This is a genomic window from Anisomitus miae (SeqCode) (genome assembly GCF_054906395.1).
Window position 1 is genome coordinate 57,672 of record NZ_JBRACL010000009.1, and the last position, 57,671, is coordinate 115,342.

Sequence of the window (57,671 nt, forward strand, 5' to 3'; positions counted from 1 at the left end):
TCTACCAATATACAACTTACGCTTTCTTTAAAATCTACCAACATATTTTTAACACTATCATCATAACAAATTAAAAAATCAGCTTTTCTAGATATGCCAAGCCTTGATACTAGATTATCATTTCCTTTAGTATCTAAACTTGGCTTTAATATTAAAACCTTCATGCCTCTCTCTTCATAGTTATTTGCAACCTGAAGAAGGGAGGTTGTTTTCCCTGAATTCATCGCTCCGTATCTAAAGTATAATTTCGCCATATACATAAATCCTCCTTCTATAACTCTTAATTATACTTCTTAAAATGTAACTTTCAATATGCAAATAATATAAAATTTAAATTAAAATTTGAACTTATTGACTAATTTTCATTTCATATGATATACTACCCTAAGGCATCCAAATAAGTTGAAAGGGGTAAGATTATCTATGAAACAAGATATTCATCCTACTTATAACGAAGACGTTGTGGTTAAATGTGCTTGTGGAAATACATTTAAAACGGGTTCTGTTAAAGACGAGTTGAAAGTTGAGATTTGTTCCAATTGCCATCCTTTCTTTACTGGTAAGCATAAGATTGTGGATATTGGTGGTAGGGTTGAGAAGTTCAGAAAGAGATTCAACCTTAAATCTGATAATAACTAAAAACGAAAGACCTTTCTTAGAAAACAGCTTTGCTCCTAAGAGAGGTCTTGCTTTTTGCTATTATAGATCTTCATCTTTATCGATTATGGTTTTATAGTGATTGATAAACTCTTTATTGTTCTTAGTACTTTGGAAAATCTTTATGAGACTTTCGATAATATTTTCGGCATTACCTTCTCTATGCATTATCTTTCTTAAGTAAAAAGATACTTCCTTTTCATCATCACTAAATAAAAGCTCTTCTTTTCTAGTTCCAGATTTATAAATATCAATGCTTGGGAAAAGTCTTCGCTCTTGCAGTTTTCTATCTAAGTGCACTTCCATATTTCCAGTTCCTTTAAATTCCTCAAATATCATATCATCCATTCTAGACCCCGTATCCACGAGAGCAGTTGCAAGTATAGTAAGACTTCCTCCTTGTTCAAAATTTCTAGCAGCTCCAAAGAATTTTTTAGGTATCCTTAAAGATCCAGGATCAAGTCCTCCAGATAAAGTTCTACCAGTAGGAACGATAGTTAAATTACATGCTCTAGCTAATCTAGTCAAACTATCCATTAATATAAATACATTTTCTCCATGCTCAACCATCCTCTTGGCTCTTTCTAAAACCATCGTTGCTACCTTAACATGCTGACTAGGTTCCTCGTCAAACGTAGAATATATAACTTCCCCACCTTCAATTGTTCTTTTCATATCGGTAACCTCTTCTGGACGCTCATCTATAAGGAGGATAATCAATTTTACATCTTCATTATTTTTGAGAACATTTTGAGCTATTTTTTTCAAAATACTAGTTTTCCCAGCCTTAGGTGGAGCAACTATCATTCCCCTTTGCCCCTTACCTATAGGGCACATTATATCCATGATCCTAGAAGTTAAATCATTGCCGTCATCTGTTTCGATTTTCAATCTTTCGTTTGGATAAATGGGAGTTAACTCTTCAAAATTTTTTCGTTTAACTGCTTCATCCGGAGAAAACCCATTTATTTCCTCAACGTATAGTAAAGCTCTATACTTTTCTCCTTCTTTGGGTTCACGAACTTTACCTATTATGTGATCTCCAGTTTTTAAATTGAATCTTCTTATCTGTGAAGGAGAAACATATACATCCTCTAAACTAGTTAAATAATTTTTTCCTCTCAAAAAACCAAAACTATTATTATCATTTATTTCCAAAACACCATTAGCTTTTTCAGATACAGACATTATATTTTGTAATTTACTAAACTTTTCTCTATCGGCATCTTTTATTGAATTATCATCTAAACTCTTAACATTGCTCTTCGTTTTTATTTTTTCTACAAGAATTGCACCATCCTTTTCTACAATTGTAGGAGAAAACTCAGATATTTTTTTTATAAGCTCACTCTTCTTAAGTTTAGAATAATTCCTTAACTCTAAACTTTTAGCTGATTGTCTGAGATCAGACAAAGACATATCTTCTAACTTCAAAATATTCATAAACCAAACATTTCACAATACAGAGTACTGCAAAATCCTCCTCTCAAATAAAAAGTTGTAAACAAAGGGTATAACGGTTAAGAAAAGATAAAATAAGAAAAGAACTCTGGTTGCAAAAGGAACTGCTACAAAAAGATAATAAATCATACATAATTAAATATACAGAGATTATAAAATTTGTCAATAAGAATATTAACTTAAAATTTTACTTTTTTTACTATGCTTTATGAAGTCAACAAATAAAGGATGTGGTCTGTTAGGTCTAGATTTTAATTCTGGATGAAACTGAACTGCAACAAACCATAAATGATTTGGAATTTCAACAATTTCCACTAAGTTGTTATCAATATTCACTCCCGTTAAATTCATTCCATTTTTTATAAATAAATCTCTATATTCATTATTAAATTCATATCTATGCCTATGCCTCTCTATTATTGTCTCCGATTTATAAGCATCGTAAGCCCTTGAATTCTTATTCAAATTACAAGGATATGCCCCAAGTCTCATTGTTCCACCCATTCCTTTGACATTAACTTGATTTACCATAATATCTATAACTTTATATGGAGAATTTTTATTAAATTCAGATGAAGTAGCTTCGTCTAACTTTAAAACATTCCTTGCAAATTCTATTACAGCACATTGCATCCCCAAGCAAATTCCCAAAAAAGGAATATTATTTTCTCTGGCATATTTTATCGATAATATTTTCCCTTCTATCGCCCTACTTCCAAATCCCCCAGGAATAAGTATCCCATTAACCTTTTCCAAAAATGTGGAAACATTTTTCTCATTTACTTCCGTTGCATTAATCCATTTTATATTAACAGTTACTCCATTTGAATATCCTCCGTGATTTAAGGATTCTACCACGGAAATATACGCATCATGGAGTTCAACATATTTTCCTACAATGGCTACAGTTACTTCTCCTTCAATTTTTTTCATCTTATCAACTATATTCATCCATTCTAAATCATCCTGAACTGGAAATGATAAATTCAAAATTTCACATACTCTATCATCAAACTCCTCTTTGTGTAACAATATTGGAACTTCATAAAGATTTGATGTATCGATATTTTGTATAACAAAATTCTTATCAACATTACAAAATAATCCTATCTTCTCTTTAAGATCATTAGACAAACTCCTTTCAGTTCTACAAACAATAATATCTGGTTGTATCCCTATACTTCTCAATTCCTTAACTGAATGCTGAGTTGGTTTAGTCTTAAGCTCACCTGATTTCCCAAGAAATGGTACAAGAGTAACGTGTATATAACAAACATTCTCTGATCCAACATCAAACTTTATTTGCCTAATAGCTTCTAAAAATGGTAAAGACTCTATGTCTCCAACTGTTCCTCCTATCTCGGTTATGACTACATCATACTCACCATTCCGAGAAACATTATATACCGATTCCTTTACTCTATCGGTTATGTGTGGAATTACTTGGACAGTTCCACCCAAATAATCTCCCATTCTTTCCTTAGAAATAACATCCCAATATATTTTACCAGTCGTTATATTATTGTTTTTTGTAAGATTTTCATCTATAAACCTTTCATAATGACCTAAGTCTAAATCAGTTTCAGCCCCGTCATCAGTTACAAATACTTCTCCATGCTGATATGGGCTCATTGTCCCAGGATCTATATTCAAATAAGGATCAAACTTTTGTATAGATACTTTAATTCCCCTATTTTTCAAAAGTCTTCCAAGTGACGCAGCAGTTATTCCTTTACCAAGAGACGAAACAACACCACCAGTTACAAATATGTACTTACAACTCATAATTTCCTCCTAAACTATACTTAAATAAAAAATCTGTAAAGTGAATATAAATAATCGATTTTAATTAAAATAATATCATTTAAATCTACCGTAAATAAATTTTTTTATTTTATATTTTAATTAAATTATATTGAAAGGTAATTAAAATATCTATTATAATTAGTCAGAAAATTCTTGTAATAATCTGTATTATTTTTTTATTTTCAAAATAAAAAGAAAGTGGGAGAGAAGTGGATAAACAGATGAACATTTTAATACTCACTGGCGATTATGGTGCTGGCCATGTAAAAGCTACTGAAGCTATAGATGAGCATCTAAAGTTTAGGAACCTAAACTATAATATTAAAATGTTAAATACGCTTGATTATTTAAATCCGTCCTTTAATAAGTTAACAAAGTCTTTATACTCCGAATGTTCAAAAAAATTTCCTCTAATTACTGGAATGGTTTATTATTACTCTGAATCCAAAAGGTCTCTTGTTAATGTCTTCGTACTTATATTAAACACTCTTGCAAAGAGACTTCTACCCCTCATAGGTGAATTTGATACAGATGTCATAATATCTACACATCCATTCTCAACTGAAATGATTTCTTATTTAAAAAAAATCGGAAATTTGAAAAATATAAAATTGATCAATTTATTAACTGACTATGCTCCTCATAAATTTTGGATTCAGGACTATGTGGATGCATACATAACAGCCTCAGAGCAAATGACTGAAGATATGATCAAAAGAGGAGTAAACAAAAATATAATATATCCTATAGGAATACCTGTAGGGGTCGATTTTTTTAAATCTTACAAAAAGACCGAAATATTTAGTAACATAGGATTTGATGAAAATAACTTCACAATATTGTTAATGTCTGGAAGCTTTGGAGTTGACTGTGTTATTAATATATTTAAAGCTCTTCTAAGCATAGACAAACCTCTTCAAATTATAATCATAACTGGGAGCAATAGAAGATTGTACCAAAAGTTTAATAATTTAATTTCTAAACATAGATCAAGTTCAATTAAGTTTCATTTGCTAGGATTCACACGGGATGTGAGTAAATACATGAAAGTAAGTGATGTAATAATTACAAAACCAGGAGGACTTACAACGACTGAGGCTATCCACTCTCATCTTCCTATAATATTTTTCGATGCTATCCCAGGTCAAGAAGGGAAAAATGCAGATTTTATTTTAAAAAATAAGATAGGAATGCGTATATCAAAATCTAAGAAAAGTATAAATTCTTTTTCAAAGCTAATAGATCACAAAGAAATACTTGATGAAATGAAAAAAAATATAATATCAATAAAAAAATCAAACTTTATAGACGATCTTGTTAACGTTATGGATTCGTTATTTGAAAAAGAAGAAGGTTAACCAAAATAAAAATTATACCCATTAAGTTTTTAAATAGGTATAATTTAAAATATTCTGTCAAAGAAGTCTTTAAATATTTCAATTATTTTAAAAGAAATGGTTATCTTATTTGCTTTACTACTTATCATTGATGACACCTGCTGTAGATTAATTTTACTGCCCCTAACGATATCAGCTATGGAATCAATTTTTCTGGAATCATCACTATCTATAAACCCTATGCTCGAAAACAATATGCTCCAAAAATTTTTTCCATTGCCTTGCCCTATGTGTACTATTAAAGCATCATATACGCCACTTGGTACTGTGTATTTCCCATAAATCCTCTCGTCAAAATATTTTTCAGTAATCTCTATTTTTATATCTTGATTCAGGTCAAATTCCTGCAGAACGTCCTCACAAATCTCTCTAATTTTTTCAGAGTTCTCCTTTAATATTCGTAATCCCTGAGATTTACCATGATTTATATTCTTATTCTTTTTTAAATAAGCCAAAACTTCATCTTTTATTCTATTCTTTACCATTTGATCAAAATATGAATCACTATTAGCTATAAAGTGAAACCTAACTGTATTGTCGTACAAATATTCATAATTCAAGGTACTATCATTGTTATTTAAAGTAGCGTATGGCTTGTCCTTTAGAATAATCAAACTTCCAAAGACAATTACCAAAAAAATCAAAAACCTGAAAGCCTTCAAACAAAACACCTCATATGTAATTGTTACAGCTATCAAGTTTTTTATACACCTAAAACGATATATTACCAATATTTACTATATTATTATGAATTTTTAAATTAACCGATAAACTTTCCATCCAGTTAGAGTTTTCCGTTATAAATCTGTGCCAAGTCTTTGTGTAAAACTTGTAAGCAAAGTCTTCAAAATTTAATATATCAATTCCATTCCTATAAAATTTATTTAATAAGTTCATACATTGATTATAAACATCCATATCTAAAGTATTCTTTATATCACTTATAAACTTTTCATTTATGTACATATGTTCTGAATTGGAACAATTGTTAATCACTGTATTAAAATTCAAACTTAAATTCACATTACCATAATCTAAAAGCTTTACATTTCTTTTTGTATTCTCAGCCTCAAAACTTATTTTGCTATTCCCGTATTCAATATCATCTATAATCCTAAAGTTATCTCCCCTTAACAAATTTATTAACATTGTGTCTTTTAGATCGATCCTTTTAATGAGTCTGTAATTTCTCAAAACGCCACTTCCACAAACATCCATGCTCGTTTTGTCTTCATTTAATTCTAAGGCTGGAATAAGTATAGTTTTATTTTGAAACGAATAATTTAACATGCTGTTTAAAGTTGATAACCTAAGTCCATTTTCTTTTACATTATTTTCTATTAAATCGCTGATAAAATCTTGTGAATAAGGCAAAGATTCAGATTTGAAATTTAGAAAATCGTAAGCCTTACCATTACCTATGCAAATATAAATTCTTCTACTTATCTGAGGATTATGAGATAAATAATCTACTAATTTTTCCAAACTACTATAATCATTCATTAATTCAGAGGAAATTATAACAACCTTCGCATGTTCCAAATCGATTATTTTATGACTCTTTGCTGAAGCATCCTTAACTGCCTCATAAAAAGTTTTTCCATATCCACAAATACTCCCACTTTCTTTAATGCTAGATGATTCTGCAGAAAATCCAGATATATCTGGATATGAAAAACATAACGAAATATTCCCATCATCATTTACATCAATCCCAATTCTGGATACAAAAAGTTTAGTATCTATATTTAAAGAATAGGAGGAACAAGATTTCAAAAACATAGCTAATAAAATCCCTATTATATTAAGTATCAGCTTCTTCATTTCTTAAACCACCTTTGAATTTAAATTTGGTCCTTATACAGCTCGCAATAAATAACAAAATTGGAATAAAGAACGCTATAAAAATAGATACAATAAAACCTAATCTGTTCATTATAAAATTAATATCCCCTAATCCCTTCGGAATTAAAGTAAATATATAAATTATAGGAATAAACATCACGGAAGAAATCTTGTGTTTACTAACTCCAATGGATTTGCTATTTAGATAACTAGAATAAAAGTACATATTAATAAAATTTATAATAAAAAATACAATTGCAATAGTTATTATGATTCCTTCTACCCTTTCCACAAATCCTCCAGGAATATCAATAGTTGTAAAGGATAAAATAATAGGCCAAATTGATTTTGTAGTTTGATTTATATTTAAAACGCTTACACAAAATAAAAACACTATTGATAAAAAAATAGATGAAAAAATAGATGCATTATAACTAACATGAAATTTTTTTTCCTTGCAGGGCTTATGCATTGGAATTAGATAAAACAAGATAATACTTCCAATAAAATAACTCCCCATTGTCAAAAATCCTTGAAAATATGTACTCATATCTCTTGTTTCAAAAGGTAAAATATTAGTTAAATCAACATTCTTATACGCAATCAAAGAGATTATCAAACAGGAAATAATTAAAAATACAAATAGTATTTCATTCAATCCAGTTAGTACCTTATTTCCTTCCTTTGTTACGTAATAGCAAACAAGTAGCGTTATGCTAATCATAAATTCGCTATTTATGTTCGGAAATATATAGAGCTTTATTGATTCTATAAATATACGCAATTGAATTGATATCATAAAAATAATTAAAATGCTAATCGCAAATAAAAGAATCCTTCCAATAAATCTTCCAAACAAAATTTGTAATATCTCTTCAAAACTTCTAAACCCATTCATTTCAACTGTTTTATATATCATCATAACGAAAAAAATATATAGGATACCGTACAGTATCGTAAATATCCAAGCGTTTCGCCCCAATATCTTACCTATATTTTGACAGTAAGTAAAAAAACCAAATCCCACTATGCTTAAAAAGAATGTTGAAAAAACTCCAAAACCTCGTATATTATTTTCCATAAATTGCTCCTTTATTTTTGTCTTACTTTGTCTTGTGTATTCATATATTCAGGTCTATACTTAAACATATAAAGAGGATATTTTATAAATATATCCTTGAAATCCCTTTTTCTCATATTGATAATTGGAGATAGATAGGGTACTCCAAAACTATTCATTTCAAGCAAATAAGTCAAAAATATAAATGTCCCAAGTATTATTCCGTAAAATCCTATAATTCCCGCCATTATTATGTAAAACCCTCGAAAAATTCTTATTGCCAAGGTAATTTCATAATCGGGTGACATAAATCCACTTATAATGGTCAATGCCACAATCACTATCATAACAGGACTAGCAAGCCCTGCACTAACTGCTGCCTGACCTATAATAAGTCCTCCAACTATTCCAATAGTAGAACCAACAGCTTTAGGAAGTCTGCCAACTGCCTCGAGTAAAAATGCCAAGAAAATTTCCATTATTATAGCTTCAAAAATCGGAAGAAATGCAATCCCTTGACGTGAACTAGCAATTAGATATGCTAGTTTAGTCGGTATAATCGATGTATGAAAACTGGTAACAGCAACATAAAGCGATGGAAGCACAAGAGATATAATAATGGCAATTAATCTTATAATTCTTGAAAAACTGCTGTATATCCATCTCAGATTGTAATCATCTGGAGTCTGAAATAAATTAGAAAACGTGGAAGGTACTATTAATACGAAAGGTGAATTATCTACAATTATACAAACCTTTCCTTCATAAATCGCAGCGGACACAACCTCTGGTCTCTCAGTGGCTTGAATCTGAGGAAAAAGTTTCCACTTTTCGTCCTCTATTAGCTGTTCAATATATCCGCTATCAAGAATTGCATCTATGTTTATATCGTTTAATTTGTTTTTTACATTTTCTAAAACATCCTTGTTTACAATATCCTCAATATATGTAACTGCAATGTCTGTTTTTGATCTCACGCCAACTTTCATCTGCTCTATTCTAAGTCTTGTATCTCTTACTCTTCTTCTAACTAATGCTGTATTAAATCTCAAAACCTCGATAAACCCATCTCTTGAACCTCTTATAACAGATTCTCCAGAAGGCTCATCGATACCCCTATTAGGAGAAGATCTCGTAGCTATAATATACGCTTCAGATTTACCATCAATAAAAATAGCTGTTTCACCAGACAAAACATCTATAACGGTACTTCTTAAATTAAAATTACGCTTCATATCAGATACGGTCAGAAAGTTTTCCAAATTTTCATTTAGATTTACAAAATCTCTGTTACTATCTATCAAAGTTTCCATTACAAAATCATTTATAAGATCTTTATCCGCTATACCATCTACGTACAAAATCAAACATTTTGTTCCATTAACTCTAAACTCTCTAAATACAATGTCATTACTACTACCAAATAAATTCTTTAAATATCTGATATTATCATCCAACTTCAAATATATACTCTCTACGATTTGCTCTTCCATAACTTACCTCCTCTAGAACTTTATGGTCAAAAATAAACTAATCAAAGTCAAAATAATATAAACAACTATCAAAATCTTCAAAATCTTTTTATCCATTTTCATGGAAGAATTCTTTTTAAATTCTTTAGCATGATGAAAATACAATATTCCCAATACAACTCCCATTAAAACATAAAAATTTATATCTAAAAATTTCGATAATCCCATTAATCTTAATTCCTTCCAAAGTATATAATAATATTATTATTTTCTATTTTTTTGTAATTATTCATATAAAAAAGTGTGTACTAAATCTTTGTACACACTACTCATTTATAGTTTTTACAATAAATACCTCCTCAAAATCATTTTCAAATCTTCGATAACATTCCTTAGCCTTAGAAAAATTATCAAATATACCATACACTGCAGATCCACTTCCACTCATTAAAGAATTTATAGCTCCCATTTTTATCAACCCTAGCTTTATCTTAGCCAAATCTTCCATTCCACGTACTTTAGATTTTTCCAATGCATTAAACATATTTTTACAAACCCCATAAAAATCTTCACACTCAATGGAGTCAAGTATTTTACTTTTATTATACTTAAATGTCAAACATGAAAAATCTAAACTTTCATAAACTTCCCTTGTTGAAAATCCAAAACTTGGTTTAATTATAACAATACTTTTATTTGAAAATGGTACTAATTTTCTTACCTTTTCACCTATACCTCCACACAAAGCAGTACCACCAGTCAGAAAATATGGAAAATCTGCTCCTAAGGATACGATATCGCTATACAGTTCAGTTAAGTCAACACCTAAGTTGTAAATTAAATTTAATGCCTTTATAACTCCTGCTCCATTACTTGTCCCTCCACCGAGCCCAGCCTCAACAGGTATATTCTTATTAATAAAAATGGATATTCTACCCTTGAGATTATACCTATTCATAAACCACTTACAAGCTATATAGCATAAATTTCTCTCGTCAACAGGAACTAATGAAGGTTTATCACAAGATATATTTATTTCAACCCCATTAAAATTTTTTTCAACATGCAAATCTATCTTATCAAATAAATCTATCCTTTGAATTACTGTTTCAATATCATGATATCCATCATTTCTTTTTCTTAAAATATCCAAAAATAGATTAATCTTCCCATAAGTTTTAAATTCCATAAAATTTCTCCAATAACTTTATATAACTCTCTAGATTATATATAAAATAAAAACTAAAATCAAAAAAATATAGTCAAAGGCAACCTGCCTCTGACTATTTAATTATAAAGCTAATCCCTGTTCTGATATAGAACTATTTTGCTTCTCTACAATAATGTTATAAAGTTTTTCATAGTCCTCATAAAATGCGACGACAATATCGCCCTGTTTTGAATTATCTATAGCCTCACTTAATGCTTCTCCCTCGTCCAGAATTATTTTTAAATTCTTACTGGTTTCCCCAAAACCTTTTTTTATAAGGTCAGCGATCTCAAAATCTCTTCTCCCTCGTTTATCACTATCTTCTTTTACGTAATTAAAACTCAGATATTCCTTGCACAACTTTCCTATTTCAATCGCCACTCTATCGCTCCTATCTCCAGGTATACCCGTAACTCCAATAATATTTTTATAACCCATTTTTTTGATGCTCTCAAACACCGATTTAAATCCCTGTATATTGTGTGCATAATCTAAAATTACCTTTATGCCTCTAACATCAAACTGATTAAATCTCCCTTTATTGTGATTACTGTCACACAAAAAACTCTTTAATCCTTTGGATATTATACAATAATCTATCTCAAGTCCAACAAGAGATGCCGTTGCAGTCAAAACATTCTCTATGTTGTAAGTTAGCATACCTCCAAAAGTAATAGGAATATCCTTTAAATCAGCAATGTGAAAAATTCTCTTATTTTTCTCAACATACACTGAACCATTATCTACATATATACCGTAATTCCCATTTTCTAAATTTCGCTTCAAGAACTCATTATCTCTAGTTTTAGAAAAAGCTATAATATTTCCCTTAGCTCTAGATGAAATATGTTTACACATTTCGTCATCTGCATTTATCACCGAATATCCATCTGACTTAACAGCTTCTATAATTAACGATTTAACATGAGCAAGTTCGTCTAAGTTATTAACTCCATCTATTCCTAAATGATCATCACTAATATTAGTTATTACCCCGACATCTGCCAAATCATATGCAATACCATTTCTTATAATTCCTCCTCTAGCAGTCTCCAAAACAGCTATATCAACATCCTTGTTTAAAAGAATACTTCTAGCACTTGAAAACCCCGTCATATCTCCTTCGACAATGCACTGATCATTTATGAAAATACCACTTGTAGTAGTCATTCCAACCGTGTATCCCAATCCTCTCAGAGTATGTGCAATCATACGTGTTGTAGTAGTTTTACCATTTGTACCAGTAATTGCAATGACTGGTATACTCTTTGGAGAATTTTTAAACAATGCGGAAACTATAGCTCCAGAAACATCTCTTGAAATACCCTCACTCGGATAATGATGCATCCTTATACCAGGAGCAGCATTAACCTCCACTATAACACCATTATTATATAAAGGTTTCGAAATATCTTCACAGCACAAATCAATACCACATATGTTAAGCCCAATAGCCTTAGCAGATCTAATACATATATCTATATTTTCTTTACAAATTTCATCTGTACAATCGACAGATGTTCCACCTGTTGACAAATTTGAATTCTCTCTCAACATTAAAGTTTTATTCTCTTCCAGTACACTCTCTAAACTATATCCTTGCTTAGATACACAAAATATAAGTTCTCCATCGACTTTAATCTTAGTGAGTGGTTTCTCATGCCCATATCCCCGTTTATCATCTTCATTTAATTTATCTATAAGATCCCTTACAGAAAGAACTCCATCTCCAACTACAAATGGAGGATTCCTCCTTGAAACAGCTATAACCTCTCCATCAACGACACATACTCTGTAGTCATAACCAAATACAAATTGCTCAACCATAATATCTTTATACTTTTGCCTTATATCACTATAAGCTTCTATAAGTTGTCTCTCATCCTGTATATTTAGATACACACCCTTACCTTGATATCCATACTGAGGCTTCAAAACTACCGGATATCCAATGGCTTCGGCTTCAATCAAAAGTTCTAATTGGCTATTTACCCTATCTCCCTTTGCCACAGGCAAAAATTGCATTTCCAGAAGTCTCTTAGTCAAAACTTTATCACTTGCAATATCAACACTAATAGAGCTTGTATTCGAATCTATAGTTGCCTGTATCATTTTACTATATCTTCCATAACCAAGCTGAAACATAGAGTTATCGTCAAATCTTATTATGGGTATGCCTCTCTCCTTAGCAGCATCACACAAAGCCAATGCACTCGGACCAAGATTTTCATATTCCAGTATTTGTTTTATATCTTCTATCCTAGGTTTAATATCTATATCTTTTTTATTTATCAAAGAATTTATCAGATCGATGGCAAGCCTAGCTACAGCCAAAGCAGTCTTCTTGTAAATATACTCAAAAACAACATAATAAAAGTCACCCTCAATCTCACGTGCCTTACCATAAGCTATCTCAAGTCCAATTCTACTATGTAAAGCAATAATAGTGTGCTCACAAACATGAGCCAAATAAGTTCCTTCTCTCAACCTCTTTACAAAACCATGTTCCTCATCTATACCGCATCTATGCTCCCAAATTTCTGGCAATAAGCTGATTAATCTGTCATTGAAACCATCTATAGATTTACTGGGAATCTCACAATATCCCTCTAGATCAACATCCATTCTAACTACTTTCCTATGGGAATAAATATTCTTACCCTCATAAGCTCTGTAACTTAAAATTTTCATTATCTTATTCTTTCCTCCTCAAATGGTTGCTTCCTTACTAAATCAAAACAATTTCCACTTTTTAAAACATGCATTTTAACATTGAATAAACTTAAAGGAACTTCGTTTTCTTGTTCTAACAAACTGCTATAAGTCAAATATCTTCCATCTATTATATAAACGGCTCCCGAACCTATAACAGTAAAATAATTTTCTTTTTTGTTAACTATTATTGCTGTATCTTCGTCTATGCCAATACCCAAAACACTAGGATTTTCCGCTATTGCCCCCAGCAATCGCCCAATCCTTCCCCTCTGTGCAAAATGCTGATCTATCATTACTCCTCTCATAAATCCTAAACCGGGACATTTTGATAAATTATGTTTCTTAGGAGACTCTTCATCAGGTCCTCTTACGATCATAGTCTCACTCATAACGGAAGCTCCTGCTGAAGTACCGGCAAATATCCCCCCATTTTTATGAAGTTTCTTCATTTCTTCATGTAAAGGAGTCCCCCCTATTAAACTTGTTATTTTAAGCTGATTTCCACCTGTAAAAAATATTAATGAGGCTCTTTTTATCATATTTAGAAAATTCTCATCTTCACATTCTTCTCTAGAAGAGATATTTAATATTTCGACATTTTTCACTCCAAGATCATTAAATAAATTTTTATAATCATAACCTATTTCTTTTCCCAAATCAGAAGCTAATGTAGAAACTATCATTAAATCTCGTTCTTTATTAATCATATCAGCAACTTTTCTAAGAATTTCTCTATTTCCACTTTTATCTTCAGCTCCACCTATAATTATAAGTGCACCCTCAATAGCACAACAACTCATTAACTTCTCACCTCATACACCTTAATATTTTTAACCACTCTAAAAAATAATATTCATAATTTTCTAATAACCCATTCAACATAGATTCCTAAAATGAACTAAGATGTAGTATGTACAATTATTACTTTTAAAATTCAAATTTTTCAAAAGTAATACCATAAACTATGAGTATAAGATAATTTATAGCCTAACATATTCAATAATCGCCTTCGTTTGCAATCCTATATAGATTATAAACATGAGGTATAATACTAAAAATATATTTCGTAGCTACACTCTCTCAACACATGAAACTATTTCTAATTAATTGGTCATCTAAACCTATATAAATAAAAAGAGGCAATATTGAAATTGCCAACACCACATGAATATGTTTTGATTTAATACCTATACGGTGCAACTCAGAAATGGGTTGCACCGTTTTTGTGATTGTACGATAAAACGAAATTAATGAGGATTCTTTTGCATTTCTTTCATCATAGCAAGAATTTTCCGCTCAGTCGGAATATCAATCATTCCAGCAGCAATGACATACACATTAACTTTTACATAACAGTGACTACTTGATTTCTCATTGTTTTGAAGCAATTTGAAAAAGAGTCCATCTGAAAGAATTCCGGCAGCATTTTGTTCAAATACTTTCTCAATCAGCTTGTCGATTTCAAAATACGAGATATTAAAAATCAAAGACGAATGAGTGGATTTTAGACAGAGAAAAAGACTCTAACCTTTTACAGCCAAAGTCTTTTTCATCTCTTTGAAATGCCCTATAAAATCACATTCTTATAAATTTTAAGTTACTGCCTTATGTGACGTTAGCAAATAATATTGCCTCTTTTTTATTTATGCATATTTAAATTATAGCCTTAGAAGGGATTAATAGTTTATATCCAAATATATTATCATCCTGATTCAGATTGTTAATTCTACATATATCTTCTACAGAAACACAGTACTTCTTAGCAATTCCCCACAAAGTATCTCCATATCCAACGACGTATATTACAAAACTGCTCTCCTTAGCAGGCATTTCATCTTGAGTCTTATACATATCAACTAAAATATCCCTTCTAATTTCACAGTTTACATATGTTTTTACATTAATTATAGCCTTAATGCCTATGGTCTTGGCTTCAATGAGTGCATCTATACTTTCCAAATTACATTTAACAATAGTATCAACATCTATTTTTATGTCATTACTTTCAAACACAGTCGTGAATGGAATATCGCAAGACAAATTTAATATCTTCCCATCATCTGTATTAGTTTTATACATCACATTCGCCTTTACTAAACCATCCACAGTTACCTTACCCTCTACGATTTTCTTATCAATCATAACACATCTTCCTGTACTGTATACAATATTGGATATCATATCTCCGATTTCCACATTATCTTTTACTATTATATCAGCATTGTTATAATCTTTTAAAATATTCATCTTGTAACTATTTTTAACCATATTTATTGACGAATATTTACTATACGAATCATCTACAACCGAAACTATATTATTATGAATAACTTTCAAATTACACTTCAAGCTTATGTGAATATTTATAAGCTTACTTTCACCCGATTCATCTTCATCTATCATATATTCAAATCCTGATATAAACCAGTTATCTATAGGAATCATTTCCTCTGAAATATCTTCAGATTCCACTTCTTTTGTTAAGTAAACATCTTGTTCTAAGCAATATAAATCCTCAAAATTAATTCCTTTATATAACACCTTAATCTTACAATAAGCATTATATACAATTTTTGAATCTAGTAACTTACACTCAGTCTTATATGTATGAGAATCACAGACAAGTATTTTTGAAATGGAGGGTTTGTCCACAGGAATATTTATAACCACTTCATTTGTTAATTCTTCCTCAAATATTCCCCTTACTTCACAAATTTCAAAATCCTTCATTAAAAGCTGAACATCATCACCTTGTCCATCCAAATCACAAACAGTCTCAACATCGACTATTTCATTTGAAAAAGACCTAAATTTTATTATTCCTTCAATGCTAATTTTTCTTTCGTTAAGCACCTGATAATCTATATCAATGACCTCATTACTTATATTATATAAACTTTCTCTTTTTACTCCAGAAACTTCAATATATAAGTTAAATTTATCTGAATAAGAAATATTATATATATCTTTTTCTTCGTACCTAGCTGTATAAATTATACTATATATAAGTTCTCCCTCTACAAATATTTTATCTGTAAAAGCTTCCGTGTTAATGATTCTTGGTTTTACATCTACCAACAATATTTTATCAACATCTGGATGAGTATCAGGTATTAAATACTCTCCCTTAATATTAAGTTTATTCATACCCTCCAAATATCTACTCTCATAGGTAATTTTCTGTTTCTTTAAATTTAGTTCCTCCACTTTTTCTACCTCCAAGCTTTAATTAATACATATTTATTAGTTATTATTAGAAAATATTCCTATGCTCATTTATAAAACCTTGAAATTAAAAACCCCAAGGCTCTCCTTATACAAAGAGAGCCCTTAATCCTATGTAACACCTTCAAATTAAAAATCAACTCGCATAAACTATTTGAACTGTATTGGTTAACACATCAGAATAGCTATAAGTCACTATGCGTTGGGTGTCATTCTCTAATCTTATTAAAAAGATACTTTGATAAGTTTTCTCAATGGTACCTTTATCAATAAAAATTCTCCTTCTTCCTCCATTAGCTTTAAGAGTAACCTTATGACCAACATGGTTTTCTATATCTTTCCTTATAGATGCTAAAGTCTTTAAATTACCCACAGCAACACCCTCTTTCCTAAGCTGTATTGTATCACAAATATTTAATAATTGTCAAAATTTAGTATTTTACAATTAAATATAAAATGATTTCGGAAATCCTTCCCTATATTTACCTCTAGTTTGCACACCTCCAACACCATTAAATCCTGTTATTGTTTCACTTAAAATTTCATCTATTTTTAAAGTTTCATCAATCGATGTATTAAATATTTTAGAACAAACAAACACAGGATCTAAACAATGAACAAGAACTCTCCTAGGAGATGTAGCAAAATTAGCTCCAGCTTCAATCAACAATTCATAACAGCTTTGACAAGCTCCGGCAAATATTACTAGACTATCCAAATCTCTCTCATAATTTCTAAGTTTTTTCACACTTTCTAAAAAATACCTTGAATTTTTATACAAATTTAGATCCATATAATCGTTTATATTTTTACTCATACTATCATGTCCAGTTAGTACCACAATATCTGGATTATAAAATCTAACTAAGTCCAGTATAATATCAGGTTGCCTATACTCTTCAACGCATTCGCCATATACATTTACAAACAACTGCTCATACACGCTGATACACTTTGACAAATATTCAAAATCTCCATCTACGTGTAGCACGCTTCCACTCCTTCCGAAACTACTTCCCTTTTTTTTTAAAACTTTACCTATAGCACGAACACGCCGCTCTCCATAATTATTATTTTGAATATGTGTATAATCACTACAAATATTTTTATATTTTTTTTTATTCTCAGAAGCTTGTTTTATTTTTTGTTTTACAAACCTAGACAAATTATCTTCCACATAATCTTCTATTATTTCTAAATCATCTTCAAATGCATCAGCAATAATTCTTATACTCTCGCCCTTTAAAATAAACCGCTTATTCCCGTCTTTGAATTTCACATTAACTATTTTAAATTTTATATCCCTACTGTAAGATTTTCTAACTACTATATCTCCTATTTTCATAAATACCTTTTAAAAAACCCATATTTATATCTCACAATATATGGTAATTAAAATTTTGTGATACTACTTTATATATTCCTTCCACCTAATATGTTAAATCCAGAGTCAACGTGTATTATTTCTCCTGTTATACCTCTAGACAAATCGCTAATTAAAAATAATGCTGTATCTCCAACCTCTGACGGATCTGTTGATCTTCTAAGTGGAGAATGCTTTTCTATTTCCTGTAAAATATAATTAAAATCCCCTACTCCCTTAGCAGAAAGAGTCCTTATAGGACCTGCAGATATTGCATTAACTCTTATACTTCTCTTACCAAGATCATTTGCTAAGTACCTAACACTCATATCAAGCGACGCTTTCGCAACCCCCATCACATTATAATTAGGAATAACCTTTTCACTTCCATAATAAGTAAGTGTAACTATGCTTCCTCCTTCAGTCATATAAGTAACTGCTTCTTTCACAATACCCGTTAATGAATATGAACTTATGCTTTGAGCTAATAAAAACCCCTCTCTAGTAGTATTTAAATACTCTCCTCTTAACTCATCTTTATTAGCAAATGCAATAGAGTGTACTATTCCATGTATAACCTTAAACTTTCTCCCTATATTTTCAAAACACTCCTTTATACTTTCATCACTTGCAACATCACATTCAAATAAAGAAAATCTTTCTCCCAAAACATCTGTTGCCAAACCTTCGATATTCTTTTTAAACTTTTCACTCACATAGGTAAATATAATGTTAGCTCCAGAACTATGTAAAGACTTAGCTATATGCCAAGCTATGCTAAAACTGTTAGCAACACCCATGACAACTATATTTTTTTCATTTAGCAATATTTCCATGATATTTCCTCCTTAATTCAATTTTAAAATTCCTGTTTCATTAGATAATTTATTTTATCTACTTAAAAAAAAGAAAGTCAATAAAAAAATTTAAAACGTGTAAAATCTATACACGTTTTAAAGGCTAAAAATTTATAGAAAACTCTTTCTTAAATTTATCCAAAAATTTTGTATACTCTTCCTTTTCATTTATTAATTTCTCAAAATGATTTATAAAGGAATTTTGTCTCAATAACATATCACTATAAAAATATCTATTAGATATCCTCCAAAACCTCTGAGGAAACATTAAAAATCCATAAATTATAAATACATCATCATATCTTAACTCTAAAATGTCTCCATAATTCTTTATTATCTCCTTGCATAAATTTATATCCCAGTTATTTTTTTTCAAAACCTTTGTAATGAAATTTGCTATATCGTAACTCTTAACCTCTCGTTTACAATAATCAAAATCTAAAATATTAACATTGCCTTGATTATCAATCACTATGTTGTGACTAGTATAATCATGATGACAAAAACTCTTCTCTTCCTCAACCTCTCTGCACATATCATAATATTTTGAAACCTCAAAAATTTTATAAGCTTGTCTAGCCAAGTCCTTGTAAAAATCATAGTTTTTTATATACATCATATCTATATCATTTTTAACACCTTTTTTTCTAGCCATATCTCTCATTTTATCAAATGATCTTATACGTTTACTCATAACACTCGGCCATCTATCTAAATCACTTTTTAATTTTGAGTGTTCTGGAGGTTCATAACCTCTTGAACATACGTGAAGGTTTGCCAATGTCCTAGCTGCACTATTTATATCATCTATACTTGAAAAATCGCATTCTCTACCCTCAATCCATTGAGAAAGAGTGTATATATCCTCATTTACTATTGCATAGCAATTATTATCTATACTCAATTGAAATCTATCTACATTAACAAATCCATTTTTTATTAAGTGTTCTTTAGCTTCGTATATAAATAGTAATTTTTGAATACCATATGATATTTTTTTTAAGCACATATCTCCCTTATTTGTTCTTAAAAAATAAATTCCTTTGCTCGGTCTTATTTTCTCAATTTTAAGATCGAACTGCCTCTCAATCTCAAACTCTCTCATCATACTCTCCACCTCCTTTATATCAATATGTTAATAGCATAGAAATTATTATTTTCATTAACAATTTTACTTTAACTTAATATTATAAAATTATAAATTTCAAAAGAAAGGCTCACAAATGAACATAGCAATAGATGGAAGAGCTGCTTTTTTTTATGATGGAAGCGGAATTGGAAATTATTCCTATGAAATTATACAGAATATGCTCAAAATGAATAAATCTCATTCAATAGATATATACAAGAATCTTATCAACAAAAATTTTTCTAATTCATTTTGGAAAAATTCAAATAATCCAGTTAAATTAAATAAATTTTATGAAATATTTTTCAATCCACATAATGGGATAGGTCTACCTATTGAAAATTCAGAAATTATAATAACTACCCTTCATGACATAATTCCATCAAAACTTCCAAATACTGTTAGTAAAGAGTATTTACAAATCTATAATTCAAACATATACTCAACATTAGAAAAAAGTAGTACAATTATAACTGTTTCCAATTTTTCAAAAAATGATATATCATCTACTTTTTCTATAAACAAAAATAAAATATATGTAACCTACTTAGCTCCTTCGAAAATCTATTACCCAATAAATAAAAAATATTGCAGGAATTTTTTATTTAAAAATTATAAAATCGATTTTGACTACATCCTATATATAGGAAGCTTTAGTCCCAGAAAAAATATAATAGGACTAATTGAAGCATTTTCAAGAATTGAAAAATCAAATCCTTATGTTAAACTTTTGATAGTTGGAAAAAAAGGAAAATCTTACGATACCTATTTCAAAAAAGTTCGTGATTTAAAGTTAATAGATAAAGTCATTTTCACAGGATTTGTAAAAACAGAACATCTTCCTTATTTTTACAACTCATGTCAATGTTTCATATATCCATCTTTTTATGAAGGATTCGGTCTTCCACCACTTGAAGCTATGGCTTGTGGCTCTCCCGTTATATCATCAAATCTTACGTCTATGCCCGAAATTTTAAAAAGTAATCCTCTATATATAAATCCCTTTGATGTAAATGATATATCTCAAAAGCTAGATTTAATCCTAAATGATAATTTATTAAAAGATAAATTAATTGAAAACTCTTTAAATCATTCCAAAAGCTTTTCTTGGGAAGAGACATCTAAAAAAACATTAAAGATAATTGAGGATCTTAAATATAAATAAATTATGAAAATTAGGGGTCAAAATAAATTGACCCCTCTGTTTTAATCCAAAGATTAAATATTCTTCTTTATAAATTCTTCTATATCATCAATAGAATTTATATCATTTGGTACTAATCTAGACCTTTGTATACCATCTTCATAAATCACTATAGTAGGAAGTCCCATGACCTTTTCCTTTACAGCAAACATTTTATCTTCATCAACGTTAAACTTTAAAAACCTTATACCACTATTTTCATACTTTTTGGCCAATTCCTCAATTCCACTCATAAATCTCAAACACTTCTGGTAATCATTACCCCAAAAGTCAACAAAAGAAACTCCACTACTCAACTCCTATTTAAAATTATCCTTGCTTAAAGATTGCACTATATCATTCCCTTTCACAAAATATTAATTTAGATTTTCCAAATACCTTTCTGCCATTATGGAAGCTATAGCTCCATCTGAAGCAGCAGTTATAATTTGCCTTAAGTTTTTGCTTCTAAGATCCCCTGAAACAAAAACACCTTTGATATTAGTTTCCATATTCTCATTGGAAATTACATAACCAGAATTATCAAGATTTATTTTACCTTGTATTATATTATTTATTGGATCAAGACCAACAAATACAAAACATCCATCTACATCTAGATTGCTCTTCTCTCCACTAACAACATTTTTTAAAATAAGCTTCTCTAAAGTGCCATTTCCTTGTGCTTCCTCTACAACTGTGTCTAATATAAACTCAATCTTTTCATGGTCCTCAACTTTTTTAATCAAAGATTTCGCTGCTCTAAACTCCTGTCTTCTATGAATTATTTTTATGGATTTTGCAAACCTTGTAAGATACAAAGCTTCAGTCATAGCGGAATCTCCCCCACCTATAACCGCAATATCTAAATCTTCAAAAAAAGCACCATCACAAGTTGCACAATAAGATACTCCCATACTCCTAAATTCAGTTTCATTTTTGAATCCCGCAAGCCTAGGCTTTGCACCCATTGCCAAAATAACGGCTTTAGATCTAAATTCTCCTTCATAGGTTTTAACAATCTTTATATCTGAATCTAAATCAACTTCGGTAACATCATCTCTTGATATATTAACCCCGAAATTTTCGGCTTGCTCCCTCATAACTTCTGATAAATCCGGACCAGTAACCTTTAGAATTCCTGGATAATTTTCAACTTCATGAGTTGTAGCAGTTTGTCCACCAAAAGATTCCTTTTCAAACAAAAGAGTTTTTAACTTGCCTCTTCCAGCATAAAGACCAGCTGAAAGTCCAGCTGGACCTCCACCTATAATTATAATATCGTAAATCATAAGTCCCTTACCTCCTATACTTTTTTTTTAAGAAAATTCCTATACATTTATTACCAGAATAACATCCGATAACACAACCTACATGCATAGATGTACAACTATACCCCTTGCTTTTCAAGTACTTCTCTACATCTCTAAATATATCATCCTTCGAATGTAAAATCCACACTAAAGTATTTTCATCTACGCCGCTATTGTTTATAAATCTCACTAAATAATCGAATAGTTTTTTTTGTCCCATAATCTTATCAATTAATATAACTTCACCATCTACCATACTAATGATTGGTTTTACTCTTAAAATATTTCCAACAGTTCCAATAGCTTTATTAACCCTACCTTGCCTAATCAGATTAGATAAACTATTGGTTACGACACAACACTTAACCTTAGGTATACCATCCTCTATACATGCACATACTTCGCTTAAACTGTAACCTTCTTTAATCATATTGGCAGCTTCATAAATAAGCATACCCATTCCACAGCTTACATTTAAGGTATCATATATAAAAATATCTTTAGTATCCAAAATATCTCTTGCAATAAAAGCAGATTCATAAGTTGAACTTATCTTACTAGAAACATGAATAGAAATTATTTTATATCCTTTATCTAAATACTTTTCATATATGTCTTTGAACACATCTGGACTAACTGGAGATGTAGTAGGAAAATCATCTGTGTTAGAAATTATATCATCGAGTCCATCAAAATCTATATCTATACCATCCCTATAGGATTTTGAATTTATATTTACAGACAATGGTACAACCTCAATGTCTAATTTGTTAACCATATGTATTGGCAAATCACATGTACTATCTGTGATAATTTTTATTTTCTCCACTTCTTCCTCCGTTTTACTTCATATTTGGAAAACCAACTTGGCGCAAAGCCTCATACAACATTATATTTACAGAATTAGCTAGATTTAAAGATCTTGTAGACGTACTAACCATAGGAATTCTTAATTTGTTTTCATCTTGCACAATACTCATTATTCCCTCTGGAAGTCCTTTTGATTCTTTTCCAAATAAAAAACAATCTCCATACTTAAACGAAGGTTCGTTATAAATTCTTTTAGCCTTAGTTGAACAGATATATATTCTATTGTTTCTATACAAATTATAAAAATCTTCAAAGTTCTCGTGTATTGTTAAATCTAAATCTTTCCAATAATCAAGGCCAGCTCGTCTTATGCTTTTATCATCTATAGAAAAGCTAATTGGCTTTATTAAATGTAATTTAGAACCTGTTAACACACATGTTCTTCCTATATTACCTGTATTGAGTGGCTTCTCCGGCTGGAACAATACTATATTAAAAAACAAATTTTTTATAAAACTCACCTCCAATATGAATAAATAAAAAAAGGATTATATTAAATATAATCCTTTTTTTATAGAATTTGAAGATATTTTCAAACCTTACTTAGTACCAACCCTAACAACCTCTTGCTGAGGTACATAATAATCATTCCAAACAAGTTTCTTTTCTAAAGTCTCTCCTGTATTCTTATCCTTAGAAACAATATAAACTCTAACCCTGCTACCATTAACTCCTTTTTTCTCAACAACTTGTTTTCCCTTAGCTAAGGTATCATCATTCACAGTTTTTGTAGTGAATGAAACCGTTTCATAAATCTCAGTTGAAATTGAATATGTCTTATTCATTTCAGTCACATCTCCATAAATAGAAACCGTTAAGTTTCTTTCTGAAGTAGATATATCTATCAAAATAGGAAAATTATATGTGTTCTTAAACACATAGTCCAAACTTCCCCAAGCAACAGCTGCATCATATCCTAGAGGCATATAAGATGTTGGAAGAGTATGATTTCTTCTTTGAGTAGGTATTATTCCAGCAGCAACAACTGCTTGATGAAGAGTACTGGATACTTGACATATTCCTCCTCCTAAACCAGACTCATACACATTTCCTACAATAACAGCAGCATCTTTATATCCCCTCTCCCTAGTTCTAGGTCCAACAGTACTATTAAAACTAAAACTTTCTCCTGGCATTAAAATCGTTCCATTTATAGCATTCGCAGATAACTCAATATTTGTAGCTCTTTCTGTTGAAGAGCTTTTATAGTTCGTAGTATATGAAGATATTTTACCATTTATTTTTTCCAAAACATCCGATGAAATTTTAGGAGAAGTCGATCGAGTAGCTAGATAAATCCCATTTTCTGAAGCTGACGAAGGATTTGTATCATTTATCATTTTGATCAAAGACTCCTTATCCACCTCAAATCCATCACTACCCTCAGTCAATATGACTTGTCCATCTAATATTTGTGCTTTAGCATCAACAGCACACAAATTAAACCTATCAGAAAGTTTTTGATAAAGGTCATCTATACTCTTATCTATATCAAAAACCCTTAACAATTCAATATCCTTTCTATGGGTTGGATTAAATATTTGACTTATCTTTTGGAAATAACTAAGATCCTTAGAAAAAAGGAATGCCTCTTCTATAGCTTTATCATAATCATAGGTAACTCCGAGTTCACCATAAGATATCAGCACACTCTCATCACCTAACACAAATTCAATATCTCCATTATTTTCGTTATGAGAAAACGAATCTACCAAAAAATCCCTCAAACTTTCTCTATTAAACCCGCTTACATCTAATCCATTTATGGTAACTCCTATATACACTTTATCTTCCCAACTACCAACAGTGCTACGAAATCCTAAATTTAAAAACCCTATAAGAAAAATCATGCTAATAACAGTAAGTCCAATAGTTATAAATGTCAAGAATCTGCTACTAAATTGCAAATTTCTATATGTTTTTAAGACCTTATACATACAATCCTACCTCTAAAATTTTTAATTACAAATACATTCATCAATGATATCACAATTTAATATACAATACTACAAAAAAAGCACAAACTATTTTAATGTTCATGCTCTTTCACACTTTATTTAAACTCTTTAATGGAATTTTCTATTATAATATCTAACAAAGTTTGGAAATTAATTCCTATACTTTTAGCCATTTTAGGAAATATGCTTTCCTCAGTCATTCCTGGTAAAGTATTGATTTCTAAAAAATGCGGTATATTATCTTTAATTATAAAATCTATCCTTGAATAAACTCCACATGATAGAACATTGTGACACTTCAGTGCAATCTCTTTTACCTTACATTCAAGCTCTTTAGATAAAGTTGCAGGTCTTTCAATGGTAGAATTATCATACTTTGCTTTATAATTAAAGATTTTATTATCACTCATCGGTATAATTTCAAAAATTGGAAGTACTTCCTCATTTAATATTCCACAGCTTATTTCTTTTCCATCTATAAACTCTTCAATTAGTATATTATTATCATAACTAAACGACATTTCTATATGTTTAAGCAATTCTTCATAGTTATGAGAAAGATAAGTTCCCAAACTAGATCCTCCTGAATTTGGTTTAACAATTAAAGGAAATTCAAATTTGTCTATCGATAATTCAAATTTGTCTTTCGTGAGAACTATACTTTTTGCCATGTCAATATTAAAATTCGCCAATATATTTTTCACAATAAATTTGTTCATACAAATAGAACTTGAAAAAAATCCACATCCATTGTATTTAACATCCATAGAATCAAGTATGCTCTGAACCCTACCATCTTCACCGAAACTACCGTGGAGAGCAATATACACAAAATCTAATCCATCACACTTAAATATATCTCTTTTATTATTCAATATTATTTCACATACATCGTATTTATCTCTATTCAAATTAGAGCTTATCTGTTTGCCAGTGTTAATAGATACCTCTCTTTCAGAAGATATTCCCCCATAAAGCACTCCAATTTTTAACTTTTCGCCCATTTAATCCCTCCAAGAGTAATTTTTTTATTTTTTATAATATTTACAATACATGCTAATTGTACATTCATTACATTTAGGATTCCTTGCAGTACAACATCTTCTTCCATGAAATATGATTGTATGATGACAAATAGTCCAAAGAGATTTATCTATATTTTTCATAAGATCAATTTCTGTTTTCTCAGGAGTATGCGCTTTAGCTAGTCCAATTCTATTTGAAACTCTAAACACATGAACATCAACAGCAAATGCCTGTATACCAAAACAATTTGATATAACCACATTCGCAGTTTTTCTTCCAACTCCAGGCAAAGTTACTAATTCATCTCTTGTTTTTGGAACCTCACCGTCAAATTTATCAATAAGCATCTTACACAAAGATACAATGTTTCTACTTTTCACCTTATATAGACCAATGATTTTAATTTTTTCCTGCAACTCCTCTTGAGTCAAATGAATGAACTTCTCTAACGTTCCATATTCTCTAAACAACTCAGATGTTACCTCATTGACTTTTTTATCGGTAGTTTGTGCCGACAATACTGTTGCAATTAATAATTGAAACGGACTTTCGTATTGGAGTTCACATTTAGCATCTGGATAGGTTTCCATTAGCTTATTCACTATTATCTTTATATCTTTCTTCATTGTCTCCGTACACACCTCTATATTCTTCTGGTAACATTTTTGAAATACCTTTCATTAAATAAGTAATACACCTTTCCTCATAATCTATCTTTGATTCATCCTCAAGTTTTGACGGCAATATCATCTTATCTCCCACATCTACAAAAACATCCGCTCTATAAAAAGTTTCATTATTCATATCACCATTTTCGTCTATAGGCATAAATTTTTCACTACCGTATATAGCAAGTGGGACAATAGGAACATTACAAAGTTTTGCAATCAAATATATACCTCTTTTTGCTTTAATCATTGCTCCGTTTCTACTTCTAGTCCCTTCTGGAAAAATAAAAATACTATTTCCATTTTTCACATATTTTACAAGATTAGATATTGCACTTTTATCAGGAGAAGATGGAGTTATTTGTATAGTTTTTACAACCTTACATCCCAAATTAGTCATTGGGTCTTTTGTAAGTTTAACCCCCATGACAAAAGTAACATCTTTATTTTCAAGAACTTTATTTAATATTAATCCGTCAGAATTACTCAAATGATTACATATAAAAATCACAGGAGCTTCAAAGGATGAAAGCTTATTTTTATTTAAAACTTTGAGATTTGCATAAGATTTTATATAAAAATTAATACTTGTATCTATAATAACTTTGAGTAATCTCTCCGGAAGTATTTTCTCAAGAAATAACGTAGTCGACACCAAAAATCTCATAAGTCCTACTTTTTTCATAAAAATCCTCTCCTATTTACCAATACTCAATAACTTATTTTTATAGTGATTTAAGTACTCTATATCATTAAAATTTAATTTTTTTATAAAATCTATATTATTCTTATTTTTTATTATAACATTTCTCTTAAGCAAATTTTTTCCTCTCCAAGAACAAGATAACTTCTTAAAATTATCTTTAAAAAATTTATTATCCATATTAATAATAGTGTCATCATCTATATTTTCAATAAATTTTTCTACACCAAAAAAAGCATTATCAGAGTATCTTATATTTTTGTTTTTAGGGCAACTATCTTGACAAATATCGCACCCAAATATCATACCATTTAAAAAATTTATATCATGATCATTTAATTCCTTTTTTTGAGTTAAATTAGAAATACATTTATAAAATTTTTTTGGTGTCAAAACATCATTAGGACAGCATTTTAAACATATATTACATTCACCACAATTTTTAAAATTTACCAAATTTCTATATTTTTTCTCATAATACTCGTCAGATGAATCTAATTCTTCAAATAATACACAATCAGTTATAATTTCTCCTAAAAAAACATACGAACCATAGTCTTTGGTATAGAGTAAACTATTCCTACCTATGTAGCCAATTTTACACAAATACGCTATGTATCTTTCAGGTAAATCATTTGTATCACAAAAATATTTACAGCGATATCCTTCTCCTTCAATAAATTCACATATTTTTTTTAAATATTTCCCAATAATATAATGATAATCAATTCCTTGGGTATATTTTGAAAAATATTTATTATAGTTGGCATTTTCACATAAATAAGGAATAGCTACTGATATAATGGTTTTACCGTTCTCAAAACTTAGAAATGGATTTATTCTTTTTTCTACATCACTATTCTCAAATTCTGTTAAATGATTAAGTCTTGCCTTATTAACCATATACTCTCTTAGTTCTTCAAAAACCCTACATTTGGTAAATCCATATACAAATATATTTAATGATTCTATAAATTTAATTAATTCACTTTTAAAACTATTCATCTATCAAAACGTTTAATGAAACTCCTCTATCATATTTTTAACAAATCTCTTGTTAGTATATCATGTATAAATAGTGAACCACATATTTTCATGCTCTTACTTACAACAGGAACACTAACAAGATCATACTTTATAAACATTTCCATAGCCTTAGTTAAGTCATCATCATCGTAAATGAAAATAAATTTTTTGTCCATAATTTTAAAAACATCTTTATCTCTATCCTCAAACATGAGAGATTTAAAATTGATTATACCCTTTAAAATATTTTCTTCATCTACCACATAAACATTATACAAACACTCATCTTTTGAATTAACATCTCGTATTATATCAAACATTTCTCCAAGTTTAACATTAAGGTTAAAACTTATAAATTCAGTATTCATAATACTACCTACCATATTATCATCGTAAGAAAGTATAGTTTTTATAGTATCTATATCACTTTCTTCAAGGTTTATTAATATCCTTTCCTTTGATTTATCATCCATCTCTTCTAAAATATCTGCAAGTTCATAGTTAGAAATATAATCTAAGATACTTATTATCTTGGAATCACTTAGGTTCTTTATTAGATCTATTCTCATATCATTATCTTCTATTTCTTCTAATATCTCACTAGCTAAATCATCGTTAAAACTTTCAAAAAGGATTTTCCTATCATCGTAATTTAGTTCTTCTAATATACCTGCAATATCTGCAGGATGCATTGTAGATATTTTTTGATGTGGAACAGATATAGATAAATTGTTATCTATAAATTCAATTGATTCCATATCTTCCCATTTTATAATTGTATCCACTGTCTTTTTGAAGACACAATTTATAAATTTTCTAAAAAGTGATGGTACATACCTTATATTCATATTTCTTAAAAAAGAAGTAATCCCACTTTCTATAGCAACAATTCTAACCTCATCTCCAATATTCGCTATATGAAAATCCATAACTTTAACTACTTTTTTACCATTTATGTCTACTATCTGTTTATTTAGAAGTTGTTTTAATATGTACTTGTACCTTTGAGGAATTATATTTTGAGCTCCACATACATTTATCAAAATCTTCCCCTGATTTTCATAAAAGTTTATCTCCCTAAACTCATAATAAAAATCCTCTCTATCCCTTGCTACCTTATAACCAATAAATACAGGATAACCATTTTCAATTGATACATATACATCTTTCAATTTTCCAATAACATCTCCAAATTCATCATAAATCTTTCTATTTAAAATATTAGTAAAGTAAACTGAATTAAGCTTTATCAATTAAATCACCTAACCTTTAGAAATAAATTTTCTATAGGATGTAAAAAAACAAAAAATAGACCATAACTTTGTTAAAAACATATAGTCTATTTTTTGCAATTATCATGAGATTTAGTCTTACTTAAATTTTTAAATCCAGAAGGATACAAAGTTAAGAATTGTCCTTTAAACTCATCATTTACTCCTGATAAAATCTCTTGTTCAATCTCAAGTCTTACAAAATCTACTGTAACAATCTCAAGTAAAACATTACTTTTAATATCTACATATCTTAAATAACATTTTTGTGCCTCGTGTATAGAATCAAGTAACGTGTCTATTATACATCCCAATTCCTCTACTTGCTTTATAACCTTGCGTTTCCTTTTCTTGGAAATTAAAACATTTAGGTTAATATCATTTAATGTTGATACCAAGTTCCTATAATTTATTATATATATATCGAGCATTTTCAATAAATTCATCAAATCTTGATAATAAACATCTATAGAACTCTTATACGACATACATTAAATTCTACCTTAACATAATAAATTTTTATAATTTATTTATACTCTTAAACAAAAGGCATTAGTCTAAATTTTATTACATTTTACTTAAGATATCTGCAGATTCAGTATTTGCAAGACCTCCTAAGGCAGTCTCCCTAAATTCCTTAGGTAATGACTTACCTACTTCATCTAAAGCTTTCACACAATCATCAAACGCAATTTTACTTTTTACTCCAGCCAAAACTAAATCACTAACACTAAGTGCATTAGCAACACCACTTGCATTTCTCTTCGCACAAGGAACTTCCACAAGTCCTCCAACAGGATCACATATCAATCCTAACACATTCTTTATGCATATTGCCGCTGCATCGAAGGACTGCTCTGGAGTTCCACCCATCATATACACGACAGAAGCTGCTGCCATAGCTGAAGCAGTTCCACATTCAGCTTGACAACCACCTTCAGCACCTGAAATAGTCGCATTTTCTATGAATAATATTCCCACAATAGACGCAGTCAATAAAGCCTTTCTTATTTTTTCCTTCCCAAATTTAAATTTCTCTGCTACACTTAGGATCGTAGCAGGTATTATCCCACAAGCACCCGCTGTAGGCATAGCAACAATCTTACCCATAGCGGCATTAACCTCAGAACAAGATATTGCTCTAGCCATTGCCCTTACGAAAAAATAATCTGTTACTAATCTCTCAGATTTTAAATAATCCTCAATTTTCTTAGAGTCTCCTCCTGTAATTCCACTTAAAGATATAATCTCTTTCTCTCTCGCAAGTTTGCTCGAAGAATCCATAACATCTATAACATAATCTAAATTTTTGTATATATCCTCTTCTGTCTTATGTCCGAGAGATACTTCATACATTAAAGCGATTTCCCATAATTCTTTATTTAATTCTTTGCACTTGATTAAAATATCTTCCCCTGTCAAATTAAACAATTTTAATCTCCTCTCATTTTATAGCATCAATAAAAACACAATTTTCTATATCATCTACATTTTTTATATCGTTTATCATCTCTTCATTTACAAAATCATCAAGTTCAAAAACCATAGAAGCTTTATCCCCTTTCCTATCTCTAAAAACTTTCAAATATGCAATATTAACATTATTATCAAAGAGTATTCCTGAAATTTTATGTACTATTCCTGGTTTATCTATGTGGTTTATGAGAAGAGTCTTATAGTTTCCTGTAAAATAAACATCCCTACCGTTTATGCTCAAAATCTCTATATTACCTCCTCCAATAGAAGACCCTATTATAGAAAAATTCTTTTTAGTCACGGTTGTTATATCTAATTTTACAGTATTGGGATGATAATTACTTCCTAGATCTTTTTCAATAAATGAAATTTTTATTCCCAAATTTTTAGCTAAATCCATTGAATTAACAATTCTATCATCATCAGTATCCATACCTAAAACTCCTGCAGTTAAAGCCCTATCGGTACCATGTCCCTTATAAGTTTTACCAAACGAACCGTGTAAATAAAACTTTACATCGCTTATTTCTTCATCAACTATATATTTACTAATTTTACCTATCCTACAAGCACCTGCCGTATGCGAGCTAGATGGACCTATCATAACAGGTCCTAAAACATCATATAAACTTCTCATATTTTTCCCCTAACTAAATTTACATAATAATTCTATTTAAGACAATACTAATCTATATTACTTAATCAAAGGAGGGTAAATATTTCAAATGATCATCGTCTTAATAAGAACTTTAATTTTATTCATAGTAATATTCTTCACAATGAAAATAATGGGTAAAAGGTATATAGCCCAGTTAGAGCCTTACGAATTCGCCGTATCTATAATGATTGCAGAACTTGCAACTCTCCCTTTAGAAGATACGTCAATGCCACTTATATATGGTGTGATTTGTATTTTTACGATTTTATTCATTGAGCTTATTTTATCACAACTTAAACTCAAAAATATTTCGCTAAGAAAATTTTTTGGAGGAATGTCAACCATATTAATACAAAATGGGAAATTTATTAAAGAGAATTTAAGTCAAGAAAAACTCACTATAAACGATGTCTTGGAACAAATAAGAGTTTGTGGTAACTATGATTTATCACAAATTGCATTTGCAATTCTCGAAAGTAATGGACAGGTCACTGTAATACCAAAACCAAATGTTGGCAAAATTTTTTTGCCCACTTCGATAATAATAGACGGCGAAATAGATAAAGCCGGACTTAAGTACATAAATAAAAATCTAGACTGGCTCAATAAACAACTAAAGGAAAATAAAATTAATCACATAGAAGATGTTCTTTATGCTTATACAGATACAAATGGAATTTTCCAATATCAGCTAAGTAAAGAAAGAGGGTAGATTTCATGAAGACAAATATTAAAAATCTCATCGTATATATACCTTGCCTCATTTTACTAATATCCATATTAGTACTATTTTTTAATCTTAAGATATCTACATCAAAAATGATAAAAGATTTAGATATAATATCTCAATACGTGAAAAGTGAAAGTTGGGAAATATCTAAGAATTTATTTGATAATTTTTACAATCAATATCGAAGTAAAATCGAAAATTTCTCTATAATACTTAGAAATGATGAAGTCGACAAGGCACTCATATCAATTTCAGATATTTTTTTGAATATTGAACTCGAGGATAGAGCAACATGTTTAAACAAAATTGAAAATTTAAAATTCTATATCTCTAACTTATACATATCTCAAATCCCAAATTTAAAAAACATATTGTAAACCATTATAAAATTTTAATAAATATTCTATTATTTTGTTATAATAAAACTAGTTGAGACTTTTGTCTGATAATATAGTTCTTGTACTTTTTAAGTTTTACTATTTATAATAAAGGTATAGGTAGTCAAATATATAAAGTTATAGTAATTCAAAATAGTTAAGGAGTGTTTTTATGCCATTAATTACAACGAAAGAGATGTTTAAAAAGGCTTATGCCGGTGGATATGCAATAGGTGCATTCAATATAAATAACCTTGAATCAATAAAAGGTATTGTTGAAGCCTGCAAAGAAAGAAACTCTGCAGTCATACTCCAATGTTCAACTGGAGCTATCAAATATGCTGGTATAAATTATTTAATTTCTCTTGTTGAATCTGCTTCTAAGGAGAGTGGTTTGGATATAGCTCTTCACTTAGACCATGGACCAGACTTTGAAACTTGTAAAAAATGTATTGATGCAGGATTCACTTCAGTTATGATCGATGGATCCCATCACAGCTTTAATGAAAACATAAAATTAACGAAACAAGTTGTCGAATATGCACATACCCACGGGGTAACTGTAGAAGCTGAACTTGGAGTCCTTGCAGGAATTGAAGATGACGTAGTAGCTGCCGATCATATATATACAAAGCCTGACGAGGCAGTCGAATTTGTAAATCAAACCAATTGTGATTCTTTAGCTATAGCTATAGGTACCTCCCACGGAGCGTTTAAATTTCCTCCAAATTTTAAGCCAGAATTAAAATTTGAAATTCTTGAAGAAATACAAGATAAACTTCCAAATTTCCCAATAGTTTTGCACGGTGCCTCTGCAGTAGATCCAGAAAGCGTAAGAACTTGCAACGAGTATGGAGGTAAAATTAAAAATGCTGTAGGTATACCTGTAGAAATGCTAAGAAAAGCTTCCTCTATGGCTGTTTGTAAAATAAATATGGATACAGATTTAAGACTTGCAATGACTGCTAGCATAAGAAAGGTTTTTGCAAATAATCCATCTGAGTTTGACCCTAGAAAATATTTAGGTGCAGCAAAAGACGCAGTTAAAGAAATTGTTTTATCTAAAATAGATAATGTTTTAGGTAGTGAGAACTCAAATTCTTCTAAAAAAGTGTAGATAATCTTTATCTACACTTTAAATATTTTTTATATTAGAATTTCTTATAATCCTTTCCATAGGTAATAACGTCATAACTATAGTAGTCAATATTACTTCAAGTCCAACACTTGAAAAATTATAAATAATAGAGTACATCCAAATATTTGCACCATTAGTGGCAAACTCACTAAAGAACAATACACCAGATAAAATATTGCAAAATACACTTATAAATCCACTTAATCCACATCCCAAAATAATTCTGACCTTACTATTACCACCAAACATGCTTGCAAATCCAAGACTCATATTCGCAAGCATATAATCTAAAATAAATTGGAATGGATTTAAAAAAACAATACCGTCTAACATTTTTAAAAATCCTAATAATATTCCACTAGTAATACCAATACCCCTACCGTGAATAAATGAAATAAGCATTACAGGTAACATAGAAAATAAGGTTATAGATCCCCCTTGAGGCATTCTTATAAATTTTATAGTGTTCAAAACATAAGCTATCGCTCCAAATAATGCTATTGAAAAAATTAACCGAATACTAAATTTCACCTTCCTCATTTCAAAGATATACACCGTAAAAAAGAACAGCATTATACCTAAAAGCAAGAAATAAATCACATCGAATATCCTCCCTCTTTATGTAAAAAACAAAAATAGCCACGATCAACCCTGAACATGGCTAAAGCACACTAACCCAAAATACGCTTTCCTCCGCTGGTATTACCCAGTTCAGGTACAAGGGTTAGTGGAAAAACATCCACCTCTCAGCTGAAAAGCACCCCTAGCTATTCTATAATTCATCTAAAAGTATACTATTGATTAAAGTGAAAGTCAATAAAAACAAAGGTAAAGTCCTATCAAACAATACCTCTTTAAAATGTTATCATATCTGAGTTCTCGAAAGTTCCTGATATGCTTCGACTATCTTATTTCTTATTTCTATAGCAGCTTGCATTGTAAGCTTTGCTTCTTCCATAGCTATCATAACATTATGGATTTCATTTTCATTCCCTTTTATAAACGAAGTTAGACTATCGTTAGCAATCTTTTGATAATCGCTCACTCTAGATATCGAATTTTCAATCATTTTAGAGAATATATTTTCGCTAGATGAAGATGTTCTGACTTTATGTAAATTCCCAATTCCTACATTTTTAAATCCCTTAATAGCATTTATCATAACACAAATCCCTCCACAAATTTTATTATCTTGTATCACCCATCATCCAAGATTTTATAATATCAACAACCTGACTAGGCTTACTTACAGCATATCTTTTAATTTCATCTTCAAGCATCTTATTTTCAGGATTGGTATCCTCTATAGTATTTTTTCTAATGTTCTCTTCTACAGATTGCTGAATAATACCTTTAATATCTGAAATATCTGATTCCTCATATAGCGTATCCTTTGATTTCCTTCCTCTCCTAAATATAATAACCAAACTTAATCCAACTAAAACTATAGCTCCTCCCAAAACAATAGGAATTATATTTATCCTATTAGCCTCAGCTATTTCTTGTTTCAATCCATTAAATTCCATGCCAACTATAGAAATAGAATCTCCTCTCTCTGCATTAAAACCTATTACTCCACTTATTATACTTTGCAAATTATTTCTCATACCATCATCCACATCACCATCATAAACAAGAGATGCAGTAATACGTCTTATCTCACCTGGTGCATATACAATCGTTGATTCTTGCTTCGACACTTCGTAATTTACTGTACTCTCCTCTCTTCTGGAAGCGTCCCCCGTTAAATCAACTTCAACATTTGACATATTATTATCGATGGGACCTCCTCCCCCATCAACAAAAGCTCCATTTTCTTCCTTTATCGTATGTTCACTAATAGGAACTTTATTTTCATCTATAAGAATTTCCGTCTTCTGCTTTGAATCAAAATCTAATTCAGCGTTTACCCTAACTCTAAATTTATCAAACCCAAGAACTGGTTCTATTATAGACAAAAGTCTATTCTCAAGCTCGTGCTCAAATCTTTTTTCCAGATTCATATGTGCATCTAACGATCCAACAAAATTAATCTCAGTACTTCCATCATATATTCCCAGAGATAATAAATTCATTCTCGAATCTACAACCTCTACATTTTCAAATGGAAGATTGTTCCAAGCAGAAGATACTAGATGAATTATGGATTTAACCTGTTCTTTAGATAGAGATTCACCAGGATTTAGTTTTAAATATACCGATGCCCTAGCAGGATCACTTTCAGTCATAAAAACACTACTTTTAGAAGGTGTTATATGCACCCTCGAATCTTTAACTTGAGAGAAACTCTTTATAGTCCTTTCAAGTTCACCTTGAACAATTCTCTGCTTCTGAATTAAAAATTCCTCATCTGTAAAGCCAAATCCGCTACTGGTATCTAAAAGTTCAAAGCCTTTACTTCCACCTTTTAACTCTGGAGAAAAGGTCAATCTAAGTTCGTCTACTCTATTTCTAGGAACATAAATAGATTTACCCCTAACTTTAACATCTAATCCCATACTAACTAATTGTTCATGTATGTACTTACTGTCAGATGGATCCAAATCCGAATACAACAATCCATATCTCGTAACGCTAGAGTATACAAAGAAAAAAGAAAGTACAGAAACCAAAGCTATGATTGAGATAATTATTATCTTCCTTGATTTAGGCGAAAGCTTTTGGATAAATTCTTTAATCTTTTTAACCAATTCACTTAACTTCTCCATCCGTATACTCCTTTCGGATTTATTATTACCAAACAATTTAAAATAACTCGTAAAATATTTTTAGAAATTTTTACAAAAATAAAAGTATGGATATCATTTCCATACTTTAAATCAGATTTTTCAAAATCAAGTTTGTAAAAAAACACACAACGAAAGCTATACATGTAGGAAGTAAAAAAGATATACCCATCCATTTAAAACTTCCTGTTTCCTTTTTTATGGTCCACAAAGCTGTTGAACAAGGAAAGTGTAAAAGTGAAAAAAGAATCGTATTTATTGCAGTAATTATTGTCCATCCATTATCTCTTAAAACTACTCCTAACGAATTAATAGTATCAAAATCTACAAGAGTTCCTGCAGATAAATAATTCATTAGAAATATTGGCATAACTATCTCATTAGCTGGAATACCTAAAATAAATGCAGATAAAATTGATCCATCAATCCCTATAACCTTTGCAATAGGATCCAAGATCTTAATTAAATATCCAATTATACTAATATCATTTATAAAAGTATTTGCCAATATCCATATTACAACACCAAAAGGAGCTGCAAACATCATTGCTCTTCCTAAAACAAATACCGTTCTATCGATTAAAGACGTATATAAAATCGTCCTTAGTTTTGGTTTCCTATACGGAGGTAATTCTAACGTAAAGGAAGATGGTTCACCCTTTAATAACGTTTTTGATAAAATGCTAGAAACCAACAATGTGGTAGAAATACCTATCACTATCACTATCGTGACTACTAAAGCAGTAATTAAACCATTAAAAATTCCTCTAGTTGTAATTGAAAAAAATATAGATGATAAAACTATTATGGTAGGAAATCTTCCATTGCATGGAACGAAATTATTAGTAACTATAGCTATTAACCTCTCACGTTTGGATTCTATTATTCTGGTTCCAATAATTCCAGCACAATTGCATCCAAGCCCCATGCACATAGTTAAACACTGTTTACCGTGACATCCAGATTTTTTAAATAGATGATCCATATTAAAAGCAACTCTAGGTAGATAACCTAAATCTTCTAAAAATGTGAACATTGGGAAAAATATAGCCATAGGAGGAAGCATAACCGAAACAACCCATCCTGTAATTCTGAAAAGTCCATATACAATCATATCATGTAAAAATATTGGAAATTTTAAATAATTTAATATTTCTGATAGCTTTATTTCTAAAAAACTAAAAATATTAAATAATACTGTAGATGGTATGTTAGATAAACTAATGGTTATAAATAGAATTACTGCAAGCATAATAAGCATTATAGGTATTCCATACTTTTTAGAAGTTATTATATCATCTACTTTCTTATCTCTTAGATGCTTGTCTCCTTTTTGATTTACGCAATCATTTTTAATATTTTTACAATTTTCATATATTCTCCTAATCACATGTTCCCTAATTTTATCATGATTACCACTAAATCTTGTTTGCAAATTAGCTAGCTTTTCATATTCAATACGAGTGATATATTTTATCGTAAAATCAAAAAACTTATTGTTACTATCTAGTATTCTAAGTGCAATCCATCTCTTATTTTCGAAGTTATTAAGAAAATCAATATGTTCCTCTATAAGTAAAACTTTCTTTTCTATTTCCTCTCCATAATTCGTATCTTCCACATTAAACTCATACATTCCATCTATTACTTCAGAAATTTTAGTTTTTAATTCATCAATTCCAAAATTTTCTTTAACAGATGTTATAACAATAGGTACACCTAAAATTTTCTCCATTTTTCTAGTATCTACAAATATGTTTTTATCCCTAGCCTCATCATAAAGATTTAGGCATAATATTACATTTTTATTCATTTCAATTACTTGAAAAAATATATTTAGATTCCTTTCAATACAAGTCATATCACATACTACAACTATTACATCGTATCTACCAAAACATATAAATTCCCTTGAGACCTCTTCTTCTTGGGAATATGAAAAAATAGAATATATACCTGGCAAATCAATTATTCCGTATCCTGTATTATTATGTTTATATTCACCGTACGCATTTACCACAGTCTTTCCAGACCAATTCCCCGTATGCTGATGAAGTCCTGTTAAGCTATTAAAAATACTACTTTTACCTGTATTAGGATTTCCAACTAAGCAAACTACTTTTTTATCCACACCATATACGTTAAAAATATCTTTCATAAATTCTTTCTTAGAAACAATATTTGTAAGACCCATAAAAAACTATCTAAACCCTCTTCCCATAAATAAATTTCGATTCTTCTCTCCTAAGAGCAATCATAGCTCCCCTTACATCAAATACAGTTAAATTCTTCTTAGGACCAAATCTTATAACTTTAATAATTGCTCCTCTTGTAAAACCCATTGATAATATTCTCTCTTTTTGATAACCAAAAAGCTCAATCGACAATATCTCTATAAAATCACCTACTTCAAAGTCACATATACTAATTCTCATACTTAACATTCCCTTTTTAAAAATTTTAACCAAAGCTAACTTTAAAATTATATGTAATGCTTATAAAAATAGTTCTAAAAGCTTTTAATTTAAAAGTATGAATAACTATTTATTAAAATCAAATGTAAAAAGAGGTATACTAGATGATTGAAGAAAAATTTTTCACTTTTAGTAATTTAACAAAAGACATTGGTAGTCTCTTAACCCCATGTGAAGAAGATTATGTTGAAATGATGTATAGAATGTACTTGCAATCACTGCCAATTAAAGTAAATAATTTAGCAAACAGCTTAAACGTTAAACCTCCTTCCGTAACAAAGATGATAAGAAAACTATCACTAAAAAATATAATTTATTTTGAAAAATATAAATACATTACATTGTCTAATAAGGGGCTAGAGGTTGGAAAATTTCTAATTGATCGTCACAATACCATAAAAAAATTTTTAGAAATATTAAGAGTGGATGTGGATATTAATAAAGAAACAGAAAAAATAGAACACACATTAAGTAACGAAACTTTAAGTAAAATAAATAGCTTAATTATTTTTTTTGAAAACCATAAAAATACACTAAAATTTTTTCATGATTTCTCTGATAACTATTAAAACTACCTCTATTATGTCGATAATTTAATTATAACTTTTGATTTTTTTTAAATTTATATATATTTATGGAGGTGACAAATGAAAAAAAATTTAAAATTACTTTCAGGTATTTTAATGGCTTCCTTTATAACAGCTCCTATTGTAGATTCTAATGAAATAGTTAAAGCAAGAGTTTCTAGACAAGTGGTTGTGAATGCATCCTCAGGTGAAGAAACATCTTCCTCACCTAAATTATCATCTACAAAAAACTCTAATAGTTCCTCAACTGAAAAACAAAACTCAGATAAAAATTCACAATCTTCCAAAGAAGATCAAAATCCAGAGAATGAAAATACAACTACTAGTACATCAAAAAATGACTCTACAGGTAAGGAAAATATAGAAGTTGAAGAAGGTTCTGGAACTACTAGTATTTTCGATATGTTAAATTCAGATAAAAATATAACCGTGAAAGAATTAACAGATTTGTCTACTCCTTTATCTCACTCATCAGAGTTTAAAGAAGAATTTAACACTACATTCCCAAAATTAGATCCCTTACGTCAACTTTCCTCAACAAACAATGATCTTAATTTATATTTAGATGTAAATTCAAATGAAACCAAAACCATAACTCAATATTTAAAGGATTCTGAAAGTGTTCCTTCTGTTTATGCCGATCAAAATAAATGCGATATTTTGATTAGTGAGATATCTAGATTGCTAACACAAATAAATGAAGAGATAAGTGAAGAACTTCCCTCTACTATATTTTCATTAATGCCAACAGTGACTGTGTTTAATGATACTTTTAGAATATTATCTCTTGAATATGATTCTGTACTCCAAAATAACTTCGAAAAACAAATAGTCCTTAAAATGTTATTGAAAAATGTCGAAGAAAATCTCGTATCTCTTCTAAGTTCAATCAATGAGTTTAAAATTCAATTACCTGATTTAATTGATGAGCTAGATAAGCTAGCTGAATTAGTAAACTCCTCAAAAAATAATTCTACTAACAATAGCTCAACTTCTTCCAATGATAAACTTACAGATGATGATCAGGATCAAGAAGACTTAGATGATGAGGAAATAATTGTAGATGATGAAAATGTAGATAAAGATGAAGATACAGAAGAAGTAATTGTTGATAACAATGAAGATACCGAGGAGAAACCTGAAGAGAACACTTCAGAATCTCAAGATCAGATAGATCCAAATTCAATGCTATACTTTGGAGATCAGGGACAGGAAATCATTTATGATGAATCAACCCAAAAGTTTTATCAATTAGATCCTGATAATCCAGACTCTGAAGATTTGGTAGAATATTTAGGTGAAGTTACTGAAATGACTCTTGCAGAATATTTAGATACAGATGTATTCTTCGATAAAGATGGTAATAAACTCTTGTACGATGCAGATACAAATAGTTACTTCTCATATGATGAAGAAAGTGATGAATTCGTATTATACGAAGGCGAAGTTGTTAAACTTAAGATTAGGGATTTACTTGAATCCGAAGAATAAAAAAAAGATTAGGTGCTTACCTAATCTTTTTAATTTATAAATTTCCATTATTAAGGCTACATTTTATGATAATTTATCCTCTGAGTCTTGTGCAATCTCATCATATATTTGGTTCATAAGACTTATTGCACCTTTATAATACTCATCGTTTATATCTCCGTTCTCATACATAGCACTTAAGATTTCCTCATTTATAGCTCCACTTCTTATTCCAAAATCCAAAATTATAAGATCCTCAACGCTTAACAATCCCTCCTTTACAAGCATATGCTCTTGTGCATCTTCCTCTGACATAAGCATTGACTCATCAATCTCAACATACTCCTCTTCTTCACTTGAGGAATCGTATCCATCAATAAGCCCTAGTCCACCAGCAAATACTTCTTCTTTAACAATATCACTTATGCTATTTCCACTAAATCCATCATCGATATCTAAGTCTTTGATATTAAACCTAACTATATTTGAACCAATAGTGTTTGATCCAGAGGTAACACCTCCACTGATAGTTCCCATGTCATTAACATCACTATCAGAAATCTCTGAAACGTCTTCTTGAATATTGTCATTCACAACATCATCAACAATACTATTATCATTTTTATCCGCACTATCTACATTTTGTCCATCTTCAATAGTAGTTTGATTGTTTTCAGCTGAGTTAACATTATCTTTATCTGAAGTATTCTTTTCAGATGAACTTGAAGCACCAAACCCTCCTACGCTTATACCCTTAGGAATAGACACTCTATTTATACCTGTCGTATACATAGAGACCCTACTTGAGTTATTAGACATAAGTTCATCATTATTCGCAATTGATATATCTATCTCTTTAACTGTGCTGGAAGTCTCAGTATCTTGCTGTAACTGCTGGTCAATCCTTACGTTATTTCCTGAGCTCTCCAAAGCTACTCTTATTCTCTCTTGCTCCTCAGCTTCTCTTCTAAGCCTTGCCTCTTCTTCAGCTTGAAGTTTTGCTTGTCTAGCTTGTTCAGCTTGAGACACCCCATCTTGAACAGCAGTAGCAACACCGGTAGTTACACTAACAATACCAGTTATAATTCCTATTATCGCTCCAATAAGTGCCTTAGACTCCTTTGGTTGCTGACCTCCTATGGCACATGCTCCTGTTATACTGGCTACAGTTGCCAGTACAGCAGCCTTCTTTAAGACCTTCTCTCTCACGGTCTTATTGTTTGAATTTGCAATTTCATTTCCCATTTAATTATCCTCCCTGATAACATTTTTCCTATATCTTCCCACTAGTATTAAATATATTTAAAATCTCCAAAACCACATTGAGCTGTTCTGAATTTAGTTGACCATCCTCATTCATTTGTTTGGCAACTTTCTCATTAATCTTAGATGCCAAAATTAAATTTATAATTGAGTCATATTCCTTAGCTGTAAACACTCCCCTTTCAACACTTGAATGAGAAGATGCCTTCATTTGTGATTTCTCATAAGATGATATATCGTAAGCTATAGATCCATAGTTATCACTTTGATTTATGGCTTTGCTACCACCAAAGCTAGTATCCACATACATACCTGCATAACCTGGTCCTCCAGCAATCCCTTTAGTCGTATTAATTTTACCTGATGTGTGGAAGTTACCATCTGGGTCATAATAACCACTTCCATCTTCTAATATTAGATTTCCATCCTTATCGATAGTTCCAACACCTTCAATTTTTATATTTCCATCCTTATCAATTGTTCCACTTCCATCTCCAGTATGGTGGTTACCGTTTTGGTCAACCCAACTTCCATCAGGGTAAGTTACAATTCCCGTTGAAACATTTAATTTACTTCCATCTGGTAAAAGTATAACTCCCTCTTCAGGTAAATAAACTCCTCCAAGTTGTGCAGCTAGCTTTTCATATTCTTGAGTTTGCTGAGCTTTAGCCAACTCCTTCTGAGCCTCTACAGCTTCTTTTTGAAGTTCTCTTTGCATATCCATAGAATTTTGACTTTGAATTATTCCAACTACTGAAGTCGCTAAAAACGCTGCGGTACTACCAAGACCAACTATTGCCATAATCTTTTCCATTTTTCCCATCTTACCCGAACTTCCACTTCCTGTAGATCCTCCTTGTTGAGCGTTTGAACCGTCTGATGATGTTGAACTTGTACTTTTTGCACTTAACCTAGTCGTATTTGTCTTACCATCATTTTTTGCTAAAGACGCTGAGGAATTGCTTTTCTTAGATCCCCCGGAACCTGTGGATGTTGAACCACCTGTTTGTGAACCTATGCTTGTCGTAGGCTTAGATGAGCTTCCTGTCGATGTACTTGTTCCCGAACTTGTTGTTGGTTTAAGAGAACTACCTGAAGCACCTGCTTGTGAACCTGTGCTTGTAGTAGGTTTCGATGAGCTTCCTGTTGATGTGCTTGTACCTGAACTTGTTGTTGGTTTAAGAGAACTACCTGAAGCACCTGCTTGTGAACCTGTGCTTGTAGTAGGTTTCGATGAGCTTCCTGTTGATGTACCTGTTCCCGAACTTGTTGTTGGTTTAAGAGGACTACCTGAAGCACCTGATTGTGAACTTGTGCTTATCGTAGGCTTGGACGAGCTCCCTGTCGATGTACCTGTTCCCGAACTTGTTGTTGGTTTAAGAGGACTACCTGAAGCACCTGATTGTGAACTTGTGCTTGTCGTAGGCTTGGATGAGCTTCCTGTCGATGTACCTGTTCCCAAACTTGTTGTTGGTTTAGTTGGTGCAGTAGTTGTCGTTGGTTTCAACGAAGTTCCTGTTGATGCTGTTCCAGTAGAAGTCAAACCTGTTTTATTTGATGTAATTGGAGTTGTACTAGGTTTTGTGCCAGTACTTTGAGTTGTATTGGTCAAAGCTCCAGTAGCACTTGTTGTAGGCTTAGTTGGTGCGGTCACTGGTGTAGTCGTACTTGTAGTTGGCTTTGTAGTTGTTGTTGTATTCGGTTTCGTCACAGTCGTACTCGTAGTTGGCTTTGTAGTCGAACCACTACTTAAACCATTGTAATAATTAATAAGACCTTTAACACCACCAGTTGTTGGAGTGGTCGTAGTAGATGTTGTTGTACTTGTTACTGGATTCTTTTTAGTGGTTGTAGAAGTAACACTACTACCTATAGACGAAGTAGTTTTATTTGTAGTAGTATAAATAGGTCTAGTAAATCCTGAACTTGATGTAAAAGAATTTACTTTTGTTAAAGTAGTAGTTGTATTAGTTTTAATTCCTGTTGTCACAGGTTTAGCTTGAACTTTTCTAATTTGAGGAATATTCTGAGACGCAATTCCTGTAACTCCAACTAGTGCTGTAGCCATTGCCACTTTGTTTAAAAAATTTTTTCTATCATGGTTACTATCTCTAGTCTTATTTTCGTCATTGTTCGTGTTTAATTTGTTTTCATCCTTAGATTTCATAGATCTTTACTCCTCCTTGAATAAATCTTCATCGCTAAAAATTATGACCAACTAAAAGCTTCCACTAGTTTGGAAATACTTGAGCATATCAAGTGCTGCATTTGCCTGATCCAAAGTAAACATATCTTCCTCGTACATATACTCTATAGTGAAAAAATTCATCCTTCCTGAAGCTATGTTCTCTTTTATGGATTGAAGTTCCCTATGAGTGAAAACCCCATCTGTAATATAACTTTCAAAATAATCTTGATTACTCAAACTCCTAGCCTTCGAAGTTGAAGCTTCATACAGTTTTTCCTCATTATCAGAATCAGAAATATCTTCATAATAAGCTGAATAAGTGCTCTTTCTTGATACATCTGTGTTCTTTTCTAAAACAATCTTATCTTGATTGTCATCATCTTCATAATCAGACTCTCCATCCTTCTCTATATAATTTCCATCCTTATCGTAATGCCCATCTTTATTCGTCGGATAGTAATTTCCATCTTTATCATAGTACCCTGAGCCATCTGACAAATGAAAATTTCCATCTTTATCTAAATACCCCGTTCCATCTGAGTAATAGAAATTCATGTCCTTATCGTAATAACCTGAACCATCTGCTAAATGAAAATTTCCCTCCTTGTCAATGTATCCTGAGCCATCTGATAAATGAAAATTCCCATTTTCATCATAAGTTCCCATTAAGCCATCATCACAAGAACCAGATTGACCTCCGTCACCTGAGTCAGTACCACTTCCATTTTCTTTATTTTGTTGTTGCTGCATCTCATAAAGTGCCTGTTGTGCTTTCATCATTTCCCTCTCATGCTCATGCTGTTTTTCCATTTGCTTTTCCTGAGCTAATATTGCCTCCTCCTGAAGTTTTTGTTGAAGCTTCATGCTCTCAGCTGTTTGCACAGCACCTACAACTCCAGAAACAGTAAATCCCACGCTCAGAAGATTCCCAGCAACTGCCGAACCAACTTGTATCTTATCTGTTGTCGAGGTCTTTGGCTTTTGACTTTGATCTAATTGAGGTTTACTAGAAGAGGAATCAGAACTACCGGAGTTAGAATTATTCTTTGAAGAACTTGATGAAGTAGAACTTGTATTTTTATCTGAAGCACTTGAGCTACTTGTAGTATTTTGATTTTTATTTGAAGAATTTGAGGTGGAAGAATTATTATTTGTGGTACTCTGAGATTTGTCCGAACTACTTGACGTTGAGCTATTAGACGGCTTTGTTGATGTAGTTGAATTCGTTGATGAATTGTTCGTACCACTTGAGGTCGAAGGCTTTGACGATGCACTCGTTGATGAATTTGAAGTCGAGCTAGATGGTTTCGTTGGTGCACTCGTTGATGAACTTGAAGTCGAGCTAGATGGTTTCGTCGGTGCACTCGTTGATGAACTTGAAGTCGAGCTAGATGGTTTCGTCGGTGCACTCGTTGATGAACTTGAAGTCGAGCTAGATGGTTTCGTTGGTGCACTCGTTGATGAACTTGAAGTCGAGCTAGATGGTTTCGTCGATGCACTCATTGATGAACTTGAAGTCGAGCTAGACGGTTTCGCCGGTGCACTCGTTGATGAACTTGAAGTCGAACTACTTGATGTAGAAGAGGATGATCCACCCTTTATGACATTTCCTGAAGAAGTATTAGAAGATGAAGTAGAAGGGTTTTTTACAACATTTCCCGAACTCGAAGTCGTAGTTGTTGTAACTTTATTGGAACTGGAAGATGTAGTAGTGCTACTTGATGAACTTGTGCCATTTGGTTTAGCACTACTAGTTGATCCTCCCAACGGTTTTGTTGAAGTTGAAGATCCAGTTGAAGGCTTACTTGTTGTGGTTGAGGATGAACTCGTAGATCCACCTAACGGCTTACTTGAACTGCTTGATGTTGATGAATTGGTTTTATTAGAACTAGAGGTGGCACTAGATGTTGGTTTTTTAGTAGTTGACTTAAATAATTTGCTTAGAGAAGAAAAACTAATTTTTGCTTCAGCTTGTTTTGCAGGAGTAGTCCCCATAGCCACACCTGTTATAGTAGCTATTGTGGTTGCAACACCTATGGATTTTAATATTTTTTCTCTAGATTTTTTTCCTGAATCATTATTTCCCGTATCCCTCCCCATGTATTTTCCTCCTTGAAAACTTTAACAGTATTAATCAATTAAAAAATAAACTCGCCTATGATTATACAGTTTTACTTATTTATCGTATTTTTGTAGAAATTTTTAATAAAAAAATAAAAACCCGACACTGCCGAGTTTTCACTTAAACATTCTAATTACTTCTTTCTAAAATCTCCTCAATCAATTTATGTTAAATACTAAATATAACCTACTCATAAACGAAATTTTTTCAAAACCCATCATTACAAAGCGAATTTTTATTTCAATCACATCTCAAATACAGAAAGATACATATTTTATCACATATTATCATTCATTTAAGTATACGATTTCATATATACTTATCCGTAAAACCCTAACTTATAAAATCCATCATTACTTTTTAACACTTATCCTATATTTAATTGGAGTTTCTTTATTTTCCTTTTTATCAGATTCACGTTTATAACTAAGCTCTTCTTCCTTTTGAAATACGCCGACAATTGCTGCAGATGCTATACCAAGAGTAAAAATGTTACCAATAACTAATGTCGTAAGCGTTACATTTTGTATGGTTGTAGGACTTAAGCTTGCACTAGATCCAGAATTTATAGAAAACACTCTCGATGAATTCAAATTATTATCATTAACTCTAATCCTTTGGCTATTTGAATTTGATCCATATGATTGCAATGAACCCGTTGAAGTAGAATTTCGAAATCTTGTACTAACTACTGCCCTTACAGGAAAGCTAGCTATAAATAAACTTGTTATAGTAGATACAATAGTTACAATTCCTGTATGTTTTAACACCTTATTCCATTTACCTCCCACATTTACTTTCGTCTTCCTCCTCATGTATTTTCCTCCTAAAAAATTTGAAACTATCAATTTATAAAAATACATCCGATGACAATTACACTACTCTATTTATTTATCGTACCCTTACAAAAATTTTAAATAAAAAAAGTGAAAACTTAGTATAACTAAATTTTCACTCAAGTCTCTTATTCATTTTAAAAAACACAATCCTTAAAATAATATATAAGATAACAAGCACTGCCAACATCGTAAATAAAACTTTAATGATTCCATCATTGCCATTTGAACTATCTTGCTGATCTCCTTGACTCATACCGGAATAATCAAATAAAAAATCTTTAACCCCTATAGAGAATTGACTCTTCTGTACATTTTGCCTTACTGAAATGTAATTATCTGTAAACTCTTTCCTATAAGTATAAACTCCCATTTCATCGTTTACAATTACAAACTCACCATCTGAATCAAAGTCAAATTCAAATTCACTTATATCTTTTACGAAGCTAATTTCACTTGGGGCCTCGACCTTAATCTTATAAACTCCATCACTTAAATTGTTAAATTCGATTGGCGACAATTCATCATCTAAGCTCACGGTCTTAATTTTCTTCCCATCTTCATATAAGGTATAATTTATGGAGGTTGCATCTCCTAAATTTTCATTAGTCAACAGAGTAATTATCCTTATACTTTTTTCATTTTTCATAATGCTATTGTAAATAAGTTCACTAGCTTTAGCTAGATTATTTCTTACGTTTTCTCCAAATGAATCCATAACGTAACTATAGTTGTCTTTGCTACTACCATCTATGATTCCGAGTTTTTCACCAGTTGGATCATCTGGTATAAGATAATCTTGATTGACACTATCCCAAGATGTAGCCTCTATGAATCCGTAGGGAACATTGCTATACTTAAAAGGAACATGATCTCCTATATCATATCCAACTCCTTGAGGAACATAATAATCTTCAATAGCTGGACTTGTGGATAAATCTATATTTAATTCTTTGGCCTTCCTTAAAAAATCTTCACGTAAAAATCCCTTATTCCCATAGTTGGAATAAATACAAAGTTCTTTTCCACTTCCAAGAGAAGATAAATTTAAATAATACATTATCTTATTTAACTCTCCTTGGGACCTTGTAGACACATAATGAGTTGAGCCAATACTACCATATTTACCTGCACCAAACAATACAAACTTTAAGGTATAAGGAAGAGTAATGTCCTTAAACTTATCTGCAAGCTCAATTAAAAGTCCAACTCCTGTTGCTGCTTCAAAACCCGTAGATCCTTGGTCACCTACCGAATCATACGGAGCCCCAATCACAATTTCCATATCGCTCTTTCCTTCTTTAGTAGCGATGATATTATGAGAAATATAGTCGCCTACCTCAAAATTCAATACCGTATCATCTGGAAAAATAATTTCCTCAAATACAGTATTATAACCCAAGTCTCTAAGTATTCTACCCAAATAATCAGCAGTATAAACCTCATTTTGAGTAAATGCTCCTCTGGATAATCTTGAAATCTGTTCTAAGTATTTAACGGAGCTGTCACCAAATTCTAAAGCACCTATAAACACACCACAACTAAACATGAATAAAAAGACAAGAACAAAAAATCTAAAAATACTTCTCAAGTATTCTCATCCCCCTATCTCAACTCTCAAAAAAATAATTTAACCAAATAGAATTTACAATCATTAACCCTTAGTTTAAAACATTCAGTAAATATTATACTTTATATTTTAAAATTTAGTAAATAATTTTTGTCAAAAATAAAGAGATCCTTAATAATTCACGTGACTCAAATTGAGAATGAGATAAATCCATGCGAATTTCAATCCAAGCATCTGCGTGAGGTGCGACGGTTGATGGCTTTGAGACGGAGATACGAGCTGGGGTTTCAATCCACGCACCTACTTGAGGTGCGACTGTAAAATTTAAAAACAGCTAAATATCACGCATGGGAATACTACTACTGCGAGACACCTCTATTATACAAACTTTAAGGCATAAATTTCAACTAAAATTTAGTGAAAATATATCTAGAATATATATTTTCGAAACTTCCAAGAAAACTATGTTAACTTATATTTCGCATTCGATATTTAAATTATAAGAATATCCTCCACATTGATTGAAAATTTAGCTCCAACCTCTGTTACCTTTTTTCTTCCAGAATTTCCTAAATTATAATATCTTACACTATCTTTATTTTTATCTATTACTTTATTTATATTTGCTTTGAGCATTTCAAATTGTAGGTTATCAACTACACATTCAAATACTGAATTCTGTACTCTAATACCATAATTTTCACAAATCTTTGAAATCCTACGGAGTCTATTACTTCCATCCTTAGAATTAACTTCAATATAATAAGTTACAACAATAAGCATATCTAACCCCATTATTTCATTAAATATGGTGGATATTCATCTAAATCCCCTCTTAAATACCTAGAAAGCAATAAGGCTTGTACATACGGTATAAGTCCAACTTCTATTTTTTCACACAAAAAAGGATGCGTAATCTTATCCCTTTTCCTTTTTTGCCATGCAGTTAGAATACTCTTACGAGCTTCTTCATTAATAAGCACACTTCCATTCTCCTTGATAACAAAATCATCTTTGTTTAACATTTTAGTGTTAATCAATTTCAGTGCAAATCTATCTCCCAAATAGGCTCTAAGCTCCTCCATCATATCAAGAGCAAGACTACTTCTTCCTGATCTGTCTCTATGTAGAAATCCAACTTGTGGATCAAGCCCAACACTTTCAAGGGCAGATTCAACATCGTGTGATAGAAGTACATAAACAAAAGAGAGTAAAGAATTGACTCTATCTAGAGGTGGTCTCTTATTTCTAGAATCAAATTTGAAATTTTCTTTATCAGCCAATATTAATTTATCAAAAACATCAAAATAATACTTAGTACCTACACCTTCAAGACCTCTTAATGTATCCAAGTTTTCACATACTAAAACGCTTTTTATCGTATCTGACAAATATTCGATGGAATTTTTAACACATTCATCAAACTTATCCATGTAATCTCTTTTAAAACGATTGAGTACGTTTCTATAATTAACAAGTTTTCCTAAAATAAAATTTCTACTAACTAAACAAGACAAATTTCCATCATCAGAAACTCTATATTGCCTTTTCCTAAGTAAGACATTACCCGAAACTTTTCCTTGAACTCTACATAAAAACTTTCCATAAGGAGTATGAAAGCTTATACCGATATTTTTTTCAGCACACATTGCCATAAGTTTAGTGCTCGCACCTTGATAACCAAAACACACAATTCCTTCTAAATTATGACTGGGAATCTTTACATCCTTTTCTCCATCTAAAACGACACAAACATCTTCCCCATCCTTGCGTAAGTAAGCATTTTCATTTGTGACGTACAACACATTCAATAATTTTCTCAACTTATTCTTCTTTCACATGTAACTCAATATACTCTTTAACACTCTTATGTATTTGATTTAATTTAGGCATACATAAATCATACAACGAACAACTTCTACAAGATTTTTTATAAACTGGTTTAGGGGTTATTCCACGTTCAAAATAATATCTCATTTCTTTGATGACATTTTTCACACTATTTATAATATCATTCGTAAAAATAACTTCATATCTCCTTCGGGATTTTCCATAGTAAACGTATCCCTTACTCACTTTTACACACAACATCTCCTCAAGACAAATAGCTTGTACACAAAGTTGAAAAATATCATTCTCTTCATGCTTCAAATCACCAACTTTATATTCAATTGGAATTAGGTCATAGGTTCCAATTTTGTTTGGTAATTTCGCTCCTAAATCATCATTTCTTCTACGAAATTCAACACAGTCACTTATTCCTCTTAAACACAACTCATGCGAAATCAATGGAAGTGAACGCGAAACAATAATATTACCCCTTTTTTCAAAAACATATGGATCATCAACCTTATGATGAAATTCATGTCCCTTGAATGTTCTAGCATTATCTTTCCAGATATTTTCTAAATGTATTAACCCCCACTGACGTTTACAAAATACAAAATGTTGAATTCCAGAAATCATTAAATAGTCCATATTAAAGTTTCTCTATGAGTTTTACACCGCTAGGAATTCCATTATTATCTACTGCGATCTCATAATCAGTGAAACTTCTCGTAGGTTTTGTATGATCCTTTCTCATTACGGTTATCAAGTCAAACAATTTGTGAGATGGTGCATTACCAAGAGCAGTTTCATGTTCAAATACAAACAGTTTCCTAGTTGCCATTTTTCCCCTGGAAGCAGAATGATCATGTTCGAACATATTTATAAGTGCTTCCCAAAATATTTCTAAATCCACTTCGCTAAACCCTGTGATCCTTTGGGCTAAATTAGCCGATATGTACCCTTCCATTCTATATAACCCATATGGTACTATTTGTTTTCTACCCATAGTTCTCTCTTTTTCTAAATCCTTCAAATTTGTAACCGCACATCTTGTAATTGTCAAATCTTGTGAGAAGATCGGATCTATACTCCTTCCGAAATTCAATTGAACTGGTCCCCTAACCTGACCACAATTCACCTCGTTACTCATTACCGCTCCAAATTTTTAAAAAAGTTTAGAGAGATACTTAGTGACAACTAGAGTATCTCTCTGTCTTGATTTTACGTACGTCATAAGGGTTGAAAAGTCCGTAGTTGTACGTAATGTATATTTAACGTACCTTATTATTATCTCCCTTATTGTCGACATTTAGTTGGAAATTTTGGGTATAATGGTAGGCAGATGCATTTTACATGTTGGCAAATATTTTATTTAACGTTATCATTAGTTATACCAGCAGTATTAGTATTAGTTCCTTGTTTTACCTCATACTCCTTCCCTGATATATTTCCATTTAACACCTTGTTAGTTGGAAGTTTGATGCTTGTCCATCCATATATCACCCCTCACACCTCCTATAAAAAAACAAAAAAGCAGGCTTATAGCCTGCTATCTTAACACACATATTTTGTTTTGAATTCATCCGTCTTTGACATCTCCGCTAGCATATCACCAACGGTTAAACCACTATTTAGCTTGCTGTCCCAGTACTCTAATCCATCATCATCTGGGTTACGATCAAACAATGATGCATATAGTTTTGTTATCAACGGTTTATAATCTATCTGATCCTTATTAACTAAATCCTTTTTAAACATATGCCATTTGTCCCAATTATTTTTTTGCCATATGTGTGGACATGTCTTCCTACTTGCATCATAATGCCTTACCACATTATCTATATGTATATTATATTTATCCATCAGGTATTTAGTTAGTTGTACTGTACTATTGTATGTTTTACCAAAATCTCCATCTTTGTTTATGCACATCTCTATACCTAAACTATTCTCATTTGTTATTCCATATTTACCGTTACCGTCTCCACAATGCCACGCCTTATCATTATCCTTTATTATTCTTAAAACCTGTTTATCATCTACAAAGTAATGTGCTGATGATTGTCTATCTCCTCCATTAAAATAATTATAATGTGCATTCGCATCTGCACCATTCGATGTATTCCCCGTATCATGTATTACTATATATTTAATAACTGATCCCTTTCGTGATGAAAAATTATATTTAACTAATTTCTCATTTATATTCATCCTTCTTCCCCCCAAAAAACCAAAAAGAGAGGTCTCCCTCTCTATTTTTTCACTCTTAAATTTTTAAGCACGTCTATTATCTTAGTTAATACATCTGGTATTTCTAATCCTGCCATTTTTGCGTTTTCTATGATTGATATAACTTCATTTATAATAAACGCAACCACTGTTATACTCTGTATATACTCAAATTGCACACCGAGTACTATTAAGTAATCCTCTAATATAGCCGCTAGCCCTACCACTAATAGTATCACTATCTTCTTTATTAACCCCTTATATCCTACCTTACTGGATAATCCTCCATCCCCATGCTTAGAGTTACCTGTTATAGCTAATGACAATCCTATAATATAATCTATAACCATAACTATTAGCAATGTCTTTATTGAGAAATCTATACCAACAAAAAAACCCAGCCATATTATAAACATTATGGCTAGGGTTAACACTATAACCTTTGTCAATGTATCTTTTTTTATTTTTACCACCCCCTTATTTAAAAACCCAACTCTCCTAATCAATTCTAAGGCGATGTTTTTAAGTTTTTGATATTATATACCTTTATATAAAATACCCTCTTAAAACATATTTAAATACAAATAAAGGGTATTTGAAATATTTATACAAATTTATTGAATAAATATACTCAAATTCAACTTCTATTTCGATTCTTTTATGTGTTCATACTCTTCATCACTTATAATTCCTAAATTTTTAAATCTTTCCAATTGACTATCCGTAATTCCACTTCTTAAATATCTCTCTTTTAATTCTAATGCCTTTCTACTTAATTCCATTCTATTTGACTCCTTCTAATTCTAATATTTTTAATTCCATTTCAGTTAAGGCTTGTTCAGTTTGAAGTTGATTTAATTCTAAATCTGTTACTAACTGTTCACTTTCAATTTGCTTTTTATCTAAATACTCAAGAATTTCATTTCCTTCATACTGAACTTCATCATATACATAAAATTCTTCTTTTAAATCATCATCTAATTTTTTTGTTAGACTTGTACGTATATATAATGTGTTATGACTTAAATCCTTTAGTTTGGGTTTAACTTCTGATATAACATTTGTATACATCTTCATTTCGTTAATCTTCACCTGCCTTAATATACATTAGATACGTAGCATACGTGTATGATGTGTTGGATTTAATCGATTCGGTTAATGCCGAATCTGTATGGTAATTTAACATATTTTTATACGCTCCATTAATATTTAGGTTAATAAAAATAAATTGTGTGGCATTATATGTTTGGTTGTACGCAGTCATACCAGAAACATAACTACCCCACCCAGTGCTAGAGCTACCACTGTTGTTATAACCAGGCAACATATTATTACCTAATCCTCTCATCTTTTGTGTATATCCATCTACTTGATATTCCTTATTCCAGGCACTATAATTAGGGTAATATATACTATACGACATTGACGATACTACTTGATTTGTCATTGGTTTGCAAACCTTAAGCGATCTTGTAGATCTATTATATTGCGTACTATTGACATACCAGTTATTATCTACAAGGTAATTTGATAACCAAATCATAGCATTGATTACTCCCCATTCGATCCCTGCAATCTTACCCGTATTCCCTTTATGCCACAATCCAGATTTATTTAATGTACCTGTTTCTCCTGCAAATATATTATTGTTGGTTGCTAAGTGATCGGAAAACAATCTTGTTTTGTACTTAAGCATATATAATGTTGCTAATAGTAAATTAATAGATCCTGTATAGGGACAATAATAATCTCCCCTTGATTTTACAGCATCTTCTATCTGCTTTATTGTATATTTAGTCGGCACTACGCCAGTCTTAGAATACAAATTATTAGAATCAATATAACCTTGAAAAGCTCCCACATATATTTTTTTTGCTATATTTCCATCTTTATCCATATGTGTATGACTGGAATATCCCAAGTTTGATCTTGATAATTCATAATCATCGCATACATGTATATCTAAATAATTGCCGTTTGCACTGTAATATACACCTATATATGGTATTTCGATCATTACATCACCATCTAATCCATTTAAATTAGATGGTGATCCATCTAGTTTCTTCGTGTAATCATTTGGGTTAAGATAATAATTAACTTTACCATTTTTAAATAAACATGGTTTTATATTCGCAAACAAATCAATACTATCCCACCCAGTATCAGGTGTTATATCTACTGCACTATTGGTATATGTAACCGCTTCCGAGGGTGAATTATTTGTCATGTCAATACGCATACCGTACATCTTGCGTGTAACAGGATTACCCATAACTATGTTGTCAGGATCTAAATTAAAATGCCCCTCCGAAGAATACGGGAAAAACCCATAGTAATAATCAACTTTTTGTGTAGCTGTGTCATCTGTAAATCCATTAGATTGATGTTTGTTTCTGGAGGAATTATCTAGTACAATTACTCCATCAGTCTCTGATGTAGGCTGCGATCCAATTTTGCGTACTACCCTAGTACCTGCCCACAATGCTGTAGATGTTGATTCTCCATCTGTAAAAAATAGTTTTATTGCATTGAATATAGGTACAACACTTATATTTGTTGTATTGCCTGGTATTGCACCCTCGGTTTTATAAAATTTACGTATATTTGTAATATCAAAATTGTGCGTACCATCATCAGAATAAGGAAATAATGCATAATAGTACGCAGTATCTAATTGTATATTTGTATCAACATAACCATTAATCTTATATTTATTTAGATCTTTGTTGTCTAATAGTAACTCTCCATCGTGTTCATTCGTGGGTGGGGAGTCAAGTTTACGAATAAGTTTAGTACCTACCCATTTAGATATTATTGCTCCATTAAGCACTTGATCTCCACCATCTTCCCACATTATGGTAACATTGGTGCTAGTGGATTCGCGAGAATGGATTTCAATAAATTTTGTTGGTGGCAATTTAATCCCCTCTATTTTTGTGCCACCTAAATTTAGGTCTATCCATTCTCCATTTATGTTAATAGACAGCTTATCATTATAATATCGCAAATCATGTGCCCCTTGCTCGGAATTTATGCTTAGTGTGTTATGTGTTGTATCTATAGGTGTGCTAGTACCAATATCAGGTGATGTACTACCACCAGGATCAATGCTATTAAGTCTAGTTATTATATTATCCAGTGCTTGTTTTACTGTACTATCTTGATTATATTTAACACTATCGGCGATTGTTTTAACATTTAACTCAATACCATCTTTTTTAAAGGTTAAATTACTCATTATTTATCTCCTCTGCAAAAAATTAGAGATTCAGAACAAAATCATCTTTAATTTGCTCTAAATCTCCATCTCTCAACGATCCTATATAATTATCTCCATTTTTAATCAATTCAAATTTATTATTAGTTACTGGTAAGCTAGATATTGCATTATCTATAGCATTAGATACATAATCACTTATATATGTTTTTACTGTATCATCCAACATATCAATATTGATACTGTTGTTAACTATATTTATATTGTTAAATACAACTTCTACATTTTCTGCTTTGCCAACTGATACTGCAAATTCAAAATTAAATACTGATGCTTGACCTTTTGCTGTTGGTCTTAAATATTCAAATTCTTCTCCTGCATGCAAATATGCATATAATATTTCTTCGTCTTTTATTTTTGCATATATACCAACTTCTCTAAATTTAAACGGATCTGTTAGGTCGTTAGAATTAATCTTAGCATGTATTACAGCTTGTGTATAATCTTGTGTTACTGCATATACATCTATAGTTTTTCTATGGTTTATGATATTAGTAATCGA

58 protein-coding genes, 1 pseudogene and 1 riboswitch (2 of these 60 cut by a window edge) are annotated in these 57,671 nt (G+C 30.8%); of the genes and pseudogenes, 8 read left to right on the forward strand and 51 right to left on the reverse strand.

Features of this window, described 5'->3' with window-relative positions:
* On the reverse strand, positions 1-254 hold the 5' portion of the coding sequence (locus tag AALI31_RS06890) for a thymidine kinase (protein WP_489885794.1). The gene continues 337 nt to the left of window position 1, outside the view; the window shows 254 of its 591 coding nt (coding positions 1-254); it begins with the start codon at positions 252-254; its stop codon lies off the left edge, out of view.
* Positions 255-423: 169 nt separating this feature from the next.
* On the opposite strand from AALI31_RS06890, the gene rpmE reads away from it, so the two are divergent.
* Positions 424-639, forward strand: coding sequence for a 50S ribosomal protein L31 (gene rpmE / locus AALI31_RS06895; RefSeq protein WP_489885795.1), 216 nt, complete (start codon positions 424-426; stop codon positions 637-639).
* Positions 640-699: 60 nt separating this feature from the next.
* On the opposite strand, the gene rho is transcribed toward rpmE, so the two are convergent.
* The gene (gene rho / locus AALI31_RS06900; protein ID WP_489885796.1) at positions 700-2,100 is read right to left on the reverse strand and encodes a transcription termination factor Rho; all 1,401 of its coding nucleotides are present in this window, start codon (positions 2,098-2,100) and stop codon (positions 700-702) included.
* Positions 2,101-2,292: 192 nt separating this feature from the next.
* Entirely contained in the window at positions 2,293-3,903 is a 1,611-nt protein-coding gene (gene pyrG / locus AALI31_RS06905; protein ID WP_489885797.1) for a CTP synthase, read from the reverse strand.
* A 242-nt stretch (positions 3,904-4,145) separates the two neighbouring features.
* Between pyrG and AALI31_RS06910 the strand changes: the two genes are divergently transcribed.
* The gene (locus AALI31_RS06910) at positions 4,146-5,282 is read left to right on the forward strand and encodes an MGDG synthase family glycosyltransferase (RefSeq protein ID WP_489885798.1); all 1,137 of its coding nucleotides are present in this window, start codon (positions 4,146-4,148) and stop codon (positions 5,280-5,282) included.
* Positions 5,283-5,326: 44 nt separating this feature from the next.
* Here AALI31_RS06910 and AALI31_RS06915 read toward each other — a convergent pair whose 3' ends face one another.
* The 14 genes from AALI31_RS06915 to AALI31_RS06980 all read right to left on the reverse strand — a co-directional run bounded on the left by AALI31_RS06915 (position 5,327) and on the right by AALI31_RS06980 (position 20,176).
* Positions 5,327-5,983 (reverse strand): stage II sporulation protein R, encoded by a 657-nt coding sequence (locus AALI31_RS06915; RefSeq protein ID WP_489885799.1) that lies wholly within the window; start codon positions 5,981-5,983, stop codon positions 5,327-5,329.
* A gap of 49 nt (positions 5,984-6,032) precedes the next feature.
* On the reverse strand, positions 6,033-7,145 hold the full coding sequence (locus AALI31_RS06920) for a Ger(x)C family spore germination protein (protein WP_489885800.1): 1,113 nt from the start codon (positions 7,143-7,145) through the stop codon (positions 6,033-6,035).
* Positions 7,126-8,247: a GerAB/ArcD/ProY family transporter gene (locus tag AALI31_RS06925; protein ID WP_489885801.1), complete on the reverse strand. Its 1,122-nt coding sequence runs from the start codon at positions 8,245-8,247 to the stop codon at positions 7,126-7,128. The genes AALI31_RS06920 and AALI31_RS06925 overlap by 20 nt, the downstream gene beginning before the upstream one ends.
* Before the next feature lie 11 nt (positions 8,248-8,258).
* The gene (locus AALI31_RS06930; protein ID WP_489885802.1) at positions 8,259-9,719 is read right to left on the reverse strand and encodes a spore germination protein; all 1,461 of its coding nucleotides are present in this window, start codon (positions 9,717-9,719) and stop codon (positions 8,259-8,261) included.
* A gap of 12 nt (positions 9,720-9,731) precedes the next feature.
* Positions 9,732-9,926 (reverse strand): hypothetical protein, encoded by a 195-nt coding sequence (locus AALI31_RS06935; protein WP_489885803.1) that lies wholly within the window; start codon positions 9,924-9,926, stop codon positions 9,732-9,734.
* A gap of 97 nt (positions 9,927-10,023) precedes the next feature.
* On the reverse strand, positions 10,024-10,887 hold the full coding sequence (gene ispE / locus AALI31_RS06940) for a 4-(cytidine 5'-diphospho)-2-C-methyl-D-erythritol kinase (protein ID WP_489885804.1): 864 nt from the start codon (positions 10,885-10,887) through the stop codon (positions 10,024-10,026).
* Between the two features lie 102 nt (positions 10,888-10,989).
* Positions 10,990-13,599 (reverse strand): cyanophycin synthetase, encoded by a 2,610-nt coding sequence (cphA, locus tag AALI31_RS06945; RefSeq protein ID WP_489885805.1) that lies wholly within the window; start codon positions 13,597-13,599, stop codon positions 10,990-10,992.
* Positions 13,599-14,423, reverse strand: coding sequence for a cyanophycinase (locus AALI31_RS06950; RefSeq protein ID WP_489885806.1), 825 nt, complete (start codon positions 14,421-14,423; stop codon positions 13,599-13,601). Before AALI31_RS06950 ends, cphA begins: the two co-directional genes overlap by 1 nt.
* Before the next feature lie 447 nt (positions 14,424-14,870).
* Entirely contained in the window at positions 14,871-15,110 is a 240-nt protein-coding gene (locus tag AALI31_RS06955) for a hypothetical protein (protein ID WP_489885807.1), read from the reverse strand.
* Between the two features lie 166 nt (positions 15,111-15,276).
* Positions 15,277-16,830 (reverse strand): DUF3794 and LysM peptidoglycan-binding domain-containing protein, encoded by a 1,554-nt coding sequence (locus AALI31_RS06960; protein WP_489885808.1) that lies wholly within the window; start codon positions 16,828-16,830, stop codon positions 15,277-15,279.
* Positions 16,831-16,984: 154 nt separating this feature from the next.
* On the reverse strand, positions 16,985-17,221 hold the full coding sequence (locus AALI31_RS06965) for a Veg family protein (RefSeq protein WP_489885809.1): 237 nt from the start codon (positions 17,219-17,221) through the stop codon (positions 16,985-16,987).
* 72 nt (positions 17,222-17,293) lie between these two features.
* Complete coding sequence (gene yabG / locus AALI31_RS06970; protein ID WP_489885810.1) at positions 17,294-18,193, reverse strand: sporulation peptidase YabG; 900 nt, start codon at positions 18,191-18,193, stop codon at positions 17,294-17,296.
* Between the two features lie 68 nt (positions 18,194-18,261).
* Complete coding sequence (gene fabI / locus AALI31_RS06975; RefSeq protein WP_489885811.1) at positions 18,262-19,047, reverse strand: enoyl-ACP reductase FabI; 786 nt, start codon at positions 19,045-19,047, stop codon at positions 18,262-18,264.
* A 124-nt stretch (positions 19,048-19,171) separates the two neighbouring features.
* Complete coding sequence (locus AALI31_RS06980; RefSeq protein WP_489885812.1) at positions 19,172-20,176, reverse strand: CotS family spore coat protein; 1,005 nt, start codon at positions 20,174-20,176, stop codon at positions 19,172-19,174.
* Positions 20,177-20,291: 115 nt separating this feature from the next.
* Between AALI31_RS06980 and AALI31_RS06985 the strand changes: the two genes are divergently transcribed.
* On the forward strand, positions 20,292-21,362 hold the full coding sequence (locus AALI31_RS06985) for a glycosyltransferase family 4 protein (RefSeq protein WP_489885813.1): 1,071 nt from the start codon (positions 20,292-20,294) through the stop codon (positions 21,360-21,362).
* A gap of 53 nt (positions 21,363-21,415) precedes the next feature.
* On the opposite strand, the gene AALI31_RS06990 is transcribed toward AALI31_RS06985, so the two are convergent.
* The 13 genes from AALI31_RS06990 to sdaAB form a co-directional block, all read right to left on the reverse strand.
* Complete coding sequence (locus tag AALI31_RS06990) at positions 21,416-21,697, reverse strand: thioredoxin family protein (RefSeq protein ID WP_489885814.1); 282 nt, start codon at positions 21,695-21,697, stop codon at positions 21,416-21,418.
* Positions 21,698-21,757: 60 nt separating this feature from the next.
* Complete coding sequence (gene trxB / locus AALI31_RS06995; RefSeq protein WP_489885815.1) at positions 21,758-22,672, reverse strand: thioredoxin-disulfide reductase; 915 nt, start codon at positions 22,670-22,672, stop codon at positions 21,758-21,760.
* 7 nt (positions 22,673-22,679) lie between these two features.
* Entirely contained in the window at positions 22,680-23,522 is an 843-nt protein-coding gene (locus AALI31_RS07000) for a DegV family protein (RefSeq protein ID WP_489885816.1), read from the reverse strand.
* Positions 23,523-23,535: 13 nt separating this feature from the next.
* Positions 23,536-24,006, reverse strand: coding sequence for a tRNA (cytidine(34)-2'-O)-methyltransferase (locus AALI31_RS07005; protein ID WP_489885817.1), 471 nt, complete (start codon positions 24,004-24,006; stop codon positions 23,536-23,538).
* A gap of 96 nt (positions 24,007-24,102) precedes the next feature.
* On the reverse strand, positions 24,103-25,500 hold the full coding sequence (locus AALI31_RS07010) for a VanW family protein (protein WP_489885818.1): 1,398 nt from the start codon (positions 25,498-25,500) through the stop codon (positions 24,103-24,105).
* A 116-nt stretch (positions 25,501-25,616) separates the two neighbouring features.
* Positions 25,617-26,525 carry a D-alanine--D-alanine ligase family protein gene (locus AALI31_RS07015; RefSeq protein ID WP_489885819.1) on the reverse strand — a complete coding sequence of 303 codons (909 nt, stop codon included), beginning with the start codon at positions 26,523-26,525 and terminating at the stop codon, positions 25,617-25,619.
* A gap of 24 nt (positions 26,526-26,549) precedes the next feature.
* Positions 26,550-27,173 (reverse strand): endonuclease III, encoded by a 624-nt coding sequence (nth, locus tag AALI31_RS07020; protein ID WP_489885820.1) that lies wholly within the window; start codon positions 27,171-27,173, stop codon positions 26,550-26,552.
* Complete coding sequence (locus AALI31_RS07025; protein ID WP_489885821.1) at positions 27,142-27,900, reverse strand: lysophospholipid acyltransferase family protein; 759 nt, start codon at positions 27,898-27,900, stop codon at positions 27,142-27,144. The genes nth and AALI31_RS07025 overlap by 32 nt, the downstream gene beginning before the upstream one ends.
* 12 nt (positions 27,901-27,912) lie before the next feature.
* The gene (locus AALI31_RS07030; protein WP_489885822.1) at positions 27,913-28,923 is read right to left on the reverse strand and encodes an epoxyqueuosine reductase; all 1,011 of its coding nucleotides are present in this window, start codon (positions 28,921-28,923) and stop codon (positions 27,913-27,915) included.
* Between the two features lie 29 nt (positions 28,924-28,952).
* A complete protein-coding gene (locus tag AALI31_RS07035) occupies positions 28,953-30,197 on the reverse strand; it encodes a magnesium transporter MgtE N-terminal domain-containing protein (RefSeq protein ID WP_489885823.1) in 1,245 nt (414 codons plus the stop codon).
* Positions 30,198-30,283: 86 nt separating this feature from the next.
* On the reverse strand, positions 30,284-30,703 hold the full coding sequence (locus tag AALI31_RS07040; RefSeq protein WP_489885824.1) for a hypothetical protein: 420 nt from the start codon (positions 30,701-30,703) through the stop codon (positions 30,284-30,286).
* Positions 30,704-30,782: 79 nt separating this feature from the next.
* On the reverse strand, positions 30,783-31,646 hold the full coding sequence (sdaAA, locus tag AALI31_RS07045; RefSeq protein ID WP_489885825.1) for an L-serine ammonia-lyase, iron-sulfur-dependent, subunit alpha: 864 nt from the start codon (positions 31,644-31,646) through the stop codon (positions 30,783-30,785).
* A 13-nt stretch (positions 31,647-31,659) separates the two neighbouring features.
* Positions 31,660-32,328 (reverse strand): L-serine ammonia-lyase, iron-sulfur-dependent subunit beta, encoded by a 669-nt coding sequence (gene sdaAB, locus AALI31_RS07050; protein WP_489885826.1) that lies wholly within the window; start codon positions 32,326-32,328, stop codon positions 31,660-31,662.
* An 88-nt stretch (positions 32,329-32,416) separates the two neighbouring features.
* Here sdaAB and AALI31_RS07055 point away from each other — a divergent pair, with 88 nt between their 5' ends.
* From AALI31_RS07055 to fba, 3 genes are all read left to right on the forward strand, one after another.
* On the forward strand, positions 32,417-33,061 hold the full coding sequence (locus AALI31_RS07055; protein ID WP_489885827.1) for a DUF421 domain-containing protein: 645 nt from the start codon (positions 32,417-32,419) through the stop codon (positions 33,059-33,061).
* 5 nt (positions 33,062-33,066) lie between these two features.
* Positions 33,067-33,456: a DUF4363 family protein gene (locus AALI31_RS07060; RefSeq protein ID WP_489885828.1), complete on the forward strand. Its 390-nt coding sequence runs from the start codon at positions 33,067-33,069 to the stop codon at positions 33,454-33,456.
* Positions 33,457-33,628: 172 nt separating this feature from the next.
* Complete coding sequence (gene fba / locus AALI31_RS07065) at positions 33,629-34,573, forward strand: class II fructose-1,6-bisphosphate aldolase (RefSeq protein WP_489885829.1); 945 nt, start codon at positions 33,629-33,631, stop codon at positions 34,571-34,573.
* An 18-nt stretch (positions 34,574-34,591) separates the two neighbouring features.
* Here fba and thiT read toward each other — a convergent pair whose 3' ends face one another.
* The 5 genes from thiT to AALI31_RS07090 form a co-directional block, all read right to left on the reverse strand.
* Entirely contained in the window at positions 34,592-35,194 is a 603-nt protein-coding gene (gene thiT, locus AALI31_RS07070; RefSeq protein ID WP_489885830.1) for an energy-coupled thiamine transporter ThiT, read from the reverse strand.
* Between the two features lie 71 nt (positions 35,195-35,265).
* Positions 35,266-35,369: riboswitch (TPP riboswitch) on the reverse strand.
* Between the two features lie 90 nt (positions 35,370-35,459).
* Positions 35,460-35,756, reverse strand: a complete 297-nt coding sequence (gene fliE, locus AALI31_RS07075; RefSeq protein ID WP_489885831.1) for a flagellar hook-basal body complex protein FliE — start codon at positions 35,754-35,756, stop codon at positions 35,460-35,462.
* Between the two features lie 25 nt (positions 35,757-35,781).
* Entirely contained in the window at positions 35,782-37,302 is a 1,521-nt protein-coding gene (gene fliF / locus AALI31_RS07080; protein ID WP_489885832.1) for a flagellar basal-body MS-ring/collar protein FliF, read from the reverse strand.
* A gap of 106 nt (positions 37,303-37,408) precedes the next feature.
* The gene (feoB, locus tag AALI31_RS07085; RefSeq protein WP_489885833.1) at positions 37,409-39,514 is read right to left on the reverse strand and encodes a ferrous iron transport protein B; all 2,106 of its coding nucleotides are present in this window, start codon (positions 39,512-39,514) and stop codon (positions 37,409-37,411) included.
* Positions 39,515-39,524: 10 nt separating this feature from the next.
* Positions 39,525-39,755 carry a FeoA family protein gene (locus AALI31_RS07090; protein ID WP_489885834.1) on the reverse strand — a complete coding sequence of 77 codons (231 nt, stop codon included), beginning with the start codon at positions 39,753-39,755 and terminating at the stop codon, positions 39,525-39,527.
* A gap of 143 nt (positions 39,756-39,898) precedes the next feature.
* Between AALI31_RS07090 and AALI31_RS07095 the strand changes: the two genes are divergently transcribed.
* Together AALI31_RS07095 and AALI31_RS07100 are read left to right on the forward strand one after the other, a co-directional pair.
* Positions 39,899-40,363: a metal-dependent transcriptional regulator gene (locus AALI31_RS07095; RefSeq protein WP_489885835.1), complete on the forward strand. Its 465-nt coding sequence runs from the start codon at positions 39,899-39,901 to the stop codon at positions 40,361-40,363.
* A gap of 78 nt (positions 40,364-40,441) precedes the next feature.
* On the forward strand, positions 40,442-41,872 hold the full coding sequence (locus AALI31_RS07100; protein ID WP_489885836.1) for a hypothetical protein: 1,431 nt from the start codon (positions 40,442-40,444) through the stop codon (positions 41,870-41,872).
* A gap of 63 nt (positions 41,873-41,935) precedes the next feature.
* Here the strand turns inward: AALI31_RS07100 and AALI31_RS07105 are convergent, their stop codons facing one another.
* The 16 genes and pseudogenes from AALI31_RS07105 to AALI31_RS07180 all read right to left on the reverse strand — a co-directional run.
* Positions 41,936-43,096: a hypothetical protein gene (locus AALI31_RS07105; RefSeq protein ID WP_489885837.1), complete on the reverse strand. Its 1,161-nt coding sequence runs from the start codon at positions 43,094-43,096 to the stop codon at positions 41,936-41,938.
* 28 nt (positions 43,097-43,124) lie between these two features.
* Positions 43,125-45,281, reverse strand: a complete 2,157-nt coding sequence (locus AALI31_RS07110) for a hypothetical protein (RefSeq protein ID WP_489885838.1) — start codon at positions 45,279-45,281, stop codon at positions 43,125-43,127.
* A gap of 51 nt (positions 45,282-45,332) precedes the next feature.
* On the reverse strand, positions 45,333-47,402 hold the full coding sequence (locus AALI31_RS07115; protein ID WP_489885839.1) for a hypothetical protein: 2,070 nt from the start codon (positions 47,400-47,402) through the stop codon (positions 45,333-45,335).
* 375 nt (positions 47,403-47,777) lie between these two features.
* Positions 47,778-48,239, reverse strand: coding sequence for a hypothetical protein (locus AALI31_RS07120; protein WP_489885840.1), 462 nt, complete (start codon positions 48,237-48,239; stop codon positions 47,778-47,780).
* 136 nt (positions 48,240-48,375) lie between these two features.
* Complete coding sequence (locus tag AALI31_RS07125; protein WP_489885841.1) at positions 48,376-49,851, reverse strand: M28 family metallopeptidase; 1,476 nt, start codon at positions 49,849-49,851, stop codon at positions 48,376-48,378.
* A gap of 471 nt (positions 49,852-50,322) precedes the next feature.
* Positions 50,323-50,613 (reverse strand): CRISPR-associated endonuclease Cas2, encoded by a 291-nt coding sequence (cas2, locus tag AALI31_RS07130; RefSeq protein ID WP_489885857.1) that lies wholly within the window; start codon positions 50,611-50,613, stop codon positions 50,323-50,325.
* Positions 50,614-50,624: 11 nt separating this feature from the next.
* A complete protein-coding gene (cas1c, locus tag AALI31_RS07135) occupies positions 50,625-51,653 on the reverse strand; it encodes a type I-C CRISPR-associated endonuclease Cas1c (RefSeq protein WP_489885842.1) in 1,029 nt (342 codons plus the stop codon).
* 1 nt (position 51,654) lies between these two features.
* Entirely contained in the window at positions 51,655-52,308 is a 654-nt protein-coding gene (gene cas4, locus AALI31_RS07140; RefSeq protein WP_489885843.1) for a CRISPR-associated protein Cas4, read from the reverse strand.
* Position 52,309: 1 nt separating this feature from the next.
* Positions 52,310-52,822, reverse strand: a pseudogene (cas7c, locus tag AALI31_RS07145) (type I-C CRISPR-associated protein Cas7/Csd2); the annotation flags it as partial.
* Positions 52,823-53,028: 206 nt separating this feature from the next.
* Positions 53,029-53,163, reverse strand: coding sequence for a hypothetical protein (locus tag AALI31_RS07150; RefSeq protein ID WP_489885844.1), 135 nt, complete (start codon positions 53,161-53,163; stop codon positions 53,029-53,031).
* Positions 53,164-53,214: 51 nt separating this feature from the next.
* Positions 53,215-53,871, reverse strand: coding sequence for an N-acetylmuramoyl-L-alanine amidase (locus AALI31_RS07155; RefSeq protein ID WP_489885845.1), 657 nt, complete (start codon positions 53,869-53,871; stop codon positions 53,215-53,217).
* A 41-nt stretch (positions 53,872-53,912) separates the two neighbouring features.
* Positions 53,913-54,338 carry a phage holin family protein gene (locus tag AALI31_RS07160; RefSeq protein WP_489885846.1) on the reverse strand — a complete coding sequence of 142 codons (426 nt, stop codon included), beginning with the start codon at positions 54,336-54,338 and terminating at the stop codon, positions 53,913-53,915.
* Positions 54,339-54,533: 195 nt separating this feature from the next.
* Positions 54,534-54,671, reverse strand: coding sequence for a hypothetical protein (locus tag AALI31_RS07165; protein ID WP_489885847.1), 138 nt, complete (start codon positions 54,669-54,671; stop codon positions 54,534-54,536).
* A gap of 1 nt (position 54,672) precedes the next feature.
* Positions 54,673-54,966 (reverse strand): hypothetical protein, encoded by a 294-nt coding sequence (locus AALI31_RS07170; protein ID WP_489885848.1) that lies wholly within the window; start codon positions 54,964-54,966, stop codon positions 54,673-54,675.
* Between the two features lie 4 nt (positions 54,967-54,970).
* Entirely contained in the window at positions 54,971-57,130 is a 2,160-nt protein-coding gene (locus AALI31_RS07175) for a hypothetical protein (RefSeq protein ID WP_489885849.1), read from the reverse strand.
* Positions 57,131-57,152: 22 nt separating this feature from the next.
* Positions 57,153-57,671, reverse strand: partial view of a hypothetical protein gene (locus AALI31_RS07180; RefSeq protein WP_489885850.1) — the 3' portion only. The gene runs 150 nt beyond the window's last position; the window shows 519 of its 669 coding nt (coding positions 151-669); its start codon lies beyond the right edge, outside the window — the gene reads right to left on this strand; its stop codon occupies positions 57,153-57,155.

Bases quoted from the DNA above. Each gene is read 5' to 3' on its own strand.
- AALI31_RS06985 (WP_489885813.1), top strand. From the start codon at position 20,292: ATGAACATAGCAATAGATGGAAGAGCTGCTTTTTTTTATGATGGAAGC.
- fliF (WP_489885832.1), bottom strand. From the start codon at position 37,302: ATGGAGAAGTTAAGTGAATTGGTTAAAAAGATTAAAGAATTTATCCAA.
- AALI31_RS07095 (WP_489885835.1), top strand. From the start codon at position 39,899: ATGATTGAAGAAAAATTTTTCACTTTTAGTAATTTAACAAAAGACATT.
- rpmE (WP_489885795.1), top strand. From the start codon at position 424: ATGAAACAAGATATTCATCCTACTTATAACGAAGACGTTGTGGTTAAA.
- AALI31_RS07100 (WP_489885836.1), top strand. From the start codon at position 40,442: ATGAAAAAAAATTTAAAATTACTTTCAGGTATTTTAATGGCTTCCTTT.
- AALI31_RS07010 (WP_489885818.1), bottom strand. From the start codon at position 25,500: ATGTATAAGGTCTTAAAAACATATAGAAATTTGCAATTTAGTAGCAGA.
- AALI31_RS06950 (WP_489885806.1), bottom strand. From the start codon at position 14,423: ATGAGTTGTTGTGCTATTGAGGGTGCACTTATAATTATAGGTGGAGCT.
- AALI31_RS06920 (WP_489885800.1), bottom strand. From the start codon at position 7,145: ATGAAGAAGCTGATACTTAATATAATAGGGATTTTATTAGCTATGTTT.
- AALI31_RS06935 (WP_489885803.1), bottom strand. From the start codon at position 9,926: ATGGGATTATCGAAATTTTTAGATATAAATTTTTATGTTTTAATGGGA.
- AALI31_RS07105 (WP_489885837.1), bottom strand. From the start codon at position 43,096: ATGGGAAATGAAATTGCAAATTCAAACAATAAGACCGTGAGAGAGAAG.
- AALI31_RS07015 (WP_489885819.1), bottom strand. From the start codon at position 26,525: ATGGGCGAAAAGTTAAAAATTGGAGTGCTTTATGGGGGAATATCTTCT.
- AALI31_RS07120 (WP_489885840.1), bottom strand. From the start codon at position 48,239: ATGAGGAGGAAGACGAAAGTAAATGTGGGAGGTAAATGGAATAAGGTG.
- cas4 (WP_489885843.1), bottom strand. From the start codon at position 52,308: ATGGACTATTTAATGATTTCTGGAATTCAACATTTTGTATTTTGTAAA.
- AALI31_RS07030 (WP_489885822.1), bottom strand. From the start codon at position 28,923: ATGAATAGTTTTAAAAGTGAATTAATTAAATTTATAGAATCATTAAAT.
- AALI31_RS07040 (WP_489885824.1), bottom strand. From the start codon at position 30,703: ATGTCGTATAAGAGTTCTATAGATGTTTATTATCAAGATTTGATGAAT.
- AALI31_RS06925 (WP_489885801.1), bottom strand. From the start codon at position 8,247: ATGGAAAATAATATACGAGGTTTTGGAGTTTTTTCAACATTCTTTTTA.
- AALI31_RS07155 (WP_489885845.1), bottom strand. From the start codon at position 53,871: ATGAATATAAATGAGAAATTAGTTAAATATAATTTTTCATCACGAAAG.
- AALI31_RS07115 (WP_489885839.1), bottom strand. From the start codon at position 47,402: ATGGGGAGGGATACGGGAAATAATGATTCAGGAAAAAAATCTAGAGAA.
- trxB (WP_489885815.1), bottom strand. From the start codon at position 22,672: ATGATTTACGATATTATAATTATAGGTGGAGGTCCAGCTGGACTTTCA.
- cphA (WP_489885805.1), bottom strand. From the start codon at position 13,599: ATGAAAATTTTAAGTTACAGAGCTTATGAGGGTAAGAATATTTATTCC.
- ispE (WP_489885804.1), bottom strand. From the start codon at position 10,887: ATGGAATTTAAAACTTATGGGAAGATTAATCTATTTTTGGATATTTTA.
- AALI31_RS07055 (WP_489885827.1), top strand. From the start codon at position 32,417: ATGATCATCGTCTTAATAAGAACTTTAATTTTATTCATAGTAATATTC.
- yabG (WP_489885810.1), bottom strand. From the start codon at position 18,193: ATGAAAATAGGAGATATAGTAGTTAGAAAATCTTACAGTAGGGATATA.
- AALI31_RS07025 (WP_489885821.1), bottom strand. From the start codon at position 27,900: ATGAAAAAAGTAGGACTTATGAGATTTTTGGTGTCGACTACGTTATTT.
- sdaAB (WP_489885826.1), bottom strand. From the start codon at position 32,328: ATGAGAAGTTTATATGATGTTTTAGGACCTGTTATGATAGGTCCATCT.
- AALI31_RS07165 (WP_489885847.1), bottom strand. From the start codon at position 54,671: ATGGAATTAAGTAGAAAGGCATTAGAATTAAAAGAGAGATATTTAAGA.
- cas2 (WP_489885857.1), bottom strand. From the start codon at position 50,613: ATGCTTATTGTTGTAACTTATTATATTGAAGTTAATTCTAAGGATGGA.
- pyrG (WP_489885797.1), bottom strand. From the start codon at position 3,903: ATGAGTTGTAAGTACATATTTGTAACTGGTGGTGTTGTTTCGTCTCTT.
- feoB (WP_489885833.1), bottom strand. From the start codon at position 39,514: ATGGGTCTTACAAATATTGTTTCTAAGAAAGAATTTATGAAAGATATT.
- AALI31_RS06980 (WP_489885812.1), bottom strand. From the start codon at position 20,176: ATGATGAGAGAGTTTGAGATTGAGAGGCAGTTCGATCTTAAAATTGAG.
- AALI31_RS06930 (WP_489885802.1), bottom strand. From the start codon at position 9,719: ATGGAAGAGCAAATCGTAGAGAGTATATATTTGAAGTTGGATGATAAT.
- AALI31_RS07090 (WP_489885834.1), bottom strand. From the start codon at position 39,755: ATGAGAATTAGTATATGTGACTTTGAAGTAGGTGATTTTATAGAGATA.
- nth (WP_489885820.1), bottom strand. From the start codon at position 27,173: ATGAAGAAAGATATAAAGATAATAGTGAATAAGCTAATGGAAACCTAT.
- AALI31_RS07110 (WP_489885838.1), bottom strand. From the start codon at position 45,281: ATGAAATCTAAGGATGAAAACAAATTAAACACGAACAATGACGAAAAT.
- AALI31_RS07170 (WP_489885848.1), bottom strand. From the start codon at position 54,966: ATGAAGATGTATACAAATGTTATATCAGAAGTTAAACCCAAACTAAAG.
- AALI31_RS06910 (WP_489885798.1), top strand. From the start codon at position 4,146: ATGAACATTTTAATACTCACTGGCGATTATGGTGCTGGCCATGTAAAA.
- fliE (WP_489885831.1), bottom strand. From the start codon at position 35,756: ATGATAAATGCTATTAAGGGATTTAAAAATGTAGGAATTGGGAATTTA.
- AALI31_RS07060 (WP_489885828.1), top strand. From the start codon at position 33,067: ATGAAGACAAATATTAAAAATCTCATCGTATATATACCTTGCCTCATT.
- fabI (WP_489885811.1), bottom strand. From the start codon at position 19,047: ATGGAAATATTGCTAAATGAAAAAAATATAGTTGTCATGGGTGTTGCT.
- fba (WP_489885829.1), top strand. From the start codon at position 33,629: ATGCCATTAATTACAACGAAAGAGATGTTTAAAAAGGCTTATGCCGGT.
- rho (WP_489885796.1), bottom strand. From the start codon at position 2,100: ATGAATATTTTGAAGTTAGAAGATATGTCTTTGTCTGATCTCAGACAA.
- AALI31_RS07175 (WP_489885849.1), bottom strand. From the start codon at position 57,130: ATGAGTAATTTAACCTTTAAAAAAGATGGTATTGAGTTAAATGTTAAA.